The sequence below is a fragment of the Streptomyces sp. NPDC046859 genome, from assembly GCF_040645135.1.
Classification (GTDB): Bacteria; Actinomycetota; Actinomycetes; order Streptomycetales; family Streptomycetaceae; genus Streptomyces.
Genome location: NZ_JBEYXR010000011.1, coordinates 1 through 56,379 on the forward strand (window position 1 = coordinate 1; position 56,379 = coordinate 56,379).

The 56,379-nt window shown below is 72.0% G+C and carries 51 protein-coding genes and 5 tRNA genes (1 of these 56 only partly in view); 35 read left to right on the top strand and 21 right to left on the bottom strand.

Features of this window, described 5'->3' with window-relative positions:
• Positions 1-91: 91 nt before the first annotated feature.
• On the bottom strand, positions 92-298 hold the full coding sequence (locus tag ABZ899_RS18030) for a DUF5988 family protein (protein ID WP_361346725.1): 207 nt from the start codon (positions 296-298) through the stop codon (positions 92-94).
• Between the two features lie 106 nt (positions 299-404).
• Here ABZ899_RS18030 and ABZ899_RS18035 point away from each other — a divergent pair, with 106 nt between their 5' ends.
• The 4 genes from ABZ899_RS18035 (at position 405) to ABZ899_RS18050 (ending at position 3,857) form a co-directional block, all read left to right on the top strand.
• Positions 405-1,037 (top strand): aminoglycoside 2'-N-acetyltransferase, encoded by a 633-nt coding sequence (locus ABZ899_RS18035; RefSeq protein ID WP_361346727.1) that lies wholly within the window; start codon positions 405-407, stop codon positions 1,035-1,037.
• Positions 1,038-1,221: 184 nt separating this feature from the next.
• Complete coding sequence (locus ABZ899_RS18040; RefSeq protein WP_107115595.1) at positions 1,222-1,362, top strand: hypothetical protein; 141 nt, start codon at positions 1,222-1,224, stop codon at positions 1,360-1,362.
• Between the two features lie 96 nt (positions 1,363-1,458).
• Positions 1,459-2,502: a 3-isopropylmalate dehydrogenase gene (locus ABZ899_RS18045; RefSeq protein ID WP_361346730.1), complete on the top strand. Its 1,044-nt coding sequence runs from the start codon at positions 1,459-1,461 to the stop codon at positions 2,500-2,502.
• Positions 2,503-2,768: 266 nt separating this feature from the next.
• Positions 2,769-3,857, top strand: coding sequence for a branched-chain amino acid aminotransferase (locus ABZ899_RS18050; RefSeq protein WP_361346733.1), 1,089 nt, complete (start codon positions 2,769-2,771; stop codon positions 3,855-3,857).
• On the opposite strand, the gene ABZ899_RS18055 is transcribed toward ABZ899_RS18050, so the two are convergent.
• Entirely contained in the window at positions 3,854-5,305 is a 1,452-nt protein-coding gene (locus ABZ899_RS18055; protein WP_361346735.1) for a cytosine permease, read from the bottom strand. The two genes, ABZ899_RS18050 and ABZ899_RS18055, sit on opposite strands and share 4 nt — an antisense overlap.
• Positions 5,306-5,436: 131 nt before the next feature.
• On the opposite strand from ABZ899_RS18055, the gene ureA reads away from it, so the two are divergent.
• The 6 genes from ureA to ABZ899_RS18085 all read left to right on the top strand — a co-directional run bounded on the left by ureA (position 5,437) and on the right by ABZ899_RS18085 (position 13,195).
• Positions 5,437-6,132 (top strand): urease subunit gamma, encoded by a 696-nt coding sequence (gene ureA / locus ABZ899_RS18060; protein WP_361346738.1) that lies wholly within the window; start codon positions 5,437-5,439, stop codon positions 6,130-6,132.
• Positions 6,129-7,838, top strand: a complete 1,710-nt coding sequence (locus ABZ899_RS18065; RefSeq protein WP_361346741.1) for an urease subunit alpha — start codon at positions 6,129-6,131, stop codon at positions 7,836-7,838. The genes ureA and ABZ899_RS18065 overlap by 4 nt, the downstream gene beginning before the upstream one ends.
• 9 nt (positions 7,839-7,847) lie before the next feature.
• Entirely contained in the window at positions 7,848-8,867 is a 1,020-nt protein-coding gene (locus ABZ899_RS18070) for an agmatine deiminase family protein (protein ID WP_361346743.1), read from the top strand.
• Positions 8,868-8,877: 10 nt separating this feature from the next.
• Complete coding sequence (locus ABZ899_RS18075; RefSeq protein WP_361346745.1) at positions 8,878-9,477, top strand: TetR/AcrR family transcriptional regulator; 600 nt, start codon at positions 8,878-8,880, stop codon at positions 9,475-9,477.
• A gap of 709 nt (positions 9,478-10,186) precedes the next feature.
• Positions 10,187-11,791 (top strand): citramalate synthase, encoded by a 1,605-nt coding sequence (gene cimA, locus ABZ899_RS18080; RefSeq protein ID WP_361346748.1) that lies wholly within the window; start codon positions 10,187-10,189, stop codon positions 11,789-11,791.
• Between the two features lie 57 nt (positions 11,792-11,848).
• Entirely contained in the window at positions 11,849-13,195 is a 1,347-nt protein-coding gene (locus tag ABZ899_RS18085; RefSeq protein WP_361346750.1) for a hypothetical protein, read from the top strand.
• Positions 13,196-13,261: 66 nt separating this feature from the next.
• Here the strand turns inward: ABZ899_RS18085 and ABZ899_RS18090 are convergent, their stop codons facing one another.
• Entirely contained in the window at positions 13,262-14,044 is a 783-nt protein-coding gene (locus ABZ899_RS18090; protein ID WP_361346753.1) for a serine protease, read from the bottom strand.
• Between the two features lie 278 nt (positions 14,045-14,322).
• The gene (locus ABZ899_RS18095) at positions 14,323-14,934 is read right to left on the bottom strand and encodes a YceI family protein (protein WP_361346755.1); all 612 of its coding nucleotides are present in this window, start codon (positions 14,932-14,934) and stop codon (positions 14,323-14,325) included.
• Positions 14,935-15,069: 135 nt separating this feature from the next.
• Between ABZ899_RS18095 and ABZ899_RS18100 the strand changes: the two genes are divergently transcribed.
• The 3 genes from ABZ899_RS18100 (at position 15,070) to ABZ899_RS18110 (ending at position 19,360) form a co-directional block, all read left to right on the top strand.
• Entirely contained in the window at positions 15,070-17,385 is a 2,316-nt protein-coding gene (locus tag ABZ899_RS18100) for a polysaccharide lyase 8 family protein (protein ID WP_361346758.1), read from the top strand.
• A 154-nt stretch (positions 17,386-17,539) separates the two neighbouring features.
• Positions 17,540-19,123, top strand: coding sequence for an acyl-CoA carboxylase subunit beta (locus ABZ899_RS18105; protein WP_361346761.1), 1,584 nt, complete (start codon positions 17,540-17,542; stop codon positions 19,121-19,123).
• Positions 19,124-19,168: 45 nt separating this feature from the next.
• On the top strand, positions 19,169-19,360 hold the full coding sequence (locus tag ABZ899_RS18110) for an acyl-CoA carboxylase subunit epsilon (RefSeq protein WP_361346764.1): 192 nt from the start codon (positions 19,169-19,171) through the stop codon (positions 19,358-19,360).
• Between the two features lie 150 nt (positions 19,361-19,510).
• Here ABZ899_RS18110 and ABZ899_RS18115 read toward each other — a convergent pair whose 3' ends face one another.
• The 8 genes from ABZ899_RS18115 to ABZ899_RS18150 form a co-directional block, all read right to left on the bottom strand.
• Positions 19,511-20,092, bottom strand: a complete 582-nt coding sequence (locus tag ABZ899_RS18115) for an ATP/GTP-binding protein (RefSeq protein WP_026248371.1) — start codon at positions 20,090-20,092, stop codon at positions 19,511-19,513.
• On the bottom strand, positions 20,073-20,639 hold the full coding sequence (locus ABZ899_RS18120; RefSeq protein ID WP_361346767.1) for a DUF742 domain-containing protein: 567 nt from the start codon (positions 20,637-20,639) through the stop codon (positions 20,073-20,075). The genes ABZ899_RS18115 and ABZ899_RS18120 overlap by 20 nt, the downstream gene beginning before the upstream one ends.
• Positions 20,640-20,734: 95 nt before the next feature.
• Positions 20,735-21,148, bottom strand: a complete 414-nt coding sequence (locus ABZ899_RS18125; protein ID WP_004983065.1) for a roadblock/LC7 domain-containing protein — start codon at positions 21,146-21,148, stop codon at positions 20,735-20,737.
• A gap of 10 nt (positions 21,149-21,158) precedes the next feature.
• Entirely contained in the window at positions 21,159-24,410 is a 3,252-nt protein-coding gene (locus tag ABZ899_RS18130) for a nitrate- and nitrite sensing domain-containing protein (protein ID WP_361346770.1), read from the bottom strand.
• Positions 24,411-24,795: 385 nt separating this feature from the next.
• The gene (locus ABZ899_RS18135; protein ID WP_055624289.1) at positions 24,796-25,371 is read right to left on the bottom strand and encodes an ATP/GTP-binding protein; all 576 of its coding nucleotides are present in this window, start codon (positions 25,369-25,371) and stop codon (positions 24,796-24,798) included.
• On the bottom strand, positions 25,352-25,750 hold the full coding sequence (locus ABZ899_RS18140) for a DUF742 domain-containing protein (RefSeq protein ID WP_003997626.1): 399 nt from the start codon (positions 25,748-25,750) through the stop codon (positions 25,352-25,354). Before ABZ899_RS18140 ends, ABZ899_RS18135 begins: the two co-directional genes overlap by 20 nt.
• Before the next feature lie 113 nt (positions 25,751-25,863).
• Positions 25,864-26,286, bottom strand: coding sequence for a roadblock/LC7 domain-containing protein (locus ABZ899_RS18145; RefSeq protein ID WP_361346773.1), 423 nt, complete (start codon positions 26,284-26,286; stop codon positions 25,864-25,866).
• Complete coding sequence (locus ABZ899_RS18150; RefSeq protein WP_361346776.1) at positions 26,287-30,006, bottom strand: nitrate- and nitrite sensing domain-containing protein; 3,720 nt, start codon at positions 30,004-30,006, stop codon at positions 26,287-26,289.
• Positions 30,007-30,628: 622 nt separating this feature from the next.
• Between ABZ899_RS18150 and ABZ899_RS18155 the strand changes: the two genes are divergently transcribed.
• The 10 genes from ABZ899_RS18155 (at position 30,629) to ABZ899_RS18200 (ending at position 35,482) form a co-directional block, all read left to right on the top strand.
• Complete coding sequence (locus ABZ899_RS18155; RefSeq protein WP_151788275.1) at positions 30,629-30,799, top strand: hypothetical protein; 171 nt, start codon at positions 30,629-30,631, stop codon at positions 30,797-30,799.
• Positions 30,800-30,964: 165 nt separating this feature from the next.
• On the top strand, positions 30,965-31,750 hold the full coding sequence (locus ABZ899_RS18160; RefSeq protein WP_361346779.1) for a fumarylacetoacetate hydrolase family protein: 786 nt from the start codon (positions 30,965-30,967) through the stop codon (positions 31,748-31,750).
• Entirely contained in the window at positions 31,743-33,269 is a 1,527-nt protein-coding gene (gene gltX / locus ABZ899_RS18165) for a glutamate--tRNA ligase (protein ID WP_361346782.1), read from the top strand. The genes ABZ899_RS18160 and gltX overlap by 8 nt, the downstream gene beginning before the upstream one ends.
• A 129-nt stretch (positions 33,270-33,398) precedes the next feature.
• Positions 33,399-34,073, top strand: a complete 675-nt coding sequence (locus ABZ899_RS18170) for a DUF4241 domain-containing protein (protein ID WP_361346785.1) — start codon at positions 33,399-33,401, stop codon at positions 34,071-34,073.
• Positions 34,074-34,131: 58 nt separating this feature from the next.
• A complete protein-coding gene (locus tag ABZ899_RS18175) occupies positions 34,132-34,863 on the top strand; it encodes an HAD family hydrolase (protein WP_361346788.1) in 732 nt (243 codons plus the stop codon).
• 91 nt (positions 34,864-34,954) lie between these two features.
• Positions 34,955-35,026, top strand: a tRNA-Gln gene (locus ABZ899_RS18180).
• Positions 35,027-35,066: 40 nt separating this feature from the next.
• Positions 35,067-35,139 (top strand) — tRNA-Glu (locus tag ABZ899_RS18185).
• A 62-nt stretch (positions 35,140-35,201) separates the two neighbouring features.
• Positions 35,202-35,274 (top strand) — tRNA-Glu (locus ABZ899_RS18190).
• A 20-nt stretch (positions 35,275-35,294) separates the two neighbouring features.
• Positions 35,295-35,366 (top strand) — tRNA-Gln (locus ABZ899_RS18195).
• 43 nt (positions 35,367-35,409) lie between these two features.
• A tRNA-Glu gene (locus ABZ899_RS18200) sits at positions 35,410-35,482 on the top strand.
• Between the two features lie 49 nt (positions 35,483-35,531).
• On the opposite strand, the gene ABZ899_RS18205 is transcribed toward ABZ899_RS18200, so the two are convergent.
• On the bottom strand, positions 35,532-36,176 hold the full coding sequence (locus ABZ899_RS18205; protein ID WP_361346791.1) for a MerR family transcriptional regulator: 645 nt from the start codon (positions 36,174-36,176) through the stop codon (positions 35,532-35,534).
• Positions 36,177-36,264: 88 nt separating this feature from the next.
• Between ABZ899_RS18205 and ABZ899_RS18210 the strand changes: the two genes are divergently transcribed.
• Positions 36,265-36,774, top strand: coding sequence for a DUF4188 domain-containing protein (locus ABZ899_RS18210; protein WP_361346794.1), 510 nt, complete (start codon positions 36,265-36,267; stop codon positions 36,772-36,774).
• An 85-nt stretch (positions 36,775-36,859) separates the two neighbouring features.
• Here ABZ899_RS18210 and ndgR read toward each other — a convergent pair whose 3' ends face one another.
• Positions 36,860-37,576 (bottom strand): IclR family transcriptional regulator NdgR, encoded by a 717-nt coding sequence (gene ndgR, locus ABZ899_RS18215; RefSeq protein ID WP_055623332.1) that lies wholly within the window; start codon positions 37,574-37,576, stop codon positions 36,860-36,862.
• Positions 37,577-37,779: 203 nt separating this feature from the next.
• Here ndgR and leuC point away from each other — a divergent pair, with 203 nt between their 5' ends.
• The 4 genes from leuC to ABZ899_RS18235 all read left to right on the top strand — a co-directional run bounded on the left by leuC (position 37,780) and on the right by ABZ899_RS18235 (position 41,097).
• Positions 37,780-39,210 carry a 3-isopropylmalate dehydratase large subunit gene (gene leuC, locus ABZ899_RS18220; protein WP_361346797.1) on the top strand — a complete coding sequence of 477 codons (1,431 nt, stop codon included), beginning with the start codon at positions 37,780-37,782 and terminating at the stop codon, positions 39,208-39,210.
• A 6-nt stretch (positions 39,211-39,216) separates the two neighbouring features.
• The gene (gene leuD, locus ABZ899_RS18225) at positions 39,217-39,810 is read left to right on the top strand and encodes a 3-isopropylmalate dehydratase small subunit (protein ID WP_361346800.1); all 594 of its coding nucleotides are present in this window, start codon (positions 39,217-39,219) and stop codon (positions 39,808-39,810) included.
• Between the two features lie 263 nt (positions 39,811-40,073).
• Complete coding sequence (locus tag ABZ899_RS18230) at positions 40,074-40,304, top strand: hypothetical protein (RefSeq protein WP_361346802.1); 231 nt, start codon at positions 40,074-40,076, stop codon at positions 40,302-40,304.
• 139 nt (positions 40,305-40,443) lie between these two features.
• Entirely contained in the window at positions 40,444-41,097 is a 654-nt protein-coding gene (locus ABZ899_RS18235) for an HU family DNA-binding protein (RefSeq protein WP_361346805.1), read from the top strand.
• 76 nt (positions 41,098-41,173) lie between these two features.
• Here ABZ899_RS18235 and ABZ899_RS18240 read toward each other — a convergent pair whose 3' ends face one another.
• Positions 41,174-41,377, bottom strand: coding sequence for a hypothetical protein (locus tag ABZ899_RS18240; protein ID WP_055623327.1), 204 nt, complete (start codon positions 41,375-41,377; stop codon positions 41,174-41,176).
• Positions 41,378-41,442: 65 nt separating this feature from the next.
• Positions 41,443-42,081, bottom strand: a complete 639-nt coding sequence (cofC, locus tag ABZ899_RS18245; RefSeq protein WP_361346808.1) for a 2-phospho-L-lactate guanylyltransferase — start codon at positions 42,079-42,081, stop codon at positions 41,443-41,445.
• 212 nt (positions 42,082-42,293) lie between these two features.
• Between cofC and ABZ899_RS18250 the strand changes: the two genes are divergently transcribed.
• The 3 genes from ABZ899_RS18250 (at position 42,294) to ABZ899_RS18260 (ending at position 45,362) form a co-directional block, all read left to right on the top strand.
• The gene (locus ABZ899_RS18250) at positions 42,294-43,082 is read left to right on the top strand and encodes a lysophospholipid acyltransferase family protein (RefSeq protein ID WP_361346811.1); all 789 of its coding nucleotides are present in this window, start codon (positions 42,294-42,296) and stop codon (positions 43,080-43,082) included.
• Positions 43,079-44,089, top strand: a complete 1,011-nt coding sequence (locus ABZ899_RS18255) for an NAD(P)H-dependent glycerol-3-phosphate dehydrogenase (RefSeq protein WP_361346814.1) — start codon at positions 43,079-43,081, stop codon at positions 44,087-44,089. Before ABZ899_RS18250 ends, ABZ899_RS18255 begins: the two co-directional genes overlap by 4 nt.
• Positions 44,090-44,204: 115 nt before the next feature.
• Positions 44,205-45,362, top strand: a complete 1,158-nt coding sequence (locus ABZ899_RS18260) for a D-alanine--D-alanine ligase family protein (protein ID WP_361346817.1) — start codon at positions 44,205-44,207, stop codon at positions 45,360-45,362.
• Positions 45,363-45,378: 16 nt separating this feature from the next.
• Here the strand turns inward: ABZ899_RS18260 and ABZ899_RS18265 are convergent, their stop codons facing one another.
• Positions 45,379-45,888, bottom strand: coding sequence for a DUF3515 domain-containing protein (locus tag ABZ899_RS18265; RefSeq protein ID WP_361346820.1), 510 nt, complete (start codon positions 45,886-45,888; stop codon positions 45,379-45,381).
• A 20-nt stretch (positions 45,889-45,908) separates the two neighbouring features.
• Entirely contained in the window at positions 45,909-46,142 is a 234-nt protein-coding gene (locus ABZ899_RS18270) for an Lrp/AsnC ligand binding domain-containing protein (protein ID WP_055623321.1), read from the bottom strand.
• Positions 46,143-46,348: 206 nt separating this feature from the next.
• On the opposite strand from ABZ899_RS18270, the gene ABZ899_RS18275 reads away from it, so the two are divergent.
• Positions 46,349-47,317, top strand: coding sequence for a thiamine-phosphate kinase (locus tag ABZ899_RS18275; protein ID WP_361346823.1), 969 nt, complete (start codon positions 46,349-46,351; stop codon positions 47,315-47,317).
• Complete coding sequence (gene thiD, locus ABZ899_RS18280) at positions 47,314-48,096, top strand: bifunctional hydroxymethylpyrimidine kinase/phosphomethylpyrimidine kinase (protein ID WP_361346826.1); 783 nt, start codon at positions 47,314-47,316, stop codon at positions 48,094-48,096. Before ABZ899_RS18275 ends, thiD begins: the two co-directional genes overlap by 4 nt.
• 101 nt (positions 48,097-48,197) lie before the next feature.
• On the opposite strand, the gene rpmB is transcribed toward thiD, so the two are convergent.
• The gene (gene rpmB / locus ABZ899_RS18285; RefSeq protein ID WP_004924906.1) at positions 48,198-48,383 is read right to left on the bottom strand and encodes a 50S ribosomal protein L28; all 186 of its coding nucleotides are present in this window, start codon (positions 48,381-48,383) and stop codon (positions 48,198-48,200) included.
• A 255-nt stretch (positions 48,384-48,638) separates the two neighbouring features.
• Between rpmB and ABZ899_RS18290 the strand changes: the two genes are divergently transcribed.
• On the top strand, positions 48,639-50,306 hold the full coding sequence (locus ABZ899_RS18290) for a DAK2 domain-containing protein (protein ID WP_361346829.1): 1,668 nt from the start codon (positions 48,639-48,641) through the stop codon (positions 50,304-50,306).
• A gap of 21 nt (positions 50,307-50,327) precedes the next feature.
• Here ABZ899_RS18290 and ABZ899_RS18295 read toward each other — a convergent pair whose 3' ends face one another.
• Both ABZ899_RS18295 and ABZ899_RS18300 read right to left on the bottom strand, forming a co-directional pair.
• Positions 50,328-53,267 carry a tetratricopeptide repeat protein gene (locus ABZ899_RS18295; RefSeq protein ID WP_361346832.1) on the bottom strand — a complete coding sequence of 980 codons (2,940 nt, stop codon included), beginning with the start codon at positions 53,265-53,267 and terminating at the stop codon, positions 50,328-50,330.
• Positions 53,267-55,102, bottom strand: coding sequence for an HSP90 family protein (locus ABZ899_RS18300; protein ID WP_361346835.1), 1,836 nt, complete (start codon positions 55,100-55,102; stop codon positions 53,267-53,269). Before ABZ899_RS18300 ends, ABZ899_RS18295 begins: the two co-directional genes overlap by 1 nt.
• Positions 55,103-55,291: 189 nt before the next feature.
• Between ABZ899_RS18300 and recG the strand changes: the two genes are divergently transcribed.
• A protein-coding gene (gene recG / locus ABZ899_RS18305; RefSeq protein WP_361346838.1) for an ATP-dependent DNA helicase RecG crosses the window boundary here: on the top strand, positions 55,292-56,379 show its 5' portion. 1,117 nt of this gene lie beyond the right edge of the window; the window shows 1,088 of its 2,205 coding nt (coding positions 1-1,088); the start codon lies at positions 55,292-55,294; its stop codon lies off the right edge, out of view.

The following is a 56,379-nucleotide window of genomic DNA, read 5'->3' on the forward strand; positions in this document are numbered from 1 at the left end:
TCCTCCGCCTTGCAGCCGCACGCACCAGACCCCGCTCGGGCACGTCACCATGTCCCGTCGGCCACAGCCGGGCTGATCCAAACGAAAGGCCCTAGCCGGGCATCTCCGTGCGCTCCCACCACTCGTACACCTGCAGCTCCCCCTGCGGTGTGTGCGTGCGGCGCGAGGTCGGCCGGAAGTGCTCGTAGCCGTTGCGCAGCTCGATCTTCACGTCCGGGCCGGGGGACGGGGCCGGGACGACGCGGTCGGGCAGATCGTCCGGGCCGCCTTCCAGGAACACCTTCGCCGTGTCGTTCATGCACCCAGCGTTCCCCCGGTGCGGCGCAGCCCCCCGGGCCGCACGGAGGATCAGCCGACTGGCTGACGCCCGCCCCCGCCCCGCCGTCGGTCGGGACACGGTCCGCATGACCCCTGCCGCGGCCCCCGGTGCGCAGCGCACCGCCCACACCGCCGATCTGACCGCCGCCGAACTCGACGCCGTGCGCGCCCGGTTGGCGGACGCCTTCGACGGCGACCTCGCCGACGAGGACCGGGAGCACGCGCTCGGCGGCCTCCACGTGCCCGTCCACCACGACGCCGTGCGGCTCGCCGCGCACCGCTCGGTGGTGATGCGCCGGGTGCGGCACCGCGACCGCCGGCTGCGGGTCGGCTACGCCGAGGCGGTCGCCGTACGGGCCGGCCTGCGCCGGCAGGGCATCGGCGGACGCGTCACGGCGGAACCGGAACGGATCGTCGACCGGGCGTACGACGCGGGGATGCTCTCCGCGAGCGACGAGGGTGCCGCGCTGTACCGCGCGCGGGGCCGGCGGGTGCGGCCGGGGCGGGGCTGCGCGCTCGGCGTGGACGGCGTCGTACGGCTGCCCGGCGAGGAGGGGAGCGCCTTCGTGCGACCCGCTCCGGCCGGTCCGCTCGACCCCGCGTACGAGCTGGTATTCGACTGGCGGGACGGGGATGTGCTCTGCCGGGCGGACGGAGAAACCGCAGCTCAGCGCGGTGCGATGCGATCCGCTGTCTCAGATAGTAGGAAGTCCGAGTAATTGTGGAGACAGACGCGCTCGGCTCCCTTAACTTTGTAGGAGCCGAACGTATCGCTCGATCAAGCGAATGGCGGTCGTGAGCCGGGCCCCGTGCAGGCAACCCCTGCGGCACCGCTCCCCGCCCCTTCCGGCGTCTCGTAACCCCGCCCCGCACTCCCGTGCTTGCCGAAGGAGTCGATTTCCCATGGCCGAGACGACCGCCCGCCGTCGAGTCCGTCACCTCTCCCGCACCAGCGACAGCGACCGCAAGAACGCCGCCGCCGCCCTCCAGCGCGCCCTCGACCGCAGGGACAACGGCGGTGCCACCGGCCACCAGGCCGCTTAGGGGCGCTTGTTACCGGACCCCCTCGTCGCCCGACACACGCTGTCCGTATGGCGGACGGCGTGTGTCATCCCATGGGACGAGCAGTAGGGTGCCGACATGTCTCGCAGCATCGATCTCGCAGTGATTCCCGGTGACGGCATCGGCCAGGAGGTCGTGGCCGAAGGCCTGAAGGTCCTCTCCGCCGTCCTCCCGCAGGATGTGAAGCTGGAGACCAAGGAGTACGACTTCGGCGCCCGGCGCTACCACGCCACCGGTGAGACCCTCACCGACGCCGACCTCGACGCCCTCAAGACCCACGACGCCATCCTGCTCGGCGCGATCGGCGACCCGTCCGTGCCGTCCGGCGTCCTGGAGCGCGGCTTCCTGCTGAAGCTCCGCTTCGCCTTCGACCACCACGTCAACCTGCGCCCCTCGAAGCTGCTTCCGGGCGTGGCCACCCCGCTCGCCGGTGAGCCGAGCATCGACTTCGTCGTGGTCCGCGAGGGCACCGAGGGCCCGTACACCGGCAACGGCGGCACCATCCGCAAGGGCACCGCGCACGAGGTCGCCACCGAGGTCTCCGTCAACACCGCCTTCGGTGTCGAGCGCGTCGTCCGGGACGCCTTCGCCCGCGCCCAGGCCCGGCCGCGCAAGAAGCTCGCGCTGATCCACAAGAACAACGTGCTGACCTTCGCCGGTCACCTGTGGACCGACGTCTTCAACAGGGTGGCCGAGGAGTTCCCCGAGGTCACCACCGAGTACATGCACGTCGACGCGGCCACCATCTACCTGGTGACGCAGCCCGAGCGGTTCGACGTGATCGTCACCGACAACCTCTTCGGCGACATCATCACCGACCTCGCCGCGGCCGTCTCCGGCGGCATCGGCGTCGCCGCGAGCGGCAACATCAACCCCTCCGGCGCGTACCCCTCGATGTTCGAGCCGGTCCACGGTTCCGCGCCCGACATCGCCGGCCAGGGCAAGGCCGACCCCACCGCCACGGTCCTGTCCGTCGCCCTGCTCCTGCGCCACCTCGGCTACGAGGCCGAGGCCGCCCGGATCGACGACGCGGTCTCCGCCGACCTGGCCGAGCGCACCGGCAGGCCCGCGCGCAGCACGTCGGAGATCGGCGACGCGCTGGCCGTACGAGTAGCCGGCTGACCCGCGCCGCTCACACCCTTTCGAAGCCGCCGGGTCACATCGCACTCGGCGGCTTCCGCATGTCCGCCGCCGGGTGACACCATCGACCCTTGGTCGCACTCCACGCCGATCACACCGAACAGGCCGATTTCGTTCACGGTTCACTCTTGCGATAATCGAACAAGGAGCCGCGGAATGAGGGAATGTTCGGACGTCCTAGCACTGGCCACGGGCAGTACAGGCGTGAGCGCGGCCCGTCACACACAACCGGTGAAGGACAACCACTCATGACGACGCCCACGATCGAGCTCAAGCCCTCCGCCAGTCCGCTCTCCTCCACCGAGCGCGACGCGATCCTGGCCAATCCGGGGTTCGGCCGCCACTTCACCGACCACATGGTGACCATCAAGTGGACCGAGGGCCGTGGCTGGCACGACGGCCAGCTCGTGCCGTACGCGCCGCTCTCCCTCGACCCGGCCACCATGGTCCTGCACTACGCCCAGGAGATCTTCGAGGGCCTCAAGGCGTACCGCCAGCCCGACGGGACCGTCGCCACCTTCCGCCCCGAGAAGAACGCCGCCCGCTTCCAGGCCTCGGCGCGTCGGCTCGGCATGCCGGAGCTGCCGGTCGAGACGTTCATCGAGGCGTGCGACGCGCTGGTGAAGCAGGACCAGGCGTGGGTCCCCGCCCACGGCGGCGAGGAGTCCCTGTACCTGCGTCCCTTCATGTTCGCGACCGAGGTCGGCCTGGGCGTCAAGCCCGCCGGCGAGTACCTGTTCATCGTCATCGCCTCCCCGGCCGGCGCCTACTTCCCGGGCGGTGTCAAGCCGGTGTCGATCTGGGTCTCCGAGGACCACGTCCGCGCGGTGCCCGGCGGCATGGGCGACGCCAAGACCGGCGGCAACTACGCCGCCTCCCTGCTGGCCCAGGCCGAGGCCGCCGCCCAGGGCTGCGCCCAGGTCTGCTACCTCGACGCGGTCGAGCGCAAGTGGGTCGAGGAACTCGGCGGCATGAACCTGTACTTCGTCTGCGGCGACCGGATCGTCACCCCCTCCCTCACCGGCTCCATCCTGGAGGGCGTCACCCGCGACTCGCTGCTCCAGGTCGCCCGTGACCTCGGCTACACGGCGGAGGAGGGCCGCGTCTCCGTCGAGCAGTGGCAGCGCGACGCGGAGAACGGCACCCTCACCGAGGTCTTCGCCTGCGGCACCGCCGCGGTGATCACCCCCGTCGGCACCGTCAAGCGCACCGGCGCCCAGTGGCAGCAGAGCGGGGGCGAGCCCGGCGAGGTGACGCTGAAGCTGCGCCAGGCACTCCTCGACATCCAGCGCGGCACGGCCGAGGACGAGCACGGCTGGATGCACCGGCTCGGCTAACCGTCGGACGGCACCCTGACGGCCGCCGCGGACCCGGTGTCCACGGCGGCCGCTCCGTCCGCGCCAGCGTCGCCGCCGCCGGTCAGCAGCGCGTACGCCACACCCCCCACCAGCCCCGACAGCAGGAAGCTGCAGTCCACCCCGCCGGTCAGGCCCAGCAGCGGCCCCTCGTACGACGGCAGGGCGACCGCCAGCACGCCCACCACCGCGCCCAGCGCCCAGGACACCGTCGCCCGTACGTGCCAGCCGGCCCGGTACCAGTAGATTCCACCCCGCGCCCGGCGGTTGAACACCTGGAGCGCCTCCGCGTCGTACACACCCCGGCAGCGGACGAAGCCGATAAGGGTGATCACCGCCCAGGGTGTGCCGATCGCCGTCAGCAGCAGCACGAACGACGTCATGGCGTCCTGGGTGCTGGAGGCGTAGTGACCGGCGAAGACGCACACGGTGGCGACGACGGCGACCGTGTACGTGGCGGTCGCGCGGGAGGCGCGCGGCAGGATCGCGTCCAGGTCCAGGCCCATGGAGTAGAGCATCAGGCCCGCGTTGCCGACCGAGCCGGCCGAGGCGGCCAGCAGCAGCGGCAGCAGGTACCAGCCGGGGGAGGCGTCGACCAGCGGCCCCGCGTAGTCGAGGGCCGCGCGCGCCGCGTACGCCGTGAAGGTGCCGAAGAGCTGCGGCACCAGCAGGCCCAGGATCAGGCCGAGCCAGGTCGCGTGCAGCACCCGGCGCGCGCCGTGGCGGGCGGGTGAGATGTAGCGGGTGTAGTCGCCGAGCAGGGTGATGAAGGCGATCGGCCCCGACAGGCCGGCCGCGACCGCCGCCAGCAGCCAGGTCGGCCAGAAGCCGCCCAGCAGATAGCCGCCCGCCTCGGGCAGCGCGGCCGTCGTGAACTGCGGGGCGTAGGCGACCACGCCGAGGATCAGCAGGGCCGTCATGCCGACGGCGAGAACCCGGGACATCGCGAGCAGGACGCGGTAGCCGTACACCGCGCCCGCGACGGTCGCGGCGGCCAGCAGCGCGTAGACGAGGCCGTACGAGACGTCGTTCGCCGGCATGCCGGTCAGGCGGCCCAGCACACCCACCATCACGTCGCCGCCGATCCACACGGTGAGCGCGGAGTACCCGAGCGCCAGCAGCAGTCCGACCACCGACCCGACCAGGCGGCCGCGCACCCCGAACTGGGCGCCGGAGGAGGTCGAGAGGTTGGTCGCCGTGCGCAGCGAGACCAGGGCCAGCGGGGCGGTGAGGACCGTACCGGCCAGGGTGCCGAGGACGATCGAGCTGACCGAGGCCCACCAGCCGAGCCCGAAGGACGGGGGCAGCCAGCCGAAGACGATCACGCCGAGGCAGAGGTTCGATCCGAGCAGGATCGAGACGAGGTCCTTGGGCCCGCTGGTGCGTTCCCCCTCGGGGATGGTGTCGACTCCGCGCGCTTCCCTCGGCATGGCTGCTCTCCCTCGATTAGAGTGGCGTTCAATCTGAGGGAGGAGGGCCACCGTCGTCAACCCTTGGATTCCAAGCAATTCGATGTTTAGAGTGTTGCTCTAATTCCTGTCAGGCAAGGAGACGTCGCGGCATGAGACTGACGCCCACGGAACGTGACCGGCTGCTGCTCTTCGGCGCCGCGGAACTGGCGCGGACCCGCCGTGCCCGCGGACTGCGCCTGAACGTCCCCGAGGCGACCGCGCTCATCGCGGACACGGTGTGCGAGGCCGCCCGCGACGGCGCCCGGCTCACCGAGGCGATCGAGCGGGCCCGCTCCGTGCTCGGCCCGGACGACGTGCTGCCCGGCGTCGCGGACGTCGTCACCGAGGTGCACGTCGAGGCCGTCTTCGACGACGGCTCCCGGCTCGCGGTGGTCACCGACCCGATCGGCGGCGGCCTCGGCGACCGCGCCCCCGGCGCGCTGCTGCCCGGGCCCGAGCACGCCGAACCCGGGCCCGCCCTGCGGCTGACGGTCACCAACACCGCCGACGTGCCGGTCTCCGTGACCTCCCACTTCCACTTCTTCGAGGCCAACCCGCGCCTCGACTTCCCCCGCGCGCGGGCGTACGGGATGCGGCTCGCCGTGCCCGCCGGGTCCTCCGTGCGGTTCGGGCCGGGGGAGAGCGCCGAGGTCGGGCTGGTGCCCATCGGCGGCGACCGCGTCGCCATCGGCTTCGCGGGCCTCGTCGACGGGCCGCTGGACGCGCCCGGCGCCCGCGAGGAGGCCCTGCGCCGCGCCGCCGCCTGCGGCTACCTGGGCGTACGCGAGAAGGAGACCGGCCGATGAGCCGCCCCGGAGGACACCCCGCCGAGGCCCGCCGCCTCACCCCGCACGAGTACGCCGCCACCCACGGCCCCCGCGCCGGCGACCGCGTCCGGCTCGGCGACTCGGGGCTGGTCATCCGCGTCGAGTCCGACTCCCAGCGCCCGGGCGACGAGTTCCTCGCCGGCTTCGGCAAGACCGCCCGGGACGGGCTGCACCTGAAGGCCGCCGCCGTCCGCGAGACGTGCGACGTCGTCATCAGCAACGTCGTGGTCGTCGACGCGGCCCTCGGCATCCGCAAGGTGTCCATCGGCATCCGGCAGGGGCGCATCAGCGCCATCGGGCGGGCCGGGAACCCGGACACCCTCGACGGGGTCGACGTCGTCGTCGGCACCGGCACGTCGATCGTCTCCGGCGAAGGGCTCATCGCCACCGCCGGCGCCGTCGACACCCATGTCCACCTGCTGTCGCCGCGCGTCATGGAGGCGTCGCTCGCCTCCGGCGTCACCACGATCATCGGCCAGGAGTTCGGGCCGGTGTGGGGCGTCGGCGTCAACTCGCCCTGGGCGCTGCGGCACGCGTTCGGCGCCTTCGACGCCTGGCCGGTCAACATCGGCTTCCTCGCCCGGGGTTCGTCCTCGAACGAGGCGCCCCTGGTCGAGGCTCTGGCCGAGGGCGGCGCCTCCGGCTTCAAGGTGCACGAGGACATGGGCGCCCACACCCGCGCGCTGGACACCGCGCTGCGCGTGGCCGAGGAGCACGACGTCCAGGTCGCCCTGCACAGCGACGGCCTGAACGAGTGCCTGTCCGTCGAGGACACCCTGAAGGTCCTGGAGGGCCGCACCATCCACGCCTTCCACATCGAGGGCTGCGGCGGCGGGCACGTCCCCGACGTCCTGAGGATGGCGGGCGTGCCGAACGTCATCGGCTCCTCCACCAACCCCACCCTGCCGTTCGGCCGGGACGCCGTCGCCGAGCACTACGGGATGATCGTCTCCGTCCACGACCTCAAGACCGACCTGCCCGGCGACGCCGCCATGGCCCGCGACCGCATCCGCGCCGGGACCATGGGCGCCGAGGACGTCCTGCACGACCTGGGCGCCATCGGCATCACCTCGTCCGACGCGCAGGGCATGGGCCGGGCCGGCGAGACCGTCCGGCGCACTCTCGCGATGGCCGGGAAGATGAAGGCCCAGTTCGGGGCGCCCGAGGACCATGACAACGAGCGTGTCCTGCGCTACATCGCCAAGCTGACCGTCAACCCCGCGATCGCCCATGGCCTCGCCCACGAGGTGGGGTCCCTGGAGGTCGGCAAGCTCGCCGACATCGTGCTGTGGCGCCCGGAGTACTTCGGCGCCAAGCCGCAGCTCGTCCTCAAGGCCGGCTTCCCGGCGTACGGCGTGGTCGGCGACCCCAACGCGGCCACCGACACCTGCGAACCCCTCGTGCTCGGCCCGCAGTTCGGGGCGTACGGCGCCACGCCCGCCGATCTCTCGGTCGCCTTCGTCGCGCAGGCCGCCCTCGACCGGGGCGGGGACTCGATGCCGACCCGCCGTCGCCGGGTCGCCGTGCGCGGCACCCGTGGCATCGGACCCGCCGACCTGCGCCTGAACACCCGTGTCGGCGCCGTCGACGTCGACGCGCGCACCGGCCTGGTCACCCTCGACGGAGAGCCGCTGCGCTCGGAGCCGGCCGACTCCGTCCCCCTCAACCGCCTGTACTTCCTCTAGGACGTGGTGATGACCTTCCGCATGCCCCCCGAGTGGGCCCCGCACGAGCGCACCTGGATGGCCTGGCCCCGCCCCAACCCGACCTTCACCACCGGCGCCGAACTCGCCGAGGCCCGCACCGCCTGGGCCGAAGTGGCCCGCGCGATAGGCCGGTTCGAGCCGGTGACCATGGTCCACGCCCCCGGCGACGCCGCCTCGGCGCGCGAACTGCTCGGCCCCGCTGTCGAATTGACCGAGGGGGACCTCGACGACGCGTGGATGCGGGACATCGGCCCCACCTTCGTCCAGGACGAGGACGGCAGCCTGGCCGCCGTGGACTGGGTGTTCAACGGCTGGGGCGGCCAGGACTGGGCCCGCTGGGAGCACGACGCCGGAATCGCCCGCCATGTCGCCGGCCTCGCCGGTGTCCCCGTGCACTCCTCGCCGCTGGTCAACGAGGGCGGGGCGATCCATGTCGACGGCGAGGGCACGGTCCTGCTGACCGACACCGTCCAGCTCGGCGCCGGACGCAACCCCGGCTGGAGCCGCGAGCAGGTCGAGGCGGAGATCCACGCCCGGCTCGGCACCACCAAGGCGATCTGGCTCCCGCACGGCCTGGCCGGCGACTACGGGACGTACGGCACCCAGGGCCACGTCGACATCGTCGCCGCCTTCGCCGGGCCCGGCACCGTCGTCGTGCACAGCCAGCGCAACCCCGGCCACCCGGACCACGCCCGCTCCCTGGAGTACCTGGAGATCCTGCGCGACGCGACCGACGCCCGGGGACGCCGCCTGGAGGTCGTCGAGGTGCCCGCGCCGACCGTGCTCAAGGACGACGACGGCCACTGGGCCGACTACTCCTACATCAACCACTACGTCTGCAACGGCGGCGTCGTGCTGTGCGCCTTCGACGACCCGCACGACGAGATCGCGGCCGGCATCATGCGCCGCCTGTACCCCGGGCGCACGGTCACCCTGGTGGACGCCCGTACCATCTTCGCGGGCGGTGGAGGCATCCACTGCATCACCCAGCAGCAGCCGAAACACTAGGAGTCGACCCATGGCCGGTGCGCGCCGGAACGCCCCGCCGCGCGAGCGGGTCCTCGCCGCCGCCATGGAGATGATCGCCGAGCGCGGTCTGGAGAAGCTGACCATGGCGGCGCTCGGCCGCGAGGTCGGCATGAGCAGCGGCCACCTCCTGTACTACTTCCACTCCAAGGACGAACTGCTGCTGCGCACCCTGGAGTGGAGCGAGGGCCGGCTCGGCGCCGAACGCGGCCGGCTGCTCGCCCGGGGCGCGTCCGCGCGGGAACGGCTCGACGCCTACGTCGATCTGTACGTCCCCGACGGCCAGGGCGACCCGCACTGGACGCTGTGGCTGGAGGTCTGGAACCGCTCGCAGAACGCCGACGACGACGCCCGGGACCGGCAGGCCGCCATCGAGGGCGCCTGGCACCGGGACCTCGTGGCACTCGTCGCGGAAGGCACCTCGCGCGGGGAGTTCCGGGCGGTCGACCCGGACCGCTTCGCCGCCCGCCTGCGGGCCCTCCTCGACGGCTTCTCCATCCATGTGGCGATCGGCCTGCGCGGCACCGACCGCGCCCAGATCCTGCGCCACGTACGGGAGTTCCTCGACGAGAGCCTCCTCGCGGACGCCTGAGACCGCTTCCCGGCTGTACGCGATTCAGGGGATTGCCCCTGTACGGCCGCATACGTTCGGCTCGTCGGAGCCCTCGGCGAGGGGCCGGGGGAGAAGCGTCCACGGGGATCACCGGGGGACCGTCGCGGCATCGCACCGCGCCTCCGAGCGCGCTCGCCGTCGCCGTGGTCCTGACCGCCGCCACGGCGGCACCGACCGGGCCGGGGGCCGCCGCGGCGCCCGGCGCCCCGCCCGTCGAGCGGGTCGCCGTCTCGGCCGCGGGGGGGGGACAGGGCGACGGCCACGCGTCCGCACCCCGGCTCGGCGCCGACGGCCGCTTCGCCGCGTTCACGGCGGACGCCGCCAACCTGGTGCCGGGCGACACCGACGCGGCCGCCGCGGCTTCGTACGCCATCGTCGATGATCAGCGCTGTGTTCGCATCCTGAGACGGACGGTGAGCGCCGGGGCGGTATGTGCCAGACTGCCCCCGTGCTCTCGTTCGCCATGATTATTGGCAGCAGGCGCGCCGGTCCGCAGTGACCGCCACGTACGACCAGGTACGGGTGGACACCGTCGTCCTCGACCCGCGCGCAGACCTCTCGCACCCGCGAGGGGTTTTTCTGTTTCCCGGCCCACCCGCAGCCGGGCGGAGAGCGTGAGGGACCATAAGTGGGGGCGGTGGAGCCGGTCATTCCGGTAGACCGAGATCCAGTACAGGAGCCTTACGACATGACGCCAACCAGCGAGCTCGACGACTCGTTCCACGTCTTCGACACCACCTTGCGCGACGGCGCCCAGCGGGAGGGCATCAACCTCACCGTCGCCGACAAGCTGGCCATCGCCCGTCACCTGGACGACTTCGGCGTGGGATTCATCGAGGGCGGCTGGCCCGGCGCCAACCCGCGCGACACCGAGTTCTTCGCCCGCGCCCAGGAGGAGATCGAGTTCCGGCACGCCCAGCTCGTCGCCTTCGGCGCCACCCGGCGCGCCGGCGGCAAGGCGTCCGAGGACCCGCAGGTCAGGGCCCTGCTGGAGTCCGGCGCCCCGGTGGTCACCCTCGTCGCCAAGTCCCACGACCGGCACGTCGAGCTGGCGCTGCGCACCACCCTCGACGAGAACCTGGAGATGGTCCGCGACACCGTCTCGTACCTGGTCGGCGAGGGGCGCCGGGTCTTCGTGGACTGCGAGCACTTCTTCGACGGCTACCGCGCGAACCCCGAGTACGCGAAGTCCGTCGTCCGGACCGCCTCCGAGGCCGGCGCCGACGTCGTCATCCTCTGCGATACCAACGGCGGCATGCTCCCCGCCCAGGTCCAGGCGGTCGTCTCCACCGTCCTCGCCGACACCGGCGCCCGGCTCGGCATCCACGCCCAGGACGACACCGGCTGCGCGGTCGCCAACACCCTCGCCGCCGTCGACGCGGGCGCCACCCACGTCCAGTGCACGGCCAACGGCTACGGCGAGCGCGTCGGCAACGCCAACCTCTTCCCGGTCGTCGCCGCCCTGGAGCTGAAGTACGGCAAGAAGGTCCTGCCCGAGGGCAGGCTGCGCGAGATGACCCGGATCTCGCACGCCATCGCCGAGGTCGTGAACCTCACCCCCTCCACGCACCAGCCGTACGTCGGCGTCTCCGCCTTCGCCCACAAGGCCGGACTGCACGCCTCCGCGATCAAGGTCGACCCGGACCTCTACCAGCACATCGACCCCGAGCGGGTCGGCAACACCATGCGGATGCTGGTCTCCGACATGGCCGGACGCGCCTCCGTCGAGCTCAAGGGCAAGGAACTCGGCATCGACCTCGGCGGCGACCGCGAGCTGGTCGGCCGGGTCGTCGAGCGGGTCAAGGAGCGCGAGCTCAAGGGCTACACCTACGAGGCGGCCGACGCCTCCTTCGAGCTGCTGCTGCGCGCCGAGGTTGAGGGCACGCCGCTGAAGTACTTCGACGTGGAGTCCTGGCGCGCGATCGTCGAGGACCGCCCCGACGGCAGCCACGCCAACGAGGCCACCGTCAAGCTGTGGGCCAAGAGCGAGCGCATCGTCGCCACCGCCGAGGGCAACGGCCCGGTCAACGCCCTCGACCGCGCGCTGCGGGTCGCCCTGGAGAAGATCTACCCCCAGCTCGCCGCCCTGGACCTCGTCGACTACAAGGTCCGCATCCTGGAGGGCGTCCACGGCACCCAGTCCACCACCCGCGTCCTGATCTCCACGTCCGACGGAGCGGGCGAGTGGTCCACGGTCGGGGTGGCGGAGAACGTCATCGCCGCGTCCTGGCAGGCCCTGGAGGACGCGTACACCTACGGGCTGCTGCGGGCGGGGGTCGCACCCGCCCAGTAGTGCCGCGCACGGCGGTCCCGGACGCCCGGGGCCGCCTCATCGGGTAGCGTCGGGGACATGAGGACTCCGCGCTTGAGGGGCCTCATGCGCTCGCTGATCGTGCCGGTCGCCGCCACCGCGATGGTGCTCCTGACCGGTTCGCCCGGCGCACATGCGGCCACGGACCTTTCCACGGTGGCCGAGGCGCTCCGCGAGGATCCCGTGTACGTCGATCCCGCCGCCTCGGACCAGCTGTCGTCGTCGGACGCCGAGGCGCTCTCCGACAAGATCAGGGACGCCGGAAAACCGGTCTTCGTGGCCGTCCTGCCCGCCGACCAGCCCGAGCGGGACATCTTCCGGAACCTGCGGACGGAAACCGGCATCACCGGCCTGTACGCGATCCGCAGCGGCGACCGCTTCGGCGCGCGGGCCGACACGGTCGTCCTGCCCCCGCGCGGGGTGCAGAACCTCGTCAGGGCCGTCCGGGACGTCGACGACCCCAAGGCCCAGCTGAACGACTTCGTCGACGCGGCGCTGCGCAGCGCCCGGGGCACGGCCCCCGCCTCCTGGGGCGACGGCGGGGGAGGCGGCGTGGACACCGGTGGCCTCGTCGCCGCCGGGGTCGTGATCGCGGCGGGCGGCGCGGGCGCCTACGCGCTGGTCCGGCGCAACCGGCGGCGCCACGAGGCGGAGCAGCGGGCGGCGCTGGGGAAGCTGCGGGTCGTCGTCGACGAGGACATCACCGCCTACGGCGAGGAACTCGACCGTCTCGACTTCCACCCGGCGGAACCGGGCGCCGACGACGCGAAGCGCGGGGACTACGAACGCGCCCTGGACTCCTACGAGCGGGCCAAGCGCCTGATGGACGGCGCCCGCAGACCGGAGGACGTCAAGGCGGTCACCCAGGCCCTGGCGGACGGCCGCTTCTCCCTCACCCAGCTGGCCGCCCGCCGGGAGGGCCGGCCGCTCCCGGAGCGCCGGCCACCCTGCTTCTTCGACCCCCGCCACGGCCCGGCGGTGGCCGACGAGACCTGGACGCCGCCCGGCGGCGCCCCGCGTGAGGTGCCGGTGTGCGCGGCGGACCGGGCCCGGCTGGCCGACGGCCGCGATCCCGCGATCCGCGAGGTCGACACCCAGTACGGCCGACGGCCGTACTGGGACGCCGGACCGGCCTACGGCCCCTGGGCGGGCGGCTACTTCGGCGGCGGCATCCTCCCCGGCCTGCTCGTCGGCACCCTGCTGGGCAGCGCGATGGCGGGCCCGGCGTACGCGGCCGACTACGGGGCCGGGTACGGCGACTTCGGTGGCTACGAGGGCGGTGACGTCTCGGGCGCGGACTTCGACCCGGGCACCTTCGACGGCGGCTTCGGGGGCGGCGGGGACTTCGGCGGGGGAGGCGGCTTCGACGGCGGTGGAGGCTTCTGACGCGCGGGGGCCCGGCGTCCCCGGGACACCGGGCCCTGCGGGCGCAACGGTCGCGCGGAGCGCGGCTCAGAGGCCGGACGCCGCCGAGGCGATGGCGGAGGCGAAGGTGGAGACCTCGGTGTAGACGCCGGGCGCGTTCGGCCGGGCGCAGCCTATGCCCCAGCTGACGATGCCGACCTGGATCCAGGCGTTGTTCGCGTCGCGGCGGAACATGGGGCCGCCGGAGTCGCCCTGGCAGGTGTCCACGCCGCCGGAGGGCAGCCCGGCGCAGATCTCCTCGTTCGCGACGAGGCCGCTGTAGCCGCTGTAGGAGCGGCACTGGGCGTCGCTGACGAAGGGCACGTTCGCCTTGAGCAGGTAGCGCTGCTGGGCCCCGCCCTCGCTGTTCGCGCCCCAGCCGGCGACGGTGAAGGTGCCGGTGTTGTACTGCGTGGTGGTGGCGATCTTCAGCGTCGGCAGGTTGATGGGCTGCGCCAGTTTGATGAGCGCCCAGTCCTTGCCGGTGCCGTTGTAGCCCGGCGCCCGGTACACATAGGTGGAGCGGACCTGGACCCGGCCGCTGGTGGACTGGAGGTCCACGACGCCGGCGGTGGCCGTGATGCCGGTGTTCGGACCGGTCGAGCCGACGCAGTGGGCGGCGGTGAGGACGATCTGCTGGGTGTAGAGCGCGCCGCCACAGCCCATGGAGAGCCGGACCATGAACGGGAACTCGCCCTGCGCGGCACGGGTCCCGCCGACGACGCGCGAGTCCGCGGCCTGCGCGGCCGACACGGGCTGGAGACTGACGATCGCGAGAGCGGCGGCGCCGAGGACCGCGCATCTCTTGAGCGCGGTGAGGAGCTTCTTCAACGTGATGCCTTCCGTGGGGGGTTGGACATGCCAACGCGAGAAGTGCATATGGCAGGAACATGTCAAACGGGAACGGCTGAGACGCCCCGGCCGTTTCCGTTGCTGGATTATGAGAACCCTGTGACGCCCCCCACAAGAACCCAATTCCGGCCACCGGTCCTGGCCACAGGCCCCCCGCTCGGGCGGAGTCGTGACGGAGGAAAACAGAGCACCCGCCCACCCGGCGCGAAGCCGGGGAGCGGGTGTGCTCGGTATGCGCGGCGCCTGCGCCGCGCGGCTCAGGCGTTCTTGATCGCCGAGATGTCGAAGTTCAGCTTGATCTTGTCGGAGACCAGCACGCCACCCGTCTCCAGCGCGGCGTTCCAGGTCAGGCCCCACTCCGAGCGCAGGATCTCCGTCTTGCCCTCGAAACCGACGCGCTCGTTGCCGAACGGGTCCTTCGCGGCGCCGTTGAACTCCAGGTCGATGGTGATCGGCCGGGTGGTGCCGAGGATCGTCAGGTCGCCGGTGATGCGGTAGTCCTCGCCGCCCAGGGCCTCCGCCTTGGTGGAGCGGAACGTCATCGTCGGGAACTCGTCCGTCTTGAAGAAGTCCGCGCTCTTCAGGTGCCCGTCGCGGTCCGCCGAGCCGGTGTCGATGCTGTCCATCTTGATGTCCAGGGACGCCGTGGACGCGGCCGGGTTCGTGCCGTCCAGGTGGAGCGAGCCGCTGAAGTCGAGGAACTTGCCCTTGACGTTGGTGACCATGGCGTGCCGGGCGACGAAGCCGAGCGTGGAGTGCGCCGGGTCGATGGTGTAGTCGCCGGTCAGCGCGGCCAGCTCAGGAGCCACGGCGACGGCGGCGGCCGGGGTGGTGGTCTCGGCGGAACCCTTGCGGTTGAAGATGCCCATGACGTTCTCCTCGGGGGGTGATGTTGAATCTTTAACTACCCAACGCGCACCACCGTAGACGCATTCCCTTCAACTTTCAACATCATCCGCGACGTGTTCCTGGTGTCACCCCGTGTGACGTGGTAGGGCATGGACATGACCCCTTCGCGCCGAGCCCTGCTGACCGCCGCCGCCCTCGCCGCGGCCCTCGGCCGCACCGCCGGGACCCCGGCCCGCGCCGGTACGGCCGACCCCTACGACACCCTCCGCGCCCGCTGGCTCGGTATCGCCCTCGGTGCCGGCTACGACCCCGCCGCCGAGCCGTACGCCGGGCGCCTCGCCGAGACCGGCACGCTGGCCCGCGGGTTCCAGCAGGCCATGGACCCGGCCCCGGCGTCCCTGTGGCCCGGCCACCCCTTCGACCCGCCCGCCGGCATCACCCGGAGCTACAGCCGCCTGTGGACCATGACCCAGGCCTACGTCCAGCCGGGCACCGGAGCCACCGCCGACCCCGCCCTGCTCGCCGACGTCCTGCGCGGCCTCGACCACCTCTCCGCCACCGTCTACCACCCCGGGACCACCCGCTACGGCAACTGGTGGGAGTGGCAGATCGGCAGCCCGCGCCTGCTCATGGACATCACGGCGGCCCTGTACGACCACCTCGGGCAGGCCCGGATCGACGCCGCCTGTGCCGCCGTCGACCACTTCATCCCCGACACCCTGCTCACCGACTACTCCGGCACCGCCACCGGCGCCAACCGCGTCGACCTGTGCCGCGGCGTCGCGCTGCGGGGCGTCCTCGGCCGCGCCCCGGACCGGATCGCGCTCGCCCGGGACGCGCTCTCCCCGGTCTTCCCGTACGTCACGGCGGGCGACGGGCTGTACGCCGACGGCTCCTTCGTCCAGCACACCTGGGTCGCCTACTCCGGCACCTACGGCCAGGTGCTCCTCGACGGACTCGGGCGCCTCTTCGCCTTGCTCGCCGGCTCCGACTGGGAGGTCACCGACCCCGGCCGGCAGATCGTCCTCGACAGCGTCGAGCGTGCCTACGCCCCGCTGATCCACGACGGACTCGTCATGGACAGCGTCAACGGGCGCGCCATCAGCCGGGGGTACCTCAAGAACGACGACCGGCGGGTCATGCGCGGCGACCACTACCACGGGCACGGGCTCATCGCCGCCATCGTGCTCCTCGCCGCCGGCGCGAGCGCGGCCGAACGCGACCGGTGGCACGCCCGCGTCAAGGGCTGGATCGAACGGGACGCCGTCACACCGGTACTGACATCACGTCAGTTCGGGGTGACCGACCTCGCCCGCCTGCACGCCGTCGCCCGGGCGCCGGTCCCGGCCGCGCCCGAGCCGGTCGGGCACCACCTCTTCGCCGCGATGGACCGCGCCGTCCACCGCCGCCCGCGCTTCGTCGCGGCCATCGCCATGGCCAGCGACCGGATCGCCCACTACGAGTGCGGCAACGGCGAGAACCCGCGCGGCTGGCACACCGGCGCCGGCATGGTCTCCTGGTGGGCCGACGGCCTCGGCGACCAGTACACCGACTGGTACTGGCCGACCGTCGACTGGTACCGCCTGCCCGGCACGACCGTCTCCACCCGCCGCCTGCCCGACCGGGCGGGCGGCGAATGGGGCGAGGCCCGGCCCGCCGCCCGCTGGGTCGGCGGCACGACGGACGGCGAGTACGCGGCGATCGGCCAGCAGCTGGAGGGCCTGGGCTCGACGCTCCGGGCCCACAAGGCGTGGTTCTGCCTCGCGGACGCCGTGGTCTGCCTCGGCGCCGGGATCAGCTGTGCCGACGGCGTCCCCGTGGAGACCGTCGTCGACAACCGCAACCTGGGGGAGAACGGCACCCAGGCCCTGGCGCGCGGCCCCGGCTGGGCCCATCTGGAGGGCCATGGCGGCTGGGTCGTGCCGTACGGCCGGCTGCGCACCCTCCGTGAGGACCGCGACGGCGCGTGGGCCGACATCAACACCACCAGCACCACCGAGCGCCGCACCCGCCGCTGGCAGACCCTCTGGCTCGACCACGGCACCGACCCGCGCGACGCGACCTACCGGTACGTCCTCATGCCGGGCGCGAGCCGCCGGGAGGTCGCCGCGCGGGCGGCCGACCGTGGATGGCTGTCGGTCCTCGCCAACGACCCGGCCCGCCAGGCCGTCCATGTGCCCTCCCTGGGGGTGACGGCGGCCCTCTTCCGGCAGCCGGGCACGGCGGGCCCCCTCACCGCCGGCGGGGGAGCGAGCGTGCTGCTCCGGCGCCGGCGCCGGACCGCTACCCTCTGTGTGAGCGAGCCGCCCCGCACGGGCGAGCCCCTGGAGATCGTCCTCGACCACCCGGTCCGGCACGTGGCGCACGCCGACGAGACGGTCGAGATCCTCGCCACCGGACCCCGGCTCAGGCTCCGCGTCACTCCGGGGACGGAATGCCGGACCCACCGTTGTGAGGTGGTTCTCGCCTGACGGCTTTGTGTGACCTCCACAACGCACGGGCCCTCCGAGCAGTCGGAAAGGCTGCATGCCTCCTTGGTTCTGTTCAGTGCTACCAGGAAAACGCTCCGGAGACTGTGAGGAGTCGACGGCTCGCATTGCGCCGGGTCCTTCGTAAGGTCACTACATGACCGTTTTGGATGAGGCACCGGGTGAGCCGATCGACGCCCGTGGACGGACCGCCGAGCTGCACGAGATCCGTGCCCAGGCGCTGGCCGGCCCGAGCGAGAAGGCCACCGCGGCGCAGCACGCCAAGGGGAAGCTGACCGCCCGGGAGCGCATCGAGCTGCTCCTGGACCCCGGCACCTTCCGCGAGGTCGAGCAACTGCGCAGGCACCGGGCCCAGGGCTTCGGCCTGGACGCCAAGAAGCCGTACACCGACGGTGTCATCACCGGCTGGGGCACGGTCGAGGGCCGCACGGTCTTCGTGTACGCCCACGACTTCCGGATCTTCGGCGGCGCGCTGGGCGAGGCCCACGCCACCAAGATCCACAAGATCATGGACATGGCCATCGCGGCCGGCGCCCCGCTGGTCTCCCTCAATGACGGCGCCGGCGCCCGTATCCAGGAGGGCGTCTCCGCCCTCGCCGGGTACGGCGGCATCTTCCAGCGCAACACCAAGGCGTCCGGCGTCATCCCGCAGATCAGCGTGATGCTCGGCCCGTGCGCGGGCGGCGCGGCCTACAGCCCCGCCCTCACCGACTTCGTGTTCATGGTCCGCGAGACCTCGCAGATGTTCATCACCGGTCCCGACGTGGTCAAGGCCGTGACGGGCGAGGAGATCACGCAGAACGGCCTGGGCGGCGCCGACGTGCACGCCGAGACCTCCGGCGTCTGCCACTTCGCGTACGACGACGAGGAGACGTGCATCGCCGAGGTGCGCTACCTCCTGTCCCTGCTCCCGCAGAACAACCGGGAGAACCCGCCCCGGGTGGAGCCGTCGGACGCCGCGGACCGCCGCAGCGAGACGCTGCTCGACCTGGTGCCGGCCGACGGCAACCGGCCGTACGACATGACCAAGGTCATCGAGGAGATCGTCGACGACGGCGAGTACCTGGAGGTCCACGAGCGCTGGGCGCGGAACATCATCTGCGCGCTGGCCCGGCTGGACGGCCAGGTCGTCGGCATCGTCGCCAACCAGCCCCAGGTCCTGGCGGGCGTGCTCGACATCGAGGCGTCCGAGAAGGCCGCCCGCTTCGTGCAGATGTGCGACGCCTTCAACATCCCGATTGTCACCTTCCTGGACGTCCCCGGCTTCCTCCCGGGCGTGGACCAGGAGCACGGCGGCATCATCCGCCACGGCGCGAAGCTGCTGTACGCCTACTGCAACGCCACCGTGCCCCGGATCTCCCTGATCCTGCGCAAGGCGTACGGCGGCGCGTACATCGTCATGGACAGCCAGTCCATCGGCGCCGACCTCACCTACGCCTGGCCGACCAACGAGATCGCCGTGATGGGCGCCGAGGGCGCCGCCAACGTCATCTTCCGCCGGCAGATCGCCGAGGCCGAGGACCCCGAGGCCATGCGGGCGCGCATGGTCAAGGAGTACAAGTCCGAGCTGATGCACCCGTACTACGCGGCCGAGCGGGGCCTGGTCGACGACGTGATCGACCCCTCCGAGACCCGGGAGGTCCTCGTCCGCTCCCTGGCGATGCTGCACACCAAGCACGCCGACCTGCCGTCCCGCAAGCACGGCAACCCTCCGCAGTAACCCACCGGTATCCGTGCGGAAACCTCATCCATGGAGACTGAGCCCATGAACGTCCCTGACATCCGCGTCGAGAAGGGCCACGCCGGCCCCGAGGAAGTCGCCGCCATCACGGCGATCCTCGTGGCCCGCGCCGCCGCCCGGCCCGTCGCCGCCCCGGCCCACCGAGGCCGCCCGAAGGCCGGCTGGCGCCGCCTGGAGCGCGAGGGCGGCTTCCGCGCCCCGCACAGCTGGCGCTGAGCCCGTACGAACACAAGAGAAGGGCCCCTCTCCTGGAGAGGGGCCCTTCTGTCGTCCCTGAGGGCCGCGGGAACCGCGTGAGAAGCGACTGGGCTGCCCCGGGCGGCGAACAACCGTCCGGGGCAGCCCGGGGGCCGCACAAGCCCGTGTCTAGCGCAGCCGCGCCATCAGCGCGTGCTCGACGAGCGTGATCAGCGCCGACTTGGCGTCCGCGCGGTGCCGGGCGTCCGTCGTGATGATCGGGGTGTCGGGGCCGATCTGCAGCGCCTCGCGCACCTCGTCCGGGTTGTACGGCTGATTGCCGTCGAAGCCGTTGAGCGCGATGACGAAGGGCAGGCCGCTGTTCTCGAAGTAGTCGACCGCGGGGAAGCAGTCGGCGAGGCGGCGGGTGTCCACCAGCACGATCGCACCGATGGCGCCCCGCACCAGGTCGTCCCACATGAACCAGAAGCGGTCCTGGCCGGGCGTACCGAAGAGGTACAGGATCAGGTCCTGGTCCAGGGTGATACGTCCGAAGTCCATGGCGACCGTCGTGGTCGTCTTGTCCCCGGTGTGGGTGAGGTCGTCGATGCCCGCCGAAGCAGACGTCATGACGGCCTCCGTGCGCAGCGGGTTGATCTCCGAGACGGCGCCGACGAACGTGGTCTTGCCCACGCCGAAGCCGCCAGCCACCACGATCTTCGCGGACGTGGTGGAGCGGGAAGGCCCTCCGCTAGAGCTTGCGAAGTCCACTGAGCACCCTTTCGAGCAGTGTCACGTCTGGCTGGCCGCCGGCGTTCTCGTCGCCGCCGGGCTGATGGATGGCGACCAGTCCTGCCTCCGCCAAGTCGGCGACGAGGATCCTGGCCACGCCGAGGGGGATCGTGAGGAGGGCCGAGACCTCGGCCACCGATTTGATCTCTCGGCAGAGGTTGCAGATCCGCTGATGCTCGGGCAGCTGGCCCTGCATCTGGTGCGGCTGCGCGGTGGTGTGCACCAGCGCCTCGATGGCGAGCTGGTAGCGGGGGCGGGTCCGGCCGCCGGTCATGGCGTACGGACGCACCAGGGGGTTGTTCGACGCCCCGGCGGGCGTCGGCTCAGGGGCGCGTCGCTGCGGCTGCACCGGCTGGATGCGCGGGGCCGGCGGCTGGTCGTACGGCGAGGGTCCGGGACCCTGCGGGTACGGCTGCCGTTGGTTCGGCTGGGAGGGGAAGTACCGGTTCTGGGAACCGTCGTTCTGGCCCTGGGCAGGGCCGTACGACCAGTTGCCCGATGACGAACCGTCTGGGGGTGTTGCCACTTTCTCTCCTCCTCCGACTGTGCCTGGCGCCCATCATGTGGAGCCGCGTCCCGGTACCTTACGGCCCCGGGACGCCAAAACGCACCGCTGTCCGTTCAGTTGAGCAGGCTCCCTTGGAGCTCCGCACGCAGATCCGGCGTCAGGACCGTACCGGCACGGTCGACCAGAAGCGCCATCTCGTACCCGATGAGGCCGATGTCCGCCTCGGGATGTGCGAGGACGGCGAGGGACGAACCGTCGGAGATGGACATGATGAAGAGGAATCCCCGCTCCATCTCCACAACCGTCTGGTTCACGCTGCCGCCCTCGAAGATGCGGGAGGCGCCTGCCGTCAGTGACGTCAGACCGGAGGCGACGGCCGCGAGCTGGTCGGCGCGGTCGCGCGGGAAGCCTTCGGACATCGCCAGAAGGAGTCCGTCGGCGGAGACCACCACCGTGTGGGACACCCCGGGGGTGTTGTCCACGAAGTTGGTGATCAACCAGTTCAGGTTCTGTGCCGCCTGGCTCATCGGGCTCACACTAACGCTCCTGGTTGTAGGTGCTGTCAGGACCGAAGCCCTGGCCGTTCGTTTCACTTCCCGCGCTGCGACCCCGCTGGACACCCCGGCGCAGGTTGCTCAGCCTGCCCCGGACGTCCTCGGGAGCACGGGAGACCTGTGGGCCCCCCTGGGGGGTGGCTTCGGCGGCTCCCTGGACCAGGTTGGCCTTCGGGACCCGCCGCGGCAGGCCGGAGGAGGTGACCCCGCCCGCCTTGGGCTTCCGGAGCTGCGAAGCCTGCTGCCAGCGCTCGTCGTTCTGCGAACGCCAGCCGTTTTCGCCGTTGCTCTGCGGAGTGGGCGCCGGCGCTTCCTGCCGCGCGGGCCGCGTGCCGTTGGTGCCGCTCGCGGCGGCGCCACGACGCGGAAGCCCGGCGTCGGTCACAGCGTGGGCCGCGGAATGGGCCGGTCCCGGACGGTCGAAGCCTACGCCGTGGGACTCGCCGGCGTCACCGGCCTGCGAGGATTCCGCTTCCGGAGCGTACTGCTCCTGGTAGCCGTCGCGGTAGCCGTTCTGCTGAGGCCAGTCGTCCTGGTGGCGCCGCTGCTCGAAGGCCGTGAAACCGTCCTGCGCGGAGGCGTTGTGCGCCACCGGCTCCTCGGCCGCGGGCTCCGCATAGCCGGAGTCCGGGTAGCCGTTGGGGGACGAGAAGGCGTCGTCGCGCGGGAGGCCGCCGTTCGGCGCGTAGTACGTGTCGTCGTACGACGTCCGCTGGGGCTCCTCGTAGCCGGAGTGCTGCTGCTCGCCGTACGCCTGCCGCTGGTCCTCGTAGGACTGCTGCCGCTGCTCGTCGTACGCCTGCTGCTGGTCGTAGCCGTCCTGCGGCCCCGCGTAGCCGTTGCGCTCGTCGTAGGCGGGCTGGCCGAACTCGTCGTACGCGGGCGCCTCGGTGCCCTCCTGCCCCTGCACCTCGGCCTCGAGGGCCGCGCGGCGCTCCTCGCGCATCAGGGAGCGGCCGACCGGGTCGAGCTCGCGGATGTCGTCCGGGACCTCGGTGTAGGCGCTGTCGTCGAAGCCGAGCTCGGCCGCCGTACGCATCGGCTGACCGAAGTTCTCGCCCTGGAACTGCTGCTCCGGGATGATCTGCGAGACGGTGAACTCGTCGCGCAGCGGCTGCTGTTCGGCGCCACCGCCACCGTGCGTGATGGCGTCCGGCAGCATGACCAGCGAGGTGGTGCCGGCCTGCTCGCCCGAGGGGCGCAGCTGGACGCGGATGCCGTGCCGGTCGGACAGCCGGCCGACCACGAACAGGCCCATGCGCTGGGATATCGCCGCGTCGACGGTGGGCGGGTTCGCCAGCTTGTGGTTGATGTCCGCGAAGTCCTCGGCGGTGAGGCCGATGCCCTTGTCGTGGATCTCGATCATCACGCGGCCGTCGGGGAGACGGGTCGCGGTGACACGCACCTTGGTCTGCGGCGAGGAGAACGTGGTGGCGTTCTCCAGGAGCTCGGCGAGCAGGTGCACGAGGTCGGTGACCGCGCGGCCGTGGATCTCGGCCTCCGGGACGCCGGACAGCTCGATGCGCTCGTACTGCTCCACCTCGGAGGAGGCGGCGCGCAGCACGTCGACCAGCGGGACCGGCTGGTCCCAGCGGCGGCCCGGCTCCTCGCCGGCGAGGACGAGGAGGTTCTCGCCGTTGCGGCGCATACGGGTCGCGAGGTGGTCCAGCTTGAAGAGGTTCTCCAGCTGGTCCGGGTCGGCCTCGTTGTTCTCCAGGTCGGTGATCAGGGTCAGCTGGCCCTCGATCAGCGACTGGTTGCGGCGCGACAGGTTGGTGAAGATCGCGTTGATGTTGCCCCGCAGCAGGGCCTGCTCGGCGGCGAGCCGGACGGCCTCGCGGTGGACCTGGTCGAAGGCGCGGGCGACTTCGCCGATCTCGTCGCGGGTGGTGATCGGGATGGGCGCGACCCGGGTGTCGACCCGGCCGGGGTCGGTGCGCGAGAGCTGGTCGACCAGCATCGGCAGGCGCTGCTCGGCGATGCCGAAGGCGGCGTTGCGCAGCTGGCGCATCGAGCGGGACATCTGGCGGGCCACCATGCCGGCCAGGATGAACGCGGCGAGCAGGGCGACGACGACGGCGGCACCGGTGATGAGCGCGTCGCGCTTGGCGTCCTCGGAGACGCTCGCGGCCTCGTCCACGGCCTTGCTGACGAGGTCGGTCTCGATCTCGCGGTAGCCCTCGAACTTGGCGGTGGAGGCGCCCAGCCAGGCCTTGGGCGTGACGCCCTTGGCGGCCAGCTGCTCGGGGGTGAAGGTGCCCGCGGCGATGCCCTGGAGCATGGCGTCGGCGGCCGGCATGGCGCTGTAGGCGCCGCCCTGCGTGGAGGTGCTGTCACCGGCGTCGACGGCGGTGCCCTTGTCGCCGATCTTCTTGCGCTGCCCGGCCATGATGTCGTCGAGCTGGTCGACGTCGTCCTGGGTGCCGGCCGAGACGAACTCGTTGATCGCGATGCCCTCGAGGTAGCGGTACGACACGAGGGAGACGCCCTGCTGGCGGACCACCGCTTCCTTGGTGCTCGGCCGGATCAGCATGTGCACGCCGATCGACCGCTGGAGCGAGACGGCGGCCTTGGCGAGCGACACGGCGTAGACGGTGCGGCCGTAGGAGGTGATGTTGCCGGTGCCCAGGCTGAGCTCGTTGGCGAACTCCATCAGCGAGTGCTGGACGGCGACATAACCCTCCTCGGTCTTCACCGGGTCCATCGCCTTGGTGTACGCCGCCTGGCGCAGGGGCGCCAGCTTGGTCTCGTTGGAGCGGAACAGCTGCATACGGCGGTCGAGCGCGGCCGTGTTCGGCAGGTTCTGCGCCGCCTGGTCGAACTTGTCCTTGGCCCTGTCGGTCGCCGACCGCAGCTGCGTGACCGTGTCCGTGGTGCCCTTGCCCTGGAGCAGGTCGGCCGCGGTGAGGTCGCGTTCGTCCAGCAGGGCGTTGCCGTACTCCTCGGCGGCGCGCACGAGGAGGGCCACGTTCTCGGCGTCCTCGGCCTGCTGCCAGGTGTCGATGGAGCCCTTCACCTGGAAGCCGCCCATGACGAGGCCGACCATCACGGGTATGAGCAGGATCGCGTTCAGCCTCGTCGGCACGCGCCAGTTGCGCGGCGAGAAACGGCCGCCGCTCGGGGCCGGCGCGGCCGTGGGCTCGGATCCGGGCACAGGGGCGGGCGCCGCTCCGCGCGGCGGCGGGGTGAAGTTGCCCCGGGCCGACGGCTCGGGACTGTTCTTGCTTCGCCTCACTCGACCAACAACCTTCCGGCGGGGTCGGCACCTAGGTCGTGCCGCTGTGTCTCAGAGCCCATCGCCTCGGAGTACGCAGTACTGATGAGTACGTCTTCGGCCAGTGGGCAGTTCTGGCATTCCAGCACGTGGGCCCGCGCTCCTCCAAACAGTGGAAGAGGGGGATTCCGTGCGATGTAAGGCCCAGATAAAACGGTCATAAAGAGCGAGCCCCGTCAAAAGACGGGGCGTTCGTGCGCGCAGCGAGACCGGTTGACCGCGACGAGTTGCCGTACCACCCGATTCCTCTGCCGAAACGTTATGAACAGCGGAGCCGACCGTGTCAAAGGCCACAGTCGGCTCCGGGACATCTACGCCAAGTGCCGTACGTGCCCGCAGACTTGCGCTACCGCAGCCGTGCCATGAGCGCGTGCTCCACCAGCGTGATCAGCGCACTCTTGGCATCGGCACGGTGCCGGGCGTCCGTCGTGATGATCGGCGCGTCCGGTCCGATCTGCAGCGCCTCGCGCACCTCGTCCGGTGTGTACGGCTGGTGTCCGTCGAAGCCGTTGAGGGCGATGACGAAGGGCAGGCCGCTGTTCTCGAAGTAGTCGACCGCGGGGAAGCAGTCCGCGAGCCGGCGGGTGTCCACCAGTACGACGGCGCCGATGGCGCCCCGCACCAGGTCGTCCCACATGAACCAGAAGCGGTCCTGACCCGGCGTACCGAAGAGGTACAGGATCAGGTCCTGGTCCAGGGTGATACGTCCGAAGTCCATGGCCACCGTGGTGGTGGTCTTGTCCCCGGTGTGCGTGAGGTCGTCGATCCCCGCGCTCGCGGAGGTCATGACGGCCTCCGTGCGCAGCGGGTTGATCTCCGAGACGGCACCCACGAACGTGGTCTTGCCCACGCCGAAGCCACCCGCCACCACGATCTTGGCGGAGGTGGTCGCCCGGCTTGGTTCAGAGCTTGCGAAGTCCACTGAGCACCCTTTCGAGCAGCGTCACGTCCGGTGCGCCACCGTTGTTCTCGTCGCCACCCGGCTGGTGGATGGCGACCAAGCCCGCCTCGGCGAGGTCCGCCACGAGGATCCTGGCCACGCCCAGGGGCATGGACAGGAGCGCGGAGACCTCGGCGACCGACTTCACCTCGCGGCACAGGTGGCAGATGCGCTGGTGCTCCGGGAGGAGCCCCATCAGTGCCGCCGGGTCCGCAGTGGTGCTGATCAGGGCCTCGATGGCCAGCTGGTAGCGCGGCCGGGTCCGGCCGCCGGTCATCGCGTACGGACGTACCAGCGGCTGGTCGCCCTCATCCTCGTACGGCTCCGCGTACGGATCATGAGAGGCGGTGGGCGGGGTCATGAATCCTCCGGGCTGGGACACAAGTCGGTCGGTCAAGCCGTCGGGTGAGGGGCCAGTGGGGGGATTGTGGCGGCCGGACGGTGATTTGGTGAGACGGGTGGATCCGGGAGATGTCAGTGGAGCAGACTGCCTTGCAGTTCGGCACGCAGGTCCGGGGTGAGGACCGCGCCCGCACGGTCGACCAGGAGTGCCATCTCGTACCCGACGAGGCCGATGTCCGCATCCGGGTGAGCCAGGACGGCGAGGGACGACCCGTCCGAGATGGACATGAGGAAGAGGAATCCCCGCTCCATCTCGACGACGGTCTGTGCGACGTCCCCGCCTTCGAAGATCCGGCTGGCACCTGCCGTCAGCGAGGTGAGACCCGACGCGACGGCCGCCAGCTGGTCGGCACGGTCGCGGGGGAAACCCTCCGACATGGCCAGCAGAAGGCCGTCGGCGGACACGACGACGGTGTGGGACACCCCAGGGGTGTTGTCCACGAAGTTGGTGATCAACCAGTTGAGGTTTTGTGCCGCTTGGCTCATCTGGCTCAACTAACGCTCCTGCTGGTGAGTGGGGCTCGGGAAGCTGCCGGTCTGGCCGCTGCCGGCCTGACGGCCCTGAGCGATGCCCCGACGAAGGTTGGTCAGCCGGCCGCGTACGTCATCGGGCGCACGCGAGACCTGCGGACCGCTTTGGTGCTGTTGCTGCTGAGCCGTGCCAGGGACGAGGTTCGCCCTGGGCACCCGGCGCGGCAGGCCGGAGGTGGTGACTCCGCCCGCGGCGGGCTGCCGGACGCGTTCAGCCTGCCGAACGAGGTCGTCGTTCGGTGAGCTGCGCCAGGCGGTCGACGCGGAGCGCTGGGGGGCGGAGGACGGCTGGGGCCGCTCCGCCGGGGCCGGACGCTCCTGCTGCGGAGCGGCGGCCGGGGTGTCGGTGCCCGGCTGGTGTCCCTGCGGACCGCCGTGGAACCAGTTGGTCTCCAGTGTGTCGTACAGCGGGGTACGACCGTCGCCGGGACCGGTCGCCGGCGGCAGGGCCTCGGGCTCCTGCCGCACGGGACGCTGCTGCGGACGCTGCGGGACGGGGGGCTGCTGGCCGGCGCCGTAGCCGGTGTTGCCGCCGTAGGTCCCGTTGCCGTTGACCTGGGGCCGCTCGAACTGGCCGGTGGACTCCGGGCTCTGCCGGCCCGGCAGCGAGTGCCGGCCCGTCGAGCCGTTGTCGTATGCCTGCGGCGCGGCGAACTGGCCCGTCTGCGAGGCGTTGTTCTGCCCCGAGCCGTTGGGGCCGAAGACGTCCGGGCGGACGAACTGGCCGGTGTCGTGCTGCGCGTTGGCCCCGGGGCGGGCGAACTGCCCCGTGTTCTGCTGGCCGTAACCGCCGGCGGCCGGGGCGTCGAAGTCCGGACGGGCGAACTCCGAGGTGGAGGCCGGGCCCTGCCGGTCGTCGATCCGCGGCATCCGCGAGGTCTGCTGCGCCGGGTCCTCGTCGTGCCCGCGCGGGGCGTCGAGCGAGGCACGCGGCACCGGAGGCTGCGCGTTCTCGTCGCTCCAGCTGGGACGCGAGGGCTGGTTGCCGCCCGGCAGCTCGGCGCGCGCGCCACCGCGCGGCGGCAGCTGCGGCCGGCGGCCACGGCGGGGGCCCTGCTCGCCGGCGGGCGGCGCCTGCGGAGGCGTCGGGGCGCTCTGGCGGGACTGGTCGCGTCCGGGGGCGGTCCCGCGGGAGCCGCCGCCGAACATGCCCTGACCGGCGCCGTTGCTCTGCATGCCCTGACCGGCGCCCTGCGGCGGACCGCCGAACCCGGCACCGGCCGGAGCCGGCCGGCCCTGCGCGGGAGCACCGGGACCGCCCTGCGGTCCGCGCGGCGCGCCCGGTCCACCCTGCACACCGCCACCGTCACGTCCGGGCAGCGCGGCCCGCGGGCCCTGACCGGGAGCGAGCCGGCCACCGCCCGGGGCACCGGCGCCGACGGCGCCGCCACCCGGCGCACCCCCGCCGAAGGCACCGCCGCCGGACTGCGCCTGACGGCGGGCGGCGGCCGCACCGGCGGCGGCCTGCGCGGCGGCGGGACCACCGGAGGCACCGGGGCCGCCCGGGCCGGGCTTGCCACCGGCCGGCTTCTTGCCGCCCTGGGCGACGTCGACGGGCAGCATGACCAGCGCGGTCGTACCACCGGAGTCGGACGGGCGGAGCTGGATGCGGATGCCGTGGCGCTGCGACAGACGGCCGACCACGAACAGACCCATGCGGCGGGAGACGGAGACGTCCACGGTGGGCGGCGAGGCGAGCCGCTCGTTGATCGCCGCGAGGTCCTCCGGGGAGAGGCCGATACCGGTGTCGTGGATCTCGATCAGCACGCGGCCGTCGGGCAGCGCGTGACCGGTGACCTTGACCTTGGTCTGCGGCGAGGAGAACGAGGTCGCGTTCTCCAGCAGCTCGGCGAGCAGGTGCACGAGGTCGTTGACCACGCGGCCGGCCACTTCGGTGGTCGGCACGGAGGCCAGCTCGATGCGCTCGTACTGCTCCACCTCGGACGCGGCGGCGCGGAGCACGTCGACCAGGGGGACCGGGCGGGTCCACCGGCGGCCGGGCTCCTCACCCGCGAGGACGAGGAGGTTCTCACCGTTACGGCGCATACGCGTCGCGAGGTGGTCGAGCTTGAACAGCGAGGACAGCTGGTCCGGGTCGGCCTCGCGGGACTCCAGTTCGGAGATGAGCGAGAGCTGACGCTGGATGAGGCCCTGGGAGCGGCGCGAGAGGTTGGTGAACATCGCGTTGACGTTGCCCCGCAGCAGGGCCTGCTCGGCGGCGAGGCGGACCGCCTCGCGGTGCACGTCGTCGAAGGCCGCGGCCACCTGGCCGATCTCGTCCCGGGAGTGCACACCGACCGACTCCACGGACGTGTCGACGTCCTGCGGGTCGGCCTCGGAGAGCTGCTTGACCAGCTCGGGCAGCCGGTCCTGGGCGACCCTGGTGGCGGTCTCCTCCAGCCGGCGCAGCGAGCGGATCATGGAGCGGGCCACGACGAAGGCGCCGACCAGCGACACACCGAGCACGAGCAGGATCAGCGCACCGGAGATGATCGCTTCGCTCTCCGACTCGTTGCGCAGCTCGCGGGCCTTCTGCTCCATCTCCTCGAGCAGCGTGGTCTCGATGGCGCGCATGCCCTGGATCTTGGTGGTGCTGTCGTCCACCCAGTCCCGGTAGGAGCGCTTGTCCAGCGAGGCGAGGCCGGTGGACGAGGTCAGGGCGCGGGTGGCGTAGGTGTCACTGGCCTTGATCGTCGGGTTGCCGTCACCGATCGGCTTCAGCAGCTCCTCGGCGGGCTCGCTGCCGTAGATGCTCTTGAAGGAGCGGAGCTCGGACTTCTGGCTCTCCAGCGCGGAGTCGGCGTAGAGGCGGTCGTTGTCCGAGAGGTCGGCGTCGGCGGTGTTGTTCGCCGGGAGGGCCGCGGCGAGGACCGCGCGCTGGATGGAGGCGTACTCCTTGGCGGAGGAGAACGACGCCAGGGCGCGGGTGCTCTGGATCATGTCCGGGTTGCTGGTCGCCTCGGCCATGTCCTGGGAGAGGTCCAGCAGGTGGGTGATCAGCCGGTGGTAGGCCTCCACGGTCTGCGTGGAGTTGCCGTCGGCCTGGTACGCCGTGCCGCGGACCTCGGAGAGCGTGCCGAGCTCGCGGATCAGCTGGACGATGTTGTCGCGGACGCCCTTGAGGCTGCCGTCCTTGCTCTGGTCGTCGATCTCCTCGGAGGCGTCGCGGAAGCTCTGCGCGGCGCGGTCCGTCTTGTCGCGGTAGCCCTTGACCGTGTAGTCGCCGGCCTTGGCGCCGTGGGCGAGCGGACCGGCGGACTGGTCGCGCTCCTCCTGGAGGGCGTGGGCGAGCTCGGTGGCCCGCTTCGTCATGTCCGTCAGCAGCCGCATGTTCTCGAGCTGCTGGATGTCGTCCATGTTGTCGCTGATGCGCAGGGCGCCCAGCGAGGTGGCCGCGACCACGGGAAGCGTCAGCAGCGCGACGAGGCGCGTGGAGATACGCCAGTTGCGCAGGGCTATCCGTGAGCCCGGGCCTACCTCACCCCTGGCCGGCTTCTTCGTCGGAGGCGGGGGAACCGCGGCACCCGGGGACGCCGACACGGCGTGGCGCCCGGAGCGCTCACCGCTGTCGACCGACGGGGCCGGGCCCTGGGTCTGGGCGTGCTGGGTCGAGGGACCTCGGTCGGTCCCGCCGTGCTCCGGCTCCGCCGAAGCGCTGCCATCCCTCTTGAAACGTCCCTGCACTAGCGTCGCAACCTCTGGACCAGGCGCCCTTCCGCGTGAGCGGTCGGACACGGTGTCGGCGTATTGGGGAGCGTCCTGAACACGCTCCCTGGTGGTCGTGAGTGACCCCGGCGCTGGCTCCCCCTTCTCGCCGCCACTCGGCGCGTCGATGCGCCCCCTGTGCGCCGGCTCGATCCTGCGGCGGTCCGTGGAATTCCAGCACAGTGCAGGATCTCCAACAAGGCCCGTAGGTCGAGCCGTGACATACGTGACACCGTGTGAGTGCCGGGTTACCTGCCGTAGATCCTTATTCATCCCAGAACGGGCATAAGTCCGCGAGTCGCATTCGCGCGAAAGGTGCCCCAGTCGCCATGATCAGGAGCGGAATGATGGCTTCAGGGGGCGATTGTCCGTTTCCCCGTCTCGTGCGGCGGGTCTGAATTGCCGGGATTGTTCATCTCGGCGTGAGCAAACTCACACCTAGATCAAGGGGTCTTCACGACTTCTCCGGGAAGCGGATGTTTAGCCTGACGCTTTACAAGAGGGATGTTTCTGCCCACCCGCGTCCGGACGCAGGCCCCGAACAGGCCCGTATCCGGGCGCTTCGTCACGACAGGACTCAGTAACGACCGTGAAGACGACGATGATCCACACCATAGCCAACCCGCGGCGCACGAAGCTGGCCCACCTCGACAGCGCCGACGAACTGCGCCTCCCCGAGCAGCCGGAGCACTCCCTCGACCTCCCCGCTCAGACCGCCAACCCCAAGCGCACCATCCTCCAGGAACTCCCCGCGACCACCGTCGCCGGTTAGTACGGGCGCGCACGGCAGGTCGTTCATCGGCGGACGACCGCCCGGCGGAGGGATCCGCCACGACGGCCCCGGCGTCCGCGCCGCTCGCGCGAGGCGCGGACGCCTCACCGCGCTAGCCTGGAGCGTCAGACTCCAGCCGGCTTCAAGTGAGGGGCGCAGGATCCCGTGCGCATCGCCAGATTCTCCATCGACGGGAACGTCGCCTTCGGCGCGGTCGAGGGCGACAGGCCGGACGAATACGTCCTCGACATCATCAAGGGCATCCCGTTCACGGACTTCGAGCTCTCCGGCACGAAGGTGCCGCTGAGCAAGGTCAGGCTGCTGCCGCCGGTGCTCCCCAGCAAGGTCGTGGCCTTCGGCCGCAACTACGCCGAGCACGCCCGTGAACTCGGCAACGAGGTACCCGACGCCCCGTTCGCCTTCTTCAAGCCGTCCACCTCGGTGATCGGCCCCGGCGACGACATCCAGTACCCGTCCTTCACCCAGGACCTCCACCACGAGGCGGAACTCGCCGTCGTCATCGGCCGGCTGTGCCGCGAGGTCCCGCGCGAGCGCGTCAAGGACGTGATCTTCGGCTACACCTGCGCCAACGACATTACCGCGCGGGACGTCCAGAAGCGCGAGAAGCAGTGGGCGCGGGCCAAGGGCTTCGACAGCTCCTGCCCGCTCGGCCCCTGGGTGGAGACCGGACTGGACATCGGGACGGCGTCCGACCTGACGATCCAGCTCACGGTCAACGGCGAACAGCGCCAGCTCGGCCGCACCAGCGAGATGATCCACTCCATCGAGGACCTGGTCGTCAACATCTCCGAGGCCATGACGCTGCTCCCCGGCGACGTCATCCTCACGGGCACCCCGGCAGGCGTCGGACCCCTCAACGTCGGCGACGACGTCGCCGTCACCATCGAAGGCATCGGCACTCTCACCAACAAGGTTGTCAAGCGTGGCTAGCGCATCAGGCTCCCCCTCCCCCAAGTCCTCGACTCCGCTCGGACAGGGGGTACCCCCACGCGTCCGTTTCTGCCCGTCGCCCACCGGTAACCCCCACGTGGGCCTGGTCCGCACCGCCCTGTTCAACTGGGCGTTCGCCAAGCACCACCAGGGCACCCTGGTCTTCCGTATCGAGGACACCGACGCCGCCCGCGACTCCGAGGAGTCCTACGAGCAGCTCCTGGACGCCATGCGCTGGCTGGGCTTCGACTGGGACGAGGGCCCCGAGGTCGGCGGCCCGCACGCGCCGTACCGCCAGTCGCAGCGGATGGACATCTACAAGGACGTCGCCGCCAGGCTGCTGGACGCCGGCTACGCCTACCACTGCTACTGCTCCCAGGAGGAGCTGGACACCCGCCGCGAGGCCGCCCGCGCCGCCGGCAGGCCGTCCGGCTACGACGGGCACTGCCGCCGGCTCACCGACGCCCAGGTCGAGGAGTACAAGGCCCAGGGCCGCACGCCGATCGTCCGCTTCCGGATGCCCGACGAGCCGATCACCTTCACGGACCTGGTCCGCGGCGAGATCACCTACCTCCCGGAGAACGTCCCGGACTACGGCATCGTCCGCGCCAACGGCGCCCCGCTGTACACGCTGGTCAACCCGGTCGACGACGCCCTCATGGAGATCACCCACGTCCTGCGCGGCGAGGACCTGCTCTCCTCCACGCCCCGTCAGATCGCCCTCTACAAGGCGCTCACCGAACTGGGCATCGCCAAGCAGACCCCGGCCTTCGGCCACCTGCCGTACGTGATGGGCGAGGGCAACAAGAAGCTCTCCAAGCGCGACCCGCAGGCCTCGCTGAACCTCTACCGCGAGCGTGGCTTCCTGCCCGAGGGCCTGCTCAACTACCTCTCGCTGCTCGGCTGGTCGCTCTCCGCCGACCAGGACATCTTCAGCATGGACGAGATGGTCGCGGCCTTCGAGATCGAGGACGTCAACCCGAACCCGGCCCGCTTCGACCTGAAGAAGTGCGAGGCGATCAACGCCGACCACATCCGGCTGCTCGACGTGAAGGACTTCACCGAGCGCTGCCGCCCGTGGCTCCAGCCCCCCGTAGCCCCGTGGGCCCCGGAGGCGTTCGACGAGGCCAAGTGGCAGGCGATCGCCCCGCACGCGCAGACCCGGCTCAAGGTCCTGTCCGAGATCACCGACAACGTCGACTTCCTGTTCCTGCCGGAGCCGGTCTTCGACGAGGCGTCCTGGGCCAAGGCCATGAAGGAGGGCAGCGACGCCCTGCTGCGCACGGCCCGCGAGAAGCTGGACGCCGCCGACTGGTCCTCCGCCGAGTCGCTGAAGGAGGCCGTCCTGGCCGCCGGCGAGGCCCACGGCCTCAAGCTCGGCAAGGCCCAGGCCCCGGTCCGCGTCGCCGTCACCGGCCGCACCGTCGGCCTGCCGCTCTTCGAGTCCCTGCAGGTCCTGGGCAGGGAGAAGACGCTGGCCCGGATCGACGCGGCGCTGGCGAAGCTGTCCGCCGCCTGATCCACGCGCGCCGGTGAGGGGCGGCACCCGCGATCCGCGGGTGCCGCCCCTTCGGCGTCGGGCGGCGGTGTCAGTGGGCCCCGCTACGGTTCCACCCGTCAAGTTCCTTGATCAGGAAGGCGCGCCGTCATGCCGATGTCCCCTCGCGACTACACCTGGCTGTTCACGCCGGGCAGCACGTTCAGCCACCCCTCCGGGACCACCGGCGTGATCCACGTGGCCGACGGCGGCGAGCTGGACCTGCCCACCGGACGGGTCGTCGCCTGCGACCCCTTCGTCTACCTCGGCACCGGGGACATACAGCCCTTCACGGTCACCGTCGCCCCCGGCCGCTACCGCGTCGAGGCCGCCGTCGCCACCCTCACCTCCCCCGGCGAGGCACCGTCCGACCACTCCCACCGCCGGGTGGCGGCGGCACGCCTGGTCATCCGCGACGAACCCACCGTGACGTGGGAGTTGGCCCTGCAGCCCGGCCAGGACCCGGCCGAGCTCGGGGACGACGAGTTCTACGGCTACGGCGTCGACGCCGGCACCGGCTGCTTCTACGACGCCTCGGCCGAGGAGGGCTTCCCGGAGGCGCAGGAGGACGAGGGGCCGCTGTGGGACGCCTTCGAGGACAGTGACTGGTCCGGGGGACCCCACCTGATCACGTCCCCCGGCACCGGGCACACCCTGGCCGCCTTCACCTCGGGCTGGGGCGACGGCGCCTACCCGACCTGGACGGGCCGCGGCGCCGACGGCGAGGTCACCTGCTTCGTCACCGACTTCTTCGTGGCCCCGGACGAGGCCCGCGCCCTGGTCTGACGAGCCCGCGCGGCACGATCCCCGGACAGGCCGCGGTGGCGCGCGCTACCGTCGGATCATGAGCATTCGCGCCGTGGTCTGGGACGTGGACGACACGCTCTTCGACTACACCGCGGCCGACCGGGCCGGTATGCGCGCCCATCTGGTGGCCGAGGGGCTGCTCGAGAGGTACGGGAGCGCCGAGCGGGCCCTGGCCCGCTGGCGCGAGGTCACCGACGCCCAGTGGGCGCGCTTCGCGGCCGGCCAGGTGACCTTCCAGGCGCAGCGCCGCGACCGGGTGCGGGTCTTCCTCGGCGAGGAGCTGGGCGACGCCGAGGCGGACGCCTGGTTCGACCGGTACGTCGGGCACTACGAGACGGCCTGGGCGCTGTTCCCGGACGTCCTGCCGGTCCTGGACGCCCTCGCGGCCAGCCACCGGCACGCGGTGCTGTCCAACTCCAGCCTGCACGTCCAGGACCGCAAGCTTCGGGTGCTGGGCGTCCACGACCGCTTCGAGGCCATCCTGTGCGCCGCCGAGCTGGGCGTGTCCAAGCCGGATGCCGGCGCCTTCCACGCCGCCTGCGCGGCCCTGCGGCTCGCCCCGCACCAGGTGGCCTACGTCGGCGATCATCCGCTGATCGACGGGCGGGGCGCGGCGGACGCCGGGCTGCTGTCGGTCTGGATCGACCGTGACGGCGTGTACACCGCCGATGACATGGCCGTCGGCCCCCACCGGATCGCCTCGCTCGCCGAACTCCCGGCGCTGCTCGGCGCCGATACCCGTTTTGGAGCCCGGCCCTCGTTCAGGTAATGTTCTTCCTGCGCCGCCGGGGAGCGGGCCGAAAGGCCGGGACCCGGGGGAGCGAACTAGAACAAGAACCCCTTAGGGGCTTGCGTTCCAGTGGCCTATGGTGTAATTGGCAGCACGACTGATTCTGGTTCAGTTAGTCTTGGTTCGAGTCCAGGTAGGCCAGCTCGCAGAGCTCATCTGCGCCGCGGAGACCAGTCCGCAAAGCCCCCGTTGTGTAGCGGCCTAGCACGCTGCCCTCTCAAGGCAGTAGCGCCGGTTCGAATCCGGTCGGGGGTACAGATCCTTCCCGCGGGGACGGCTCGGGTAGCTCCCACCGACTTCGATGCAGGATCGCTAGGGCCCCCGTTGTGTAGCGGCCTAGCACGCCGCCCTCTCAAGGCGGTAGCGCCGGTTCGAATCCGGTCGGGGGTACAAACTGGTCTAAACCACATTGGTCTATGGTGTAATTGGCAGCACGACTGATTCTGGTTCAGTTAGTCTTGGTTCGAGTCCAGGTAGACCAGCTCGGATCCGCGGCGGTGCAGTTTGAACGCTCGTAGGATCCTCGCCCCCGTTGTGTAGCGGCCTAGCACGCCGCCCTCTCAAGGCGGTAGCGCCGGTTCGAATCCGGTCGGGGGTACAGCGAGAAGGCCCTCCGCTTCGGCGGGGGGCCTTCGCCGTGTTCCCGCTCACTCGAAGCCGTAGCGCCGCGCGGACTCCTCCTCCTGGGCCAGCCGGTGCAGAGCCTGGAGCATCGGCTCCACCAGGACCGCGCCCAGGACCGCCGTCTCCACCTTCTCGGCCTCCGACGCGCGGGTCTCCACGAAGTCCAGGTCCAGCACGGCCGCGCCGTGCATCAACCGGGCGTAGGACAGCAGCAGTTGGGGGTCCCAGTCGTAACCGAGGCGCCGCAGGGCCGCCACCGCCACGACCAGGGAGCGGTAGGCGGGGGAGATCGACACCAGCGCCTGGGCGTTGGACCAGCCCAGGTCCGCCAGGAGCCGGTCCGCCGTCTCGTGGGCGCCGCGCACGTACTCGTCGTCCTCGTCCGGTTCCGGGATCTGCGGCAGGGCCCACAGGGCCGCGCCCATCCGGACCGTCCGGGGGAGGGTGTCGTCGTCGATGTGGCGGAGCACCTCCCGGGCGGTCGCCACCGGCAGCCGCCCCACCTGGATCAGCGCGCGCACCAGCCGCAGCCGGCGCAGGTGCTCCTCGTCGTACTCGGCGGTGCGGGGGTTGATCTGGCGGCCGGGGCTCAACAGGGCCTCGCGCAGGTAGTACTTGATCGTCGCGATGGGCACGCCACTGCGCTCGCTCAGCTCCGCCAGCCGCATGTCTTGCGCCTCTCCTTGGGTAGTGCCACTATCCAATCACCGAACCGAAGGATAGTGCCGCTGTCCGACGAGAGGGTCAGGGGGCGACATGTTCGCGAAGCCGGTGCTGGGGCGTACGACCGCCGACACCGAGGGCGACGTGGTGGTGCTGCTCATCGGCATGCGGATCAACCACTTCTGGGCCGTGCACCAGTGGCTCCCGGTCATGCTGGCCATGTTCCGCATGCTCGCGGAGCTCGCGCGGGACAGCGACCGGGGCCTGCTGGGGCGGGTGCTCCTGACGGCCTCGCCGCGGACGTACTACGTCGTCCAGTACTGGGAGTCCAAGGACAAGCTGTACGCGTACGCAGCCGCGCCGGACACGCTCCACCACAAGGTGTGGGGGACCGTGAACGGGAAGGAGCGGGCCGGGAAGGTCCGCGGGCACGTGGGGATCTGGCACGAGGCGTACGTCGTGCCCGAGGGGTCGTACGAGTCCGTCTACGGGGACATGCCGGCCTTCGGCCTCGCGGCCGCGCACGGGCAGGTGCCGGTGGAGCGGCGCGGCCGGTCCGCGAGGGACCGGTTCGCCCACCGTTCGGACAACCCGCCCGGGTAGCGCGGGGGTGATCCGTCGGCCCGGGATCCGCCGCGGCGTTGGGGCGGGTCCCGGACCGACGGCGTGGACCGTCGTGAGGGTGCGGTCAGCCCGTGCGGCGCAGGGCCTCGGACAGGCGGGAGGCGGCGTCGATGACCGCCTGGGCGTGCATCCGGCCGGGGTGGCGTGTGAGGCGCTCGATGGGGCCGGAGACCGACACGGCGGCCACCACGCGGTTCGACGGGCCGCGCACCGGCGCGGAGACGGACGCGACGCCCGGCTCGCGCTCGCCGATCGACTGGGCCCAGCCGCGGCGCCGTACGCCGGAGAGGGCGGTGGCCGTGAAGCGGGCGCCCTGCAGGCCGCGGTGCAGCCGCTCGGGCTCCTCCCAGGCCATCAGGATCTGCGCGGACGAACCCGCCTTCATCGTCAGCGTCGAGCCGACCGGGACCGTGTCCCGCAGGCCGGACAGCCGCTCCGCCGCGGCGACGCAGATGCGCATGTCGCCCTGCCGGCGGTAGAGCTGGGCGCTCTCGCCCGTCACGTCCCGCAGATGCGTGAGGACCGGGCCGGCCGTCGCGAGGAGCCGGTCCTCACCCGCCGCCGCGGCCAGTTCCGCGAGCCGGGGGCCGAGAATGAAACGGCCCTGCATGTCGCGCGCCACCAGCCGGTGGTGTTCCAATGCCACGGCCAGTCGATGTGCTGTGGGTCGTGCGAGTCCGGTGGCCGAGACGAGTCCCGCGAGGGTGGCCGGGCCGGACTCCAGGGCGCTCAGGACAAGGGCTGCCTTGTCCAGGACGCCGACGCCGCTACTGTTGTCCATGCAACGATACTCGCGTCTCACTCTGTGAAACGCAAGTTCAATTTCCCGTGGAACACGCCACTCTGGATGTCACGAAGGCACAGCGGCCCGTGGACCAGAACGGGCCTGGCGGCGGACGTCCGGAAGCAGGGGCACGGACGGCGGTCGCCTTCTCAAGATCTCTAGTTGGGCCGGTGGACCGTAGACCGGCCGAAGGGAAAGCGATGGGTAGGACACTCGCGGAGAAGGTCTGGGACGACCACGTCGTCCGGCGCGCCGAGGGCGAGCCCGACCTCCTCTTCATCGATCTGCACCTGCTGCACGAGGTGACCAGCCCGCAGGCCTTCGACGGTCTGCGCAAGAGCGGCCGCCAGGTGCGCCGGCTCGACCTCACCATCGCGACCGAGGATCACAACACCCCGACCCTCGACATCGACAAGCCCATCGCGGACCCCGTCTCCCGCGTCCAGCTGGAGACCCTGCGCAAGAACGCCGCCGAGTTCGGCGTCCGGCTGCACCCGCTGGGCGACGTCGAGCAGGGCGTCGTCCACGTCGTCGGCCCGCAGCTCGGACTGACCCAGCCCGGCATGACGGTGGTCTGCGGCGACTCGCACACCTCCACGCACGGCGCGTTCGGCGGCCTGGCGTTCGGCATCGGCACCTCCCAGGTGGAGCATGTGCTGGCCACCCAGACGCTGCCCATGACCCGCCCGAAGACCATGGCCATCACGGTCGACGGCGAGCTGCCCGAGGGCGTCACCGCCAAGGACCTGATCCTGGCGATCATCGCCCGGATCGGTACCGGCGGCGGCCAGGGCTACGTCCTGGAGTACCGCGGCTCCGCCATCGAGAAGCTCTCGATGGAGGCCCGGATGACCATCTGCAACATGTCGATCGAGGCCGGCGCCCGCGCGGGCATGATCGCCCCCGACGAGACGACCTTCGCGTACCTCGAGGGCCGTCCGCACGCGCCGAAGGGCGAGGACTGGGACGCGGCCGTCGCGTACTGGAAGACGCTGCGGACGGACGACGACGCCGTGTTCGACGCCGAGGTGGTCATCGACGCCTCCGAGCTGTCGCCGTTCGTCACCTGGGGCACCAACCCGGGCCAGGGCGCACCGCTTTCGGCGTCCGTCCCCGACCCGGCTTCGTACGAAGACGCTTCGGAGCGTCTGGCCGCCGAAAAGGCCCTGGAGTACATGGGGTTGGAGGCCGGCCAGCCGCTGAGCTCCATCAAGGTGGACACCGTCTTCGTAGGCTCCTGCACCAACGGCCGCATCGAGGACCTGCGCGCCGCCGCCGAGCTCGTCAAGGGCCGCAAAGTCGCCGACGGCGTACGGATGCTGGTCGTCCCCGGCTCCGCGCGGGTCGGTCTGCAGGCCGTCTCCGAGGGCCTGGACGTCGTCTTCAAGGAGGCCGGCGCCGAGTGGCGGCACGCGGGCTGCTCGATGTGCCTGGGCATGAACCCCGACCAGCTGGCCCCCGGCGAGCGCTCGGCGTCCACGTCCAACCGCAACTTCGAGGGCCGGCAGGGCAAGGGCGGTCGTACCCATCTGGTGTCGCCGCAGGTCGCGGCGGCCACCGCGGTCCTGGGCCACCTGGCCTCCCCGGCCGACCTGTCCGACGCCGAGACCCGTACGCCCGCTGGAGTCTGATCAGTCATGGAAGCATTCACCACGCACACCGGCCGGGCCGTCCCGCTGCGCCGCTCCAACGTCGACACCGACCAGATCATCCCTGCTCACTGGCTCAAGAAGGTGACCAGGGACGGCTTCGAGGACGGGCTGTTCGAGGCCTGGCGCAAGGACCCGGAGTTCGTGCTCAACCGCCCCGAGCGCGCAGGCGCCACGGTGCTGGTCGCCGGCCCCGACTTCGGCACCGGTTCCTCCCGCGAGCACGCCGTGTGGGCGCTGCAGAACTACGGCTTCAAGGCCGTCATCTCGTCCCGCTTCGCCGACATCTTCCGCGGCAACTCGCTGAAGAACGGCCTGCTCACGGTCGTGCTGGAGCAGAAGATCGTGGACGCGCTGTGGGAGCTCACCGAGAACGACCCCACGGTTGAGGTCACTGTGGACCTTGAGGCGCGTGAGGTGCGCGCCGAGGGCCTCACCGCCCCCTTCGAGCTGGACGAGAACTCCCGCTGGCGGCTGCTGAACGGCCTCGACGACATCTCGATCACGCTCCGGAACGAGGACGACATCGCCGCCTACGAGGCGAAGCGGCCGTCGTTCAAGCCGCGCACCCTGCAGGGCTGATCCGGACCCCGCGCAAGGCGACTTCCGGCCACCCCAACACACCCGCAGTACCCCCGATCGGCCCGATCGGGGGTACTGCCATGTCTGCACCCGAACGGCCCTGTGCGATCCGCGCACCGCTCACAACACCCCGCGTTACGGCGGGTGTTGCCGGGGTACGTGAGTGGTGCCACCGCGGCTTCCGCAAGTGCCCGGAAAGCCAACTGAGGCCGGAGTTGCACCCCTGGCAGGCGACAACTCGCCCCAGATGGCACAATCTGTGCATGGAACACGACGGCCAACTCGAGCCCTATGCGGCGGTCGCGGACCAACTCAAGGAAGCGCACGCGAGCGTGCGCGCACTGCAAGTCCCGGAGGGCGTACGGATGGCGCTGACCCGGAAGCTGCTGGTCATTACGGCCGCGGCCAAGCACGACGTCGCCGAAGCGGCAAGGCGTCTGGAGCGGTTCGTCGCGGACCTCGACGCGGGGCGATTCCCCGAAGAGGAACGCTGAGAACACCTTCGAGGCAGTCGAGTCTGTTGCGGCACAAGGGTGATTAGCCCGTTTCGTGTTTGATTTGCGGTATATATCTGCCTAACGTGCGAAAAAGCTTGAACACTTTCGTTCTGGCGATGTCTCCGAAGGGGAAGACGTGAACAAGGCGCAGCTCGTAGAAGCGATTGCCGACAAGATGGGGGGCCGCCAGCAGGCCGCCGATGCTGTCGACCACGTACTGGACGCCATCGTCCGCGCCGTCGTGGGGGGCGAGCGGGTCTCGGTCACCGGCTTCGGTTCGTTCGAGAAGGTCGACCGCCCGGCCCGGTACGCCCGCAACCCTCAGACGGGCGAGCGGGTTCGGGTCAAGAAGACCTCGGTTCCCCGCTTCCGCGCCGGTCAGGGCTTCAAGGACCTGGTGAGCGGTTCGAAGAAGCTGCCGCGCGGCGGAGAGGTCTCCGTGAAGAAGGCGCCCAAGGGCAGCCTGTCCGGCGGCGCCTCGGCCACGGTCAAGAAGGCCGCCGCGAAGAAGACCACCAAGGCCGCCGCGAAGAAGACGACGACGGCCGCCGCCAAGAAGACGACGGCGAAGAAGACCACCGCGACGGCGAAGAAGGCGGCCGCGAAGAAGGCGCCGGCGAAGACGACGACGGCCGCCGCCAAGAAGACGACGGCGAAGAAGACCACGGCGACCGCGCAGAAGACGGCGGCCAAGAAGGCCCCGGCGAAGAAGGCCACCGCCAAGAAGGCGCCCGCCAAGAAGTCGACGGCTCGCAAGACCACCGCCAAGGCGACCGCCCGCAAGAGGTAGAACCGCAGGGGCACTCACGCGCCGGGCCGGACTCCGCACGGAGTCCGGCCCGCGGCGTGTCCGGGCCCGCGCGGGCTCAGAAGGTCTGCAGCGTCACCAGCGTCACGCGCAGCGAACCGCCGTCGCCCTCCGTCTCGATGCGGACCCGCTGTCCGGGCCGCAGCAGCCGCAGGCCGCCCGCGTCGAAGGCCGGGGCGTCGAAGGGGACGGGCGTCCCGTCGTCCAGCAGCACGCTGCCGGAGCGGGTGTCGGCGTCGTAGGTGTATGCGGTGGCCTGCATGTTCGCAGCCTATGCGCTCTGCCGGGGGGCCGCGAGGGGGTGTTCGCCGGGTGTGGTGCCGCCCCCTAGGCGCCCTCGGTGAGCAGCCGGGCCGCCACCTGGGCCGTGCGCGGACCGACGCCCAGCGCCAGGGCGGCGCGCAGGTCCGCGCCGGTGTCCACGTCCTGGCGTACGGAGTCCACGTCGTGGAGGCGCAGTTCCCGTGCGCCGGCGGCGTGGTGCCGGGCGCGCGAGTTCTCCCCGAACTCCGGCCGCAGCGCGTTTCCGGGCGCCGCCGTCAGCAGGGTCGTCCCGGTCCCCGCCGCGTCCGCGAGAAAGGCGCGCGGGAATTCCGCAGCCGCGTCCAGGACCCGGGTCAGTTCCAGCGGGCGCAGGGCGGGCAGGTCGGCGTTCAGCGCGGCCACGGCCGCCTCGGGGCGGGGGGAGCGCACGGCGGCGGCCGCGTGCGCCAGCGCCGCGTTGAGACCGCCGCGCGGTTCGTCGGGGACGATGTGGGCGCCGAGCAGCGCCAGCTCGCGGCCCGCCCGCACGTCGTCCGTGACGACGGCCACATCCTTCACCGCCGAGCAGGCCAGTGCCGCCGCGACGGTGTCCTGGGCGAAGGCGAGGGCCAGCTCCGGGCGCAGTGCGTCGGCCGCGGTGTCCGACAGCCTGCTCTTCGCCCGTGCCAAGGGCTTCAGGGGTACGACCAAGGTCCACTGCACCGGCGTTCCGTCCCTCTCTCGTCGCGGTCATTGTCGCCCAGCCGTCACCGGGGGCGTCCGGCGGCCGCGGCCACGGGGCCCGGACGGAGCGCCTTGGAGGGGTGGGGGCGCGCAACGGGCGGGCGTAGTGTTCTCGACAGACCGGCGGCCTGGGGCGACACTTGTGCGGCCCCCCGGCCCGATGTCGTTGATTCCTAGAGGAAGGTGTCCGCGTGCCCCGCCGCAGAATCGGCTTCTGGTACCGCTTCGCCGCAGTGATCTGCAAACCGCCGCTGGTGGTTCTGATCAAGCGGGACTGGCGTGGAATGGAGCACATTCCGGCCGAGGGCGGATTTATCACCGCGGTGAATCACAATTCGCACATCGATCCCTTCGCGTATGCGCACTTTCAGTACAACACCGGCAGGGTTCCGCGATTCCTCGCGAAGAGCGGCCTTTTCAAGAAGGGATTCGTCGGCGCCGCGATGCGCGGCACCGGGCAGATCCCCGTCTACCGGGAGACCACGGACGCGCTGAGCGCCTTCCGCGCGGCGATCGACGCCGTCGAGCGCGGCGAGTGCGTGGCCTTCTACCCGGAGGGCACCCTCACCCGCGACCCGGCCCTGTGGCCCATGACCGGCAAGACCGGCGCCGCGCGGGTCGCGCTGCAGACGAGGTGCCCGGTGATCCCGGTCGCGCAGTGGGGCGCCAACGAACTGCTGCCGCCCTACGCCAAGAAGCCGCACCTGTTCCCGCGCAAGACGCACCGGGTGCTGGCGGGACCCCCGGTGGACCTCTCGGCGTTCTACGGCCAGGAGATGACCCCGGAGCTGCTGAAGGAGGCGACCGAGGTCATCATGGCCGCGATCACCCGCCAGCTCGAGGAGATCCGCGGGGAGAAGGCGCCCGACGTGCCCTACGACCCGCGCCGTGAGCGCATCGAGCAGCGCCGCAGGACCACCGCGCAGAGCCGGCGGGTGCTGGAGGAGCAGGTCGAGCAGGAGGAGGGGCAGGGCACGTGAGCAAGCCCGTCAAGGCGGCCGTCATGGGCACGGGATCGTGGGGCACCGCCTTCGGCATGGTCCTCGCCGACGCCGGCTGCGAGGTGACCCTGTGGGCCCGGCGCGCCGGCCTGGCCGACGCGGTCAACTCCACCCGGACCAACCCGGACTACCTCCCCGGCGTCGAGCTGCCCCGCACCCTGCGGGCCACCACGGACGCCGCCGAGGCCACCCGCGACGCCGACTTCACCGTCCTCGCCGTCCCCTCGCAGACCCTGCGCGCCAACCTCGCCGACTGGACCCCGCTGCTCGCCCCGGGCACCGTCCTCGTCTCCCTGATGAAGGGTGTCGAACTCGGCTCCACGATGCGGATGAGCGAGGTCATCGAGGACGTCGCCAAGGTCGGCCCGGACCGCATCGCCGTGGTCACCGGACCCAACCTGGCGCGGGAGATCGCCGCCCGGATGCCGGCCGCCGCGGTCGTCGCCTGCACCGACGAGGCGGTCGCCCAGCGGCTCCAGACCGCCTCCCACACGCCGTACTTCCGGCCGTACACCAACACCGACGTGGTGGGGTGCGAGCTGGGCGGTGCCGTGAAGAACGTCATCGGTCTCGCCGTCGGCATCGCGGACGGCATGGGCCTCGGCGACAACGCCAAGGGCTCCCTCATCACCCGCGGCCTCGCCGAGACGACCCGGCTCGGGATGGCGCTGGGCGCCGACCCGCTGACGTTCTCCGGGCTCGCCGGCCTCGGCGACCTGGTGGCCACCTGCTCCTCGCCGCTGTCGCGCAACCACACCTTCGGCACCAACCTCGGCAAGGGCATGACCCTGCAGGAGACCATCGCGGTCACCAAGCAGACCGCGGAGGGCGTCAAGTCCTGCGAGTCCGTGCTGGATCTGGCCCGCAGGCACGGGGTGGACATGCCCATCACGGAGACGGTCGTCGGCATCGTGCACGAGGGCAAGCCGCCGGTCGTCGCGCTGAAGGAGCTGATGTCGCGCAGCGCGAAGCCGGAGAGGCGCTGAGCGACCGGGGCCGGGAGCACGGCGTCGCCGCGCACCCTTTCGGGGCATCTCTCGAACCGCCACCCGTCAACGGACGCTGACTCGGCGCCCTACCACCGGGTACTCTCATCGCGATATGAGCACCGAGAACCTCCCCCAGAGCCCCGACCGGCCGGCGCGCAAGCCGCGGGTGGCCGTCGTCTTCGGCGGACGCAGCTCCGAGCACGGGATCTCCGCGGTCACCGCGGGGGCCGTGCTGCGCGCGATCGACCGGACCACGTACGACGTCCTGCCGATCGGCATCACGCAGAGCGGCCGCTGGGTGCTCACCGCCGACGACCCGGACCGCATGGCGATCACCGAGCGCCGTACGCCCAGCGTCGACCAGCTCGCCGAGTCCCACGACGGCGGTGTGGTGCTGCCCGTCGACCCGGCGAACCGCGAAGTCGTCTACAGCGAGCCCGGTTCGGTGCCCAAGGCGCTGGGCGAGATCGACGTCGTCTTCCCGGTGCTGCACGGCCCCTACGGCGAGGACGGCACCCTGCAGGGGCTGCTGGAGCTCTCCGGCGTGCCGTACGTGGGTTCGGGTGTGCTCGCCTCGGCCGTCGGCCAGGACAAGGAGTACATGAAGCGGGTGTTCACGTCGTTCGGGCTCAAGGTGGGCCCGTACGTGGTGATCCGGCCGCGGGAGTGGGAGCAGGACGAGTCCGCCGCCCGCAAGAAGATCGTCGACCTCGCGGGCGACCACGGCTGGCCGCTGTTCGTGAAGCCCGCGCGCGCGGGCTCCTCCATCGGCATCACCAAGGTCGACGACCTGTCCGGGCTGGACGAGGCGATCGCCGAGGCGCGGCGGCACGACCCGAAGATCCTCGTGGAGGCGGCCCTGCGCGGCCGCGAGATCGAGTGCGGGGTGCTGGAGTTCGAGGACGGCCCGCGGGCGTCCGTCCCCGCCGAGATCCCGCCGCCGGACGCCCACGCGTACTACGACTTCGAGGCGAAGTACATCGACTCGACGCCCGGCATCGTCCCGGCGCCGCTGACGGCCGAGGAGACGGCCGAGGTCCAGCGCCTGGCGGTGGACGCCTTCGAGGCGGCCTCCTGCGAGGGCCTGGTGCGGGCGGACTTCTTCCTCACCGAGGACGGGGAGTTCGTGATCAACGAGATCAACACGATGCCCGGCTTCACACCGATCTCGATGTACCCGCAGATGTGGCAGGCCAGCGGGATCGCCTATCCGGAGCTGATCGACCGGCTCATCAAGGCGGCCCTGCGGCGCTCCACCGGACTGCGCTAGACGCCCGTCCGGAACCTCAGTCGGCGATCCCTTCGGGGATCGCCTTCTTGATGGCCGGGGCCAGGTCGATCAGCACGCCCGAACCGTCCCGGCCCTCGGGCACGTCCACCTCGACGTACGCCCGGCGCAGGGCCGAGGTGAACCGGTACCCCCCGTCGTCGCGCTTCTCCATCAACCAGCGGACGCCTTCCACACCACCGGGCACCGCGTCGGGGTCCCTGCCCTCGGCCACCTTCGGGTCCAGCATCTTGGGCGGCCGTTCCACACCGCACCGCAGTATGATCGCCGGGTCTCCCCAGCCCGCGGTCAACGCGGACGCGGGCGAGGGATCCGCACGGTCCGCCCCGTCCACCTCGGCCGGCAGCACCTTGTCGAGGTTCCGGCACAGCTCCGTGGCTTTCGCCCCGGGACTGGGAACCGCCGCCGACGCACCGCCGTCTGCCGAGGAGCAGCCCACGGCGGTGACGAGCACGGCGAGTGCGGGCAGCCCGAGGACGACAGCGCGCCGGTGACGGAAAGAGTTCACCGGCCAAGGGTAGACGGGGGCTACAGATGGACGACGGGGCAGGTCAGGGTGCGGGTGATGCCGTCCACTTGCTGGACCTTGGCGACCACCATGCGGCCCAGGTCGTCGACGGTGTCGGCCTGGGCGCGCACGATGACGTCGTACGGTCCCGTCACGTCCTCGGCCTGGATGACTCCGGGGAGCTTGCCGATCGTCTCGGCGACGGTCGACGCCTTGCCGACCTCGGTCTGGATCAGGATGTACGCCTGTACCACGGAACCTCCAGGGCGGCCACGAGGATCATGTGGGGAAAAGGAACGCAACGGTATCGCGTCGCCGCTCGCCGCGGGGAGACCCGCGAGGGCCGGGGCTTGCGCGCCGGGGTGCCCGCAGGGCAGAAGTCGTCGTGCACCTCGACCGTAGCGAGGACAACAGAGACGCGCGACCGGGTGCGAACAGGGACAGAAGGGGCGTAAGGGCAATGAAGGGCACTGTTGGTGAGCTAGGGGAGTTCGGGCTCATCAGGGAGCTCACCTCCCGTCTCACCACCACCCCGGCGGTCCGGGTCGGCCCCGGCGACGACGCCGCGGTGGTGGCCGCCCCCGACCGCAGGGTGGTCGCCAGCACCGACATCCTGGTCGAAGGGCGGCACTTCCGCCGCGACTGGTCCACCGCCTACGACGTCGGCCGCAAGGCGGCCGCCCAGAACCTCGCAGACATCGCCGCCATGGGCGCGGTGCCCACCGCGCTGCTGCTCGGCCTGGTCGTGCCGGCCGAACTCCCGGTGACCTGGGCGAGCGAGCTGATGGACGGACTGCGCGACGAGTGCCAGGTCGCGGGCGCCTCGGTGGTCGGCGGCGACGTCGTGCGCGGCGACTCGATCATGGTGTCCATCACCGCGCTCGGCGACCTGCGCAACCAGGAGCCCGTCACCCGCGCCGGCGCCCAGCCCGGTGACCTCGTCGCCGTGACCGGCTGGCTGGGCTGGTCCGCCGCCGGGTACGCCGTGCTCGCCCGGGGCTTCCGCTCGCCCCGCGCCTTCGTGGAGGCCCACCGGCGCCCCGAGCCGCCGTACCACGCGGGCCCGGCCGCGGCCGGGCTGGGCGCGACCGCCATGTGCGACGTCAGTGACGGGCTGATCGCCGACCTCGGGCACATCGCCGAGGCCAGCAAGGTGCGCATCGACATCCGCTCGGGCGCCATCGACATCCCCACCCAGATGAACGACATCGGGCAGGCCGTCGGCGTCGACCCCATGCAGTGGGTGCTGACCGGGGGAGAGGACCACGCGATCGTGGCGACCTTCCCGCCCGACGTGAAGCTCCCCGCCCGCTGGAAGGTCATCGGGGAGGTCCTCAACCCGTCGGCGCTCCCGCAGGTCACGGTCGACGGCGCGCCCTGGACCCGCAAGGGCGGCTGGGACCACTTCGGAGGGGACATCGAGTCGTGATACCCGGCGTTCTCACGGTGGCCGGGTCCGACTCCGGCGGCGGGGCCGGCGTCCAGGCCGACCTGAAGACGATGCTGGCGCTCGGCGTGCACGGCATGAGCGTGATCACCGCGGTCACCGCGCAGAACTCGCTCGGCGTCCAGGGGGCCTGGGAGCTGCCGGCCGAGGCGGTCCGCGCCCAGTACCGCAGCGTCGTCGACGACATCGGCGTACGGGCCGTGAAGACGGGGATGCTGTCCTCGGCCGAACTCGTCCACACCGTCGCCGAGTTGATCGCCGGGACGGACGCGCCGGCCGTGGTCGACCCGGTCGGGGTGTCCAAGCACGGGGACCCGCTGCTCGCCCCGTCCGCGCTCGACTCCGTCCGCACCGCGCTGCTGCCGTCGGCGACCGTGGCCACACCGAACCTCGACGAGGTCGCGCAGCTCACCGGTGTGCGCGTCGAGTCGGAGGGCGACCTCAGACGGGCGGCGGAGGCCGTGCTGGAGTACGGGCCGCGCTGGGTCGTGGTGAAGGGCGGCCATCTCGCCGGGGACGCCGTGGACCTGCTCACGGACGGCTCGGAGGAGCACTGGCTGCGCGCCCCGCGCCACGACAACCGGCACACCCACGGCACCGGCTGCACGCTCGCCTCCGCGATCGCCTCCCAGCTGGCCAAGGGGCAGAGCGTGCCCGAGGCCGTCACGGCCGCCAAGGAGTACGTCACCGGGGCGATCGCCGCCGGGTTCGCCCTCGGCGCCGGGATCGGGCCCGTGCACCACGGCTGGTCCCTCGGCTAGCGCGCGGCCCGTCCGTCAGGCACAGCGAAAAGCCGGCCCACCCGAGGGTGGACCGGCTGTTTGCACCGAACCAGCAGTGGCCGCGCGCTCAGCTGTGGGCGTCAGCGCGAGACCTTGCCGGCCTTGATGCACGAGGTGCAGGCGTTCACGCGCTTCGGCGTCCCACCGACCACGGTACGCACGCGCTGGATGTTCGGGTTCCAGCGACGGGGCGTACGGCGGTGCGAGTGCGAGATGTTGTTGCCGAAGCCCGGCCCCTTGCCGCAGACGTCGCAGTTGGCAGCCACCGGTCACTCCAAAGACTTCAGATGCACTTACGGTTGATCCCGGCAGGCCGGGATCGAGATCGTAGGATCAGAGATCTGAGTGGCGTTGCCAGGGGAATGGCCCGATTGGATCGGGCAACCGGAGCAGCATACAACGGCTGCGCCAGTACAACGAAACTACCATGGCTGCCCGGGGGGCGGTCCCGGCCCACCTCCGGCGGGCCCCGGACCTGGGTCTACGCTGCGTCCCACGTCCAGCAGTCCGAGGAGGCGCAGGTGGCGCAGGTGCCGCAGACATTCTTCGATGCTCTCGCGGTGCGTACCTGGTGCGGCCTCGCGCTGGAGTCGCTGGGCCGGGCGCGCGAGGAGATCGACGCGATCAACGTCTATCCCGTGGCCGACGGCGACACCGGGACGAACCTGTACCTGACCCTGGAGTCCGCGGCCGCGGCCGTGGAGGCCGTCTTCACCGCCTACGACGTGGGCAAGCCCACACTCGCCGACGCCGTCCGCGCCATGGCGCACGGCGCCCTGATCGGGGCGCGCGGCAACTCCGGGACGATCCTCGCGCAGCTGCTGCGGGGCATGGCCCAGGTGCTCGCCGCCGAGCGGGAGACGGCTCACACCGACGGAAGCGGGCTGCGGCAGGCGCTGCGGACCGCGGCGGACTCCGCCCGCCAGGCCGTGGCCCACCCCGTGGAGGGCACGGTCCTCACGGTGGCCTCGGCCGCCGCCGACGCGGCCGGCGCGGCCACCGGCGACGACTGCGGGGCGATCGCCCGGGCCGCCTTCGACGGGGCGCTCACGGCGCTGGCCGCCACCCCCGGACAGCTGGCCGCGCTGGAGCGCGCCGGCGTGGTCGACGCCGGAGGGCGCGGCCTGGTCGCGGTCCTGGGCGCGCTGGTCGAGACGTTCACCGGGGAGGCGGCCCCCGCGGTCGCCGGGGCGTCCACGCGCGCGCGTGCCGGTACGGAGGACGGCCCGGCCGGGGCGGAGGACTGCGCCGACGGTCCCGGTGGGGGCGGCCCCGCCTTCGAGGTCGTCTACCTGCTGGAGGCCGAGGACGCGGCCGTGGCCCGGCTGCGGGACCGTCTCGACGGGCTCGGCGACTCCCTCGTGGTCGTCGGCGGGGACGGCCTGTGGAACGTCCACGTCCATGTCGACGACGCGGGCGCGGCCGTGGAGGCCGGCGTGGAGGCGGGACGGCCGTACCGGATCCGGATCACCCACTTCGGGGCCGGGGACGTGCACAGCACCGGCGAGCGCACCCCCCGCGAACGGGTCCAGCGGGCCGTCGTCGCCGTCGTGCCCGGCGAGGGACTGGCCGGGCTGTACGGCGAGGCCGGAGCGACCACGGTGCTCGCCCGCCCCGGGGAGCCCCCGGCCAGCGGGGAGCTCGTGGAGGCCGTACGGCGGGCCCACGCGCGCGAGGTCGTGCTGCTCCCCAACGACGCCGACCTGCGGCACACCGCCGCCGCGGCCGCCGAGCAGGCCCGTGCCGAGGGCGTCCGGGTGGCCCTGATCCCCACCCGCTCCGCGGTCCAGGGCATCGCGGCGCTCGCCGTGCACGAGCCCGAGCGCCGCTTCGACGAGGACGTCGTCTCGATGACCTCCGCGGCCGGCGCCACCCGGCACGCCGAGGTCGCCGTCGCCGAGCACCGGTCCTGGACCTCGGCCGGCATCTGCCAGGCCGGGGACGTCCTCGGCCTCATCGACGGCGACGTGGCCGTGATCGGCGCCGAGGTCGCCGCCGTCGCGGAGACCGTCCTCGACCGCATGCTCGCCGCCGGCGGCGAACTCGTCACCCTCGTCCTCGGCGACGAGGCCCCCGAGTCGATCGCCGAGCACCTCGAGACCCGCGTGCGGGAGGCGTACCTCGCCGTCGACACGGTGGTGTACCGGGGCGGCCGCCAGGGGGCGCTCCTGCTCATCGGCGTGGAGTGACCCACCGGGCCCCGGCCCGCGTCACGCCCCGTCCTGCTCCTCCACGACCTGGAGCATCTGCTCCGCCTCGGCCCGGCGCCGGCGCACCGTCTCGTCCCGCCCGTCGTCGTCCTCGTAGGCGGCGAGCACGGCACGCGCGTGTGCCGCCGCCTCGGCGGGGCGGCTGAGGTCGGCCTGGAGCCAGCCGGCGGCGAGCTCGGCGCCGGTGCGGCCGTGCAGGGCGTCGTCGCCGAGGGAGGCGAACACCGCGACGGCCCGGGTCATCTGCGCCAGGGCCTCCTCCAGCGCCGTCCGGATCGAGTCGTCCTCCGCGTCCTCGGCCGCCGAGCGCGCCAGGAGGTCCCCGAACTGGCGGTGAGTCTGGCCGAGTTCGGCGACCAGCCGCTGCCGTGCCTCCTCGTCGCCGGCCTCGTCCAGCGCCGCCGTGCACTCCTCGACCGCGCCCGCCATCAGCTCGGCCGCACGCGCGCCGTCGCCGTCCTCCACCCGCAGCGCCAGCCACGCGCGGGCGCGCAGCGAGCGGACCAGACCGTGGACGTTGCCCAGCGAGCGCCACAGGTCGCCCGCGCGCGTGTAGGCGCGGTCGGCCTCGGTGTGCAGCCCCGCGTGGCCCAGCGACTCGGCGGCCAGGTGCGCCAGCGTCGCGTGGTCGTGCTGCTCGGGCCACTCCCGGGCGATCGAGGCCGCCCGCAGCCGCCGTTCCGCCGCGTCCCGGTGGTCGCCGAGCTCGCCCAGGCAGTCACCGAGCCACCACAGCGTCTGGACGACCGCACCGTCGCCGTGCGTCTCGGCGGACAGGTCGGGCAGCGCCGACTCCAGCACCTCCGCCGCCTCAGCGAAACGTTGCTGCCGCACCAGGAACCCACCGAGCTGGTGCCGCGCCCAGGCGCCCAGCGTGCGGCTCTCACCTGCCTCGTCGGCCCAGTGCGCCGCCTCCAGGGCGTGCTCCGCGGCCTCCTCGGACACCCCGGTGCCGCCCAGCACCTCGGCGAGCTGCAGATGCAGCTGGGCCCGCCCGGTCGCCTCCAGGTACGGCCCGCCGTGCTCCAGGGCGGCCCGCAGCGCCCGCTCGGCCCGGGCATTGTCGCCGAGATGGTGGGCGAGACCGGCCAGCCGGGCCTCGTACTCCACCGCGAACCACGGCAGCCCCGCTCCGACGAACTCGCCCGAGGCCCGCGCGAACAGCTCCGCGGCCCCCTCCACGTCACCGGTCAGCGCCGCCAGCTCGGCCAGCATCGCCCGGGCCTCCGCGACCCGCGCGAGCAGCCGTACGTCGTCCCCGGTGCGCCCGGAGACGAACGCCAGCACCTCCCGGACGGCCGACTCCGCGGCGGACAGGGCGGCGCCCTCGGCGCCCTCCTCCGCCTCGTGCACCCGGCGCATCAGGATCCGCGCCCGGCTCATCAGGACGGCCGCCGTCTGGCGCACGCCCGTGCCGTCCTCGGCGTACAGCGCGAGGACCTGGTCGTACAGGGCGCCGACCGCGTCGAGCGCCGCGGGCACCTCGCCGGTGAGCGCCCGGACGTACGCGCCACGCGCGCGTGCCGCCAGAGCCTCGCCGGGATCGCCCGCCTCCGCGTACAGCGCGGCGGCCTCCTCGAACAGGGGGACGCCCTCGGGGCCGAGGTCCATCGCCCGGTGGTCGGCGATCTCCGCCCGGTCACGCGCGTCCAGCTCGACACCCCCGGCGGCCCGGGACACCGCCGCCCACGCCTCGATGGCACTGGGCCGCAGATTGTCCGACAGCCGCCGCGCCTCGGCGAGCAGCTCCGGCAGGCCGGGCCGCTCGTCCGCGGCGGCCGGGGCAGGCGCCGCGGGAGCCGCCGGGGGCGCCGACGCCGGGCGGTTGGCCGTCCGCACGCCCAGCGGCAGCCGCTCCACCAGCGGGTCCTGCGCCATGCGCAGACGGGCCCGCTCGCTCGTGTACGACGTGCCGTTGCGCTCGTCGAACCGCGCGGCCAGCGCCAGCGTCTCCTCGCGCGCGTGGGCGGCCAGTTCGCGCGCGGTCCACGTCCGGTCCGCCGGGCCGGGCACCTGCTGCCCGCCCAGCCCCAGCGCGGTCAGCCGGTCCATGAGCAGGGTCACCGCCGCCATGAAGTCCAGCTTGCTGCGCGGCTGCCCGTCGTCCGTGAAGTACGCCGGACGCTCCGCCAGCAGCTCCAGACCGCGCGCCTCGTTGCCCGTCAGCGCGCAGAACTCGACGTGGTCCGCGTACGCGCCGCGCATGCTCTCCATCGGCCGCACCAGCCGGAAGCCCCGCAGATGGTTGGCGCGGGCCTCGTCCACCCGGCCCAGGCGCAGCAGCGGGGCCAGGGAGGACGCGAGCACGGTGTGCGGTTCGTGGGCGCAGGAGTACTCGCCGTCCAGGACCGGCCGCCACAGCCGGACCGCCTCCGCGTCCCGGCCCCGCACCGCCTGCCACCAGCCCTGCCCGTGCAGCTCGCACGCGTGGCAGTCGGCCATGGAGTCCCGGTCGGCCGCCAGCCACGCCGCGTACGCCCGCTCCGCCCGCTCCAGGTCGCCGACGTGCGCGGCCACGCTGAACTCGGCGCTGCGCACCGCCCGCTCGGAGTGGCCGGCGAGCCGGTAGCGGTGCTCCATCTCGCCGAGCCACTTCTCGATCGAGGCGAGCGGGATGTGCGGCTGATCGAGCATCCCGGCCGACATCCACTTGAAGACCCAGTGCAGGCTGTGCGTCTCGTACTCGTCGAAGTCCTCGGGCCGCTCGTCCCACATGCGCAGCAGCCGCGCGAACGGGACGAACATCTTCGCCTTCTCGGAGCTGTAGTTGTAGACCTTCAGCTGGTGCCCGAGCGCCTCGATCACCGCGAGCGGCTCGCCCAGCCGCTCCGCCTCGGCGAGCAGCTGCTCCGCGCGCGCGTTGCGGGCCGGGCCCTCCGGTTGCTCGCCGTTCTCCGCCATCGCCCGGCGCAGCGCGTCGAGGTCGGTGATCTCCGTCATCAGCGGTCCCCCTCCCCGTTCGTGGCCCACTCCAGCAGGCCGATGAAGGCCCGGTTCAGCAGCGCCGAGTCCGCGGGCCTGAGCGGGCGCTGCGCCATCAGCAGCGCCTGCCCGTACAGGGACTCCACGGCGGTGCCGATCAGTTCCGGCTCGCCCAGCGAGCCGATCCGCCGGATCAGCGGGCTGAGGTGGTTGAGCACCAGACGCGCGCGGGGCGCCTCGCCCCGCAGCGAGCCGAGGATGCCCGCCCACAGGTCGTCGGCCTGCTCCTCGGCCTGCGCGCGGGCCTGCTCGTGCCGGGCGGCCCGGTCGTCCAGGTGCAGCGCGGGCACCGACAGCGGATGGAAGGCGCGCAGGACGACGTCGCAGCCCAGCGGGTGGAGCGTGGCCCGCGCGGTCGCCAGGAAGCCCGACAGCGCCAGCTCCACCGCCGGGTCGACGGCGTCCAGATGGGCGGTCACGGTGTCCGCGTCCAGCTCGGCCACGACCGTGCCGGGCCGCACCGACGGCAGCGCCTCGACGAGCTCGCTGTCGTACGTGTAGCCGCCGTTGATCACGCCGACGCCCTGCGCGGAGGCGATCGGCGCGACCTGGCGGTACTCCTCGACGGTCCGGGTGAAGTGCACCACCCGGTGCCGCCGCGCGAACTCCTCCAGGGACAGCCGGCCGTCGGTCGTCTCGAACGGCAGCCAGGGCAGCATGATGCGCAGCATCTCCCGGTCGTGCCGCGCCAGGGACTTCACGCCCAGGTGGTGCACCGCGAGGAACGCGGCCAGCCGCTCCGGATCACCGGCCGCCAGATCCGTCAGCCAGGCCCGGATCCGTTCCCCCAGCGCCTCCCGCACCGCCGCCAGCGTCTCGTCCTCGTACAGCGACTCGCGCGACGCCGTCGGCCGCAGGCTGTCGGTGTCCAGCACGCACCGCACGAAGAACGCCCAGTCGGGCAGCAGCTGTTCGGCGCGCTCGGTCAGCAGCATGCCCTTGAGGTGGACGCGATGGCCCGCCCGCTGGGCCGGACTGACCGCCGACGGCAGGACGTACGCCACCCCCCGGATCCCCGCGAGCGGCACGTCCAGCTCGATCGCGTCCAGCGGCCTGAAGCCGAACAGGTCGTGGCAGTGCCGCCCGAGGGCCACCCGCCGGGCGGCGGGGGAGGGGTACGGCCGGTCCCAGGGCGCCGGCAGATCGGTGACCGCCTCCTCGCCGACCCGCACGTCGTACGGCAGCAGCGAGCCGAAGTCCCGCGCCAGCGCCAGCACCCGGTCCTCGGCCAGCCACTCGGCGGCGCCGGCCCGGGCCACCAGGTGCACGGTGGTGCCGGGCTCCGGGCGCGCGTCGTCCGGCAGCGTGCGCACGGTGTACGAACCGTCGTCGGTCGCCGTCCACTCCACGGGCGCCGCGTCCGGCGTCCGCGCGCTGCGGCTGACCACCCGGATCCGTTCGGCGACGACGAAACAGGCGAGCAGCCCGATCCCGAACTGCCCGAGGAAGTCCGACCGCGCCTCCTGAAGTCCGTCCGCCCGCTTGGAGCTGCGCCCGATCGTCGCGAGGAGGTCGTGCACGTCCGCCTCGGTCAGCCCGATCCCGGAGTCCTCGATCCGCAGCGCGCCCGGCTCGGTGAACAGCCGCACCGACGCGGGCGCGTCCGGCTCGGCGGCGCGCCGGGCGGTGATGGCGTCGACCGCGTTCTGGAGCAGTTCGCGCAGGTAGACCCTGGGACTGGAGTACAGGTGGTGGGAGAGCAGGTCCACGAGACCGCGCAGGTCGACCTGGAAGGTGTGCGGTGACGGGGAGGGCTGGGGGGCCTGGGATGACTGTGAGGTCTGGGAGTCCATCGTCGCAGCGCCGGTGGGGGGAGGGGCGTCGGCGCGGGGTCGGGCGGTCCCGGTGAGGCGGTGACCGCGAAGGGATGGCCGGGGCGCGTCATCCTAGATCCGAGACGAACCGGCTGACCAGGGGTTTCCGGGACGTTTACGCACAAGGCCACGGCGGCGCCCGACGCGATGTCAGTGCCGTGGTGTGGAATGGATCTCGTGCCCGCACTGGACGAACCACTGAAGAAGGTGCTCGGCCCCCCCACCGCGAAGGTGATGGCCGAGCACCTCGGCCTGCACACCGTCGGGGACCTGCTGCACCACTATCCCCGCAGATACGAGGAGCGCGGTCAGCTCACCCACCTCGCCGACCTCCCCATGGACGAGCACGTCACCGTGGTCGCCATGGTCGCCGACGCCCGGCTGCACAGCTTCGCCTCCGCCAAGGCGCCGCGCGGCAAGGGCCAGCGCCTGGAGGTCACCATCACGGACGGCAGCGGCCGCCTCCAACTGGTCTTCTTCGGCAACGGCGTCCACAAGCCGCACAAGGAGCTCCTGCCGGGCACCCGCGCCATGTTCGCGGGCAAGGTCTCCGTCTTCAACCGCCGCCTCCAGCTCGCGCACCCGGCCTACGAACTGCTGCGCGACGACTCCGGGGAGGCCGTCGAGACCTGGGCCGGCGCACTGATCCCGCTCTATCCGGCCACCGCCAAACTGGAGTCCTGGAAGATCGGCAAGGCGATCCAGACGGTCCTGCCGAGCGCCCAGGAGGCAGTCGACCCGCTCCCGGAGTCCCTGCGCGAAGGACGGGGCCTGGTCCCCCTCCCGGAGGCCCTGCTCAAGATCCACCGCCCGCACACCAAGGCGGACATCGAGGACGCCCGCGCCCGCCTCAAGTGGGACGAGGCGTTCGTCCTCCAGGTCGCGCTCGCCCGCCGCCGGCATGCCGACGCCCAACTCCCCGCCGTCGCCCGGCGCCCCGCGCCCGACGGGCTCCTCACCGCCTTCGACGCCCGCATGCCCTTCACCCTCACCGAGGGCCAGCGGCAGGTCTCCCGGGAGATCTTCGCCGACCTCGCCACCGAGCACCCGATGCACCGGCTGCTCCAGGGCGAGGTCGGCTCCGGCAAGACCCTGGTGGCGCTGCGCGCGATGCTCGCCGTCGTCGACGCGGGCGGGCAGGCCGCGATGCTCGCGCCCACCGAGGTGCTGGCCCAGCAGCATCACCGGTCGATCGTCGAGATGATGGGCGATCTGGCCGAGGGCGGCACGCTGGGCGGCGCCGAGCACGCCACCAA

Bases quoted from the DNA above. Each gene is read 5' to 3' on its own strand.
- ABZ899_RS18030 (WP_361346725.1), bottom strand. From the start codon at position 298: ATGAACGACACGGCGAAGGTGTTCCTGGAAGGCGGCCCGGACGATCTG.
- ABZ899_RS18035 (WP_361346727.1), top strand. From the start codon at position 405: ATGACCCCTGCCGCGGCCCCCGGTGCGCAGCGCACCGCCCACACCGCC.
- ABZ899_RS18040 (WP_107115595.1), top strand. From the start codon at position 1,222: ATGGCCGAGACGACCGCCCGCCGTCGAGTCCGTCACCTCTCCCGCACC.
- ABZ899_RS18045 (WP_361346730.1), top strand. From the start codon at position 1,459: ATGTCTCGCAGCATCGATCTCGCAGTGATTCCCGGTGACGGCATCGGC.
- ABZ899_RS18050 (WP_361346733.1), top strand. From the start codon at position 2,769: ATGACGACGCCCACGATCGAGCTCAAGCCCTCCGCCAGTCCGCTCTCC.
- ABZ899_RS18055 (WP_361346735.1), bottom strand. From the start codon at position 5,305: ATGCCGAGGGAAGCGCGCGGAGTCGACACCATCCCCGAGGGGGAACGC.
- ureA (WP_361346738.1), top strand. From the start codon at position 5,437: ATGAGACTGACGCCCACGGAACGTGACCGGCTGCTGCTCTTCGGCGCC.
- ABZ899_RS18065 (WP_361346741.1), top strand. From the start codon at position 6,129: ATGAGCCGCCCCGGAGGACACCCCGCCGAGGCCCGCCGCCTCACCCCG.
- ABZ899_RS18070 (WP_361346743.1), top strand. From the start codon at position 7,848: ATGACCTTCCGCATGCCCCCCGAGTGGGCCCCGCACGAGCGCACCTGG.
- ABZ899_RS18075 (WP_361346745.1), top strand. From the start codon at position 8,878: ATGGCCGGTGCGCGCCGGAACGCCCCGCCGCGCGAGCGGGTCCTCGCC.
- cimA (WP_361346748.1), top strand. From the start codon at position 10,187: ATGACGCCAACCAGCGAGCTCGACGACTCGTTCCACGTCTTCGACACC.
- ABZ899_RS18085 (WP_361346750.1), top strand. From the start codon at position 11,849: ATGAGGACTCCGCGCTTGAGGGGCCTCATGCGCTCGCTGATCGTGCCG.
- ABZ899_RS18095 (WP_361346755.1), bottom strand. From the start codon at position 14,934: ATGGGCATCTTCAACCGCAAGGGTTCCGCCGAGACCACCACCCCGGCC.
- ABZ899_RS18100 (WP_361346758.1), top strand. From the start codon at position 15,070: ATGACCCCTTCGCGCCGAGCCCTGCTGACCGCCGCCGCCCTCGCCGCG.
- ABZ899_RS18105 (WP_361346761.1), top strand. From the start codon at position 17,540: ATGACCGTTTTGGATGAGGCACCGGGTGAGCCGATCGACGCCCGTGGA.
- ABZ899_RS18110 (WP_361346764.1), top strand. From the start codon at position 19,169: ATGAACGTCCCTGACATCCGCGTCGAGAAGGGCCACGCCGGCCCCGAG.
- ABZ899_RS18125 (WP_004983065.1), bottom strand. From the start codon at position 21,148: ATGAGCCAGGCGGCACAGAACCTGAACTGGTTGATCACCAACTTCGTG.
- ABZ899_RS18140 (WP_003997626.1), bottom strand. From the start codon at position 25,750: ATGACCCCGCCCACCGCCTCTCATGATCCGTACGCGGAGCCGTACGAG.
- ABZ899_RS18155 (WP_151788275.1), top strand. From the start codon at position 30,629: ATGATCCACACCATAGCCAACCCGCGGCGCACGAAGCTGGCCCACCTC.
- ABZ899_RS18170 (WP_361346785.1), top strand. From the start codon at position 33,399: ATGCCGATGTCCCCTCGCGACTACACCTGGCTGTTCACGCCGGGCAGC.
- ABZ899_RS18175 (WP_361346788.1), top strand. From the start codon at position 34,132: ATGAGCATTCGCGCCGTGGTCTGGGACGTGGACGACACGCTCTTCGAC.
- ABZ899_RS18205 (WP_361346791.1), bottom strand. From the start codon at position 36,176: ATGCGGCTGGCGGAGCTGAGCGAGCGCAGTGGCGTGCCCATCGCGACG.
- ABZ899_RS18210 (WP_361346794.1), top strand. From the start codon at position 36,265: ATGTTCGCGAAGCCGGTGCTGGGGCGTACGACCGCCGACACCGAGGGC.
- ndgR (WP_055623332.1), bottom strand. From the start codon at position 37,576: ATGGACAACAGTAGCGGCGTCGGCGTCCTGGACAAGGCAGCCCTTGTC.
- leuC (WP_361346797.1), top strand. From the start codon at position 37,780: ATGGGTAGGACACTCGCGGAGAAGGTCTGGGACGACCACGTCGTCCGG.
- leuD (WP_361346800.1), top strand. From the start codon at position 39,217: ATGGAAGCATTCACCACGCACACCGGCCGGGCCGTCCCGCTGCGCCGC.
- ABZ899_RS18230 (WP_361346802.1), top strand. From the start codon at position 40,074: ATGGAACACGACGGCCAACTCGAGCCCTATGCGGCGGTCGCGGACCAA.
- ABZ899_RS18240 (WP_055623327.1), bottom strand. From the start codon at position 41,377: ATGCAGGCCACCGCATACACCTACGACGCCGACACCCGCTCCGGCAGC.
- ABZ899_RS18260 (WP_361346817.1), top strand. From the start codon at position 44,205: ATGAGCACCGAGAACCTCCCCCAGAGCCCCGACCGGCCGGCGCGCAAG.
- ABZ899_RS18275 (WP_361346823.1), top strand. From the start codon at position 46,349: ATGAAGGGCACTGTTGGTGAGCTAGGGGAGTTCGGGCTCATCAGGGAG.
- ABZ899_RS18295 (WP_361346832.1), bottom strand. From the start codon at position 53,267: ATGACGGAGATCACCGACCTCGACGCGCTGCGCCGGGCGATGGCGGAG.
- ABZ899_RS18300 (WP_361346835.1), bottom strand. From the start codon at position 55,102: ATGGACTCCCAGACCTCACAGTCATCCCAGGCCCCCCAGCCCTCCCCG.